The organism is Dyella sp. SG562 (assembly GCF_011759495.1).
Classification (GTDB): domain Bacteria; phylum Pseudomonadota; class Gammaproteobacteria; order Xanthomonadales; family Rhodanobacteraceae; genus Dyella_D; species Dyella_D marensis.
On record NZ_JAAOYS010000009.1, the window covers coordinates 1 to 57,671 of the forward strand.

Genomic DNA, 57,671 nt, shown 5'->3' on the forward strand with positions numbered 1-57,671 from the left:
AATGAACGGCCACGCAAGACGCTGGGCTTCTTGACTCCGGTCGAGAAGCTGCGGGAAGTTGTTGCATCGATCGGTTGAAACCGCCCCAGCAAAGAAAAAGTGACTCGGGCGCCGGCAGGCGTCCGAAATGCCCGCTGCATAAGCGGCCAGTTCGCGTCACCGCGAAAACCAAACGATACCGTTACTGGATGATTCGCTTCGCTCACCCCTTCGGGGCCGCCCTACGGGCGTTCTTCGCGCTACGCGCTCGTCCGGCCTACGCCGGGATGACGAGCACGTCGCAATGAAGAGCACTACCCGTGCTTACGGAAGTACAACCACGCCGCGACAGCCAAAATCACCGCCGGCAACAAATTAGCCAACATCGGCGGCACGCCATACACAGTGCCGAAATTCACCATAGCCTTCTGCAAGAAATACCACCCGATCGCCAGCAGAATGCCAATAAACATCCGCTTACCCAAGCCACCCGAGCGCAACGTCCCAAACGCAAACGGCATCGCACACAACACCAGCACCAGCACATTCAGCGGATACAACGCCCGCGTCCAGAACGCCACCGCATACACACCAGGATTCTGGTTATTCGCCTCCAGATAGCGAATATTCCGCCGCAAATCGCGCATAGGCAGATACTGCGGCTGAATCACCGACTGCTCCAGCACCTGCGGATTCAAACTCGAATCCCACTGCTCCCTAGGGCTCACCTTGCTGTGCGTACCCGCATCATCCAGCGTAGTACTGCGCACGTCGCTCATGATCCAGTGGCGGCCGTCGTGCTCGGCGGTCTTGGCCCAATCGAAGCGGGTGAGCTGGCCGTCCTTGCTCAGCGTGAACACGCGCACGTCGGCCAGCTGCACCGTGCTGCGCTCCTCGTGCTGCTTGGCCATGGCGGCCTTGGCATTGATCACGCGGTCGCCGTCGCGCGCCCACAGGCCCATATTGCCGGCCATGCCGATATTGCTGGACTTCATGCGCAGCTGCATCGCCTGCGCCTGGCGGTCGCCCCACGGCGCGGCGGTCTCGCCCAGGATCACCACGCCCAGGATCATCGCCGCCACCACGCCCACGGCCGATACGCCGATGCGCAGCTTGGACATGCCCGCCGCGCGCAGCGCGGTCAGCTCGCCGCTGGCGGCCAGGCCGCCCAGGCCGAGCAGGCCGCCGATCAGCGCGGAGTGGCCGAACATCTCGTACATGCGGCGCGGGAAGGTGACCAGGATGTACACCACCGCGTTCGTCAGCGTGTAGCCGTTCTTGCCCACCGACGCGAGCTGGCGCAGGAACTGCAGCACCGCGTCCAGGCCGGTGAGCAGCAGCCACACGGTAAGCAGCGAGCCGAGCACCGTGGTGCCGATCAGCCAGTCCACGCGCTTGAGCCGGAGCGACACGGCCATCACGCTTTAGCCTTGCGCGGTGCGCGCGCCACGTACTGGCTGCGGAACATCCACGCGGCGCCGGCCAGGATCAGCAGGCTCACCAGCCACAGCGGCCCGGCGTTGTGCCAATGGCCCTTGATGATCTGGCCGCGGCACAGGGCCAGCAGGTTGAAGTAGAGGAAGAACGCGGCCACCGCCAGCATCATGCGGCCGTAGCGCGGTTCGCGCGGGCTCTGCTTGGACATCGGCAGCGACATCATCATCAGCACTACCGCCATCAGCGGCACCGTGATGCGCCAGGCGAACTCGGCGCGGCCGTCGGCGCTGGTGACGCGCGACAGCGCGATGGTGTCCAGCGTATGCGCGGGGTCTTCGTCGCTGTCGTCGTTCTGCACGCTGGACAGCGCGGCGTCGTTGCGCGCGTAGCTCATCTTGCGCCAGTTGTCGGCGCCCAGCGGGATCTCGTACTGCCAGCCGTCGTGCAGCGACAGATAGCGGCCGTCGCCGCTGGTGTCCTGATAGAGCTGGCCGCTGCGGCCGGTGACCACTTTCAGCACCGCCGGGCCGTTGTCCTTGCCGGGGCGCTCGGTGACCATCAGGGTGTTGCCCAGCACGCTGCCGTCGCGGCTCAGGCTGTCGACGAAGATGATGCCGCCCTTGCCCGGCAACTGGGTGAAGCGGCCGGCGTCGAGGCCGGCGGCGATCACCGAGCGGTTGGCGTTGGCCACCAGCGCATCCGAGGTGCGCGCGGCCCACGGCCCCAGCCACATCGACACGATGCCCGACAGCAGCGCCAGCCCCAGCGCCAGGATGCCCACCGGACGCAGCAGGCCCATCGGCCCCATGCCGGAAGACGCCAGCACGTGCATCTCGCTTTCGCGGTACATGCGGCCCAGCGCCCAGAACACGCCGAGGAAGCCGGCCAGCGGCAACAGATTGGACAGGCCGTCGAGCATGTTCAGGCCCAGCACCTGGAACATCACGCTGGCCGGAAAGCTGCCGTTCGCCACCTGCTGCAGCACGCGCGCGAATGCCGAGCCGGCCATGATGACCAGCAGCACGATAGCCACGGCGGCGACCGTCTGGGCCAGTTCCCGCAGGAAGTATCGGTCGAGGATGCTCAGCATGAGGTAAAGTTAAAGGCTCCGTGCCGCGCCCGCTCGGGTCCGGCAAACCCCAAGTCTAGCCTGTCCGCCGCTCCGGCAGGACCTCCGCAGGATCTTATCGATGACGCTCCAGTTCAGCCTCGGCCCCGTCGCTCCCGAAACCGTCGACACCCCCTGCCTGGTGGTGGGCGTGTACGAGAACGGCGTGTTCAGCAGCGCGGCCGCCCGCGTGGACACCGCCGCCCAGGGCGCGCTCAAGCGCCAGGTGGAGAGCGGGGACATCAGCGGCAAGGCCGGCAGCACCAACCTGCTGTTCGCGCCGGAAGGCGTGGTGGCCAGGCGCGTGCTGGTGGTGGGCCTGGGCGGCCAGAAGTCGTTCGACGGCGCGCGTTTCCAGAAGGTGTGCATCGAAGCGGCCCGCGCGCTGGGCCGGCTGCCGATCGAGGCGGCGGTGTCCTGCCTGACCGAAGTGGACGTCCCCGGCCGCGACGCCGCCTGGCGCGTGCGCATCGCCGCGCTGGCCGCCGACCACGCCGCCTACCGCTACACCGCCACCTTCAAGCCGCGCGAGAAGAGCGCGCAGCCGGAACTGGGCGCGCTGGCCTTTGCCGGCGGCGACGAGGGCAAGGCCGGCCTGGAGCAGGCCGCGGCCATCGCCGAGGGCGTGCGCTTCGCCCGCGAGCTGGCCAACCTGCCGCCGAACATCTGCAACCCCGCCTATATCGCCGCCCAGGCGCAGGCCTTCGCCGAAGGCCAGGACAAGGTGGCATGCCGCGTGCTCGACCACGTGGAAATGGAAAACCTCGGCTTCGGCTCGCTGCTCGCGGTGGGCCGCGGCTCGGCCAACAAGCCCAAACTGGTGGTGCTGGAGTACAAGGGCGGCGCCGAGGGCGACAAGCCCTACGCCTTCGTCGGCAAGGGCATCACCTTCGACACCGGCGGCATCAGCCTCAAGCCCGGCGCCGGCATGGAAGAAATGAAATACGACATGGGCGGCGCGGCCGGCGTGCTCGGCGCCTTCGTCGCCACGGTGAAGATGGGCCTGCCGGTGAACCTGGCCTGCGTGGTGCCGGCGGTGGAGAACATGCCCGACGGCGACGCCTACCGCCCCAGCGACGTGCTCACCAGCCTGTCGGGCCTGACCATCGAAGTGCTCAACACCGACGCCGAGGGCCGCCTGATCCTGTGCGACGCGCTCACCTACACGGCGCAGACCTTCCAGCCCAAGGTGCTGATCGACGCGGCCACGCTCACCGGCGCCTGCGTGGTGGCGCTGGGCAAGCACGCCAGCGGCCTGATGAGCAAGCACGACGACCTGGCCGCCGAACTGCTCGCCGCCGGCGAAGCCTCGCTGGACCGCGCCTGGCGCCTGCCGCTGTGGGACGACTACCAGGTGCAGCTGGATTCCGGCTTCGCCGACGTGGCCAATATCGGCGGCAAGAACGCCGGCGCGATCACCGCCGGCTGCTTCCTGGCGCGCTTCACCGAAGGCCAGCGCTGGGCCCACCTGGACATCGCCGGCACCGCCTGGGACGAAGGCCGCAAGGGCATGGCCACCGGCCGCCCGGTGCCGCTGCTGGCGCAGTGGCTGCTCGACCGCGTGGCGGAATAAGCGCGCAGCCCATGCCCCGCGCCGACTTCTACCTCATCGACAAGCCGCGCTTCCGCGAACAGCCGCTGCTGCTGGTGTGCGAGCTGTCCAAGCGCGCCTATGCGGCGCAGCAGCCGACGCTGATCCTCGCGCGCGATTTCGAGCAGGCCGAGGCGATCGACCAGCTGCTGTGGGATTTCGACGAGGACACCTGGATCCCGCACCAGATCGCCGGCGACGAAGAGGACGACAGCACCGCCGTGCTGATCGTGCCGCCGGGCGTGGAAACGCCCGACCGCCCGATGCTGATCAACCTGCGCGAAACCTGCCCCGCGGGGCGCTTCGAGCGCGTGCTGGAAGTGGTGGCGGCGGAGCCTGCGGAGCGCGAGGGTTCGCGCACGCGCTGGGGGGAATACAAGCGGCTGGGCATCGAGGTCGCCAAGCACGACATGTAGGTTGGGGTGAGCCGCAGGCGAACCCCAACGCTGCGTTGCACATCCTGAAGTAGCGATGTTGGGGTTCGCCTGCGGCTCACCCCAACCTACGTCGCGGGCTCGGCCACCACAGTCGCCGCCAGCGCTTCCGCCAGCTGCTCGCCGGTCAGCGGCTTGCGCAGGAAACCGTCCATCCCCGCGGCTCGCGCGCGCTCTTCCTCATCGCCGCCGGAACGCGCGGTGATGGCGATGATCGGCAGATGCGTGCCGCTGTTTTCGCGCTGGCGGATCAGGCGCGCGATCTGGAAACCATCCACGCCCGGCAGGTCCAGATCCAGCAGCATCACGTCGGTGTCGTTCTGCGCCAGCTCGGTCATCGCCGCCAGGCCATTGCCCACGTAGCGCACCAGATGGCCCTGCCGTTCGAGCAGGCCGCGCACCACCGCCGCGATGATGGTGTCGTCTTCCACCAGCAGCACGCGCAAGCCGGCGGCACCGGAGGCGCGCGCCGGAGCCGCGCTGGGCGCGGCTTCTTCCTGCACCACCTCCAGCGGCAGGTGCACGTGGAAGCTGCTGCCGTGCGCCACCTTCGATTCCAGTTCGATATGGCCACCCATCAGCGCCACCAGCTCGCGGCAAATGGCCAACCCCAGTCCGCTGCCGGCGCGCCGCTGCGGCCCGTTGGCCTGCTCGAAACGCTGGAACAGCCGCGCCTGGCTGGCTTCCGGAATGCCGGGGCCGGTGTCGATCACGCTGAAGCGCAACTCGCTGCCTTCGCGCCGCGCGCGCAGGATCACGCTGCCGCGCTCGGTGAACTTCAGCGCGTTGTTGGCCAGGTTGAGCAGGATCTGCTGCACGCGCAGCGCATCGCCCATCACCCGCGCCGGCAGGTCGTCGGCGATCTCCAGCTTGAAGGCCAGGCCCTTGGCGCGCGCCTGGCCCTGTTCGAGCGAGGCGATGTCGCGCAGCAGCGCGCGCGGATCGAATGGCGCCAGGTCCAGCGACAGCTTGCCGGCTTCGATGCGCGCCAGGTCCAGCGCGTCGTTGAGCAGCTTCAGCAGCATCTTGCCGGAGCGCTGGATCGCTTCCGCGTACTCCTGCTGCTGCGCGCCCAGGCCACTGTTCAACAGCAATTCGGCCATGCCCATCACGCCGGTCATCGGCGTGCGGATCTCGTGGCTGAGCGTGGCCAGGAACTGCGTCTTCGCCGCGCTGGCCTGCTCGGCCAGGCGGCTGCGCTGTTCGGCCAGCTGCATCTGGTGGCGCTGCGCCAGGCGGCGGCGCCATACCAGCAGCGCCATCCAGGCGAACATGGCGACCGCCAGCACATACATGCACCACGCCCACCAGCGCTCCCACGGCGGCGCCTGCACATGGACCTGCAGCGGCGCGGACACCAGGCCCCATACGCCGTCGGCGCCCGCGCCCATCACGGTGAGCGTGTAGTCGCCCGGCGGCAGGCTGGCGAATTCGCGTTCGCCGCGCGTGCCGGTGTCCACCCACTCGGTGTCCAGGCCTTCCAGATGGAAGCGATAGCGGTTCACCGCGGGGTCGATATACGAGAACACGCGCGCTTCGATATTCAGGCCGCGCGCATGCCAGTCCAGTTCCAGCGGACCGCCGCCCAGCACCGTAGGCTGCAGGCCGTTGCGGCCGCGCACGCTCACGCCGGTGATCGCCACCTGCGGCTTCGGCGCGTCGGCTTCGTCCTGGTCGGGATTGAACGCCACCACGCCGCCCATGGTCGGCGCGTAGATATAGCCGTCCGCCATGGCGGCGTAGCCGCGCACGAATTCGCCGTTGCTCAGGCCGTCCTGCAGGCCGAAGGTGCGGAAGCTGCCGGTGTCCGGATCGAAGCGGCGCATGCCGTCGCGGCCGAGCATCCAGACGCGGCCGCGCTTGTCCAGCGCCAGGTCCGCCACGTTTACCGAGGGCCAGCCCTGGCGAGCATCGACGCGGCGCTCCAGCACGAAGTGCTCGCCTTCCAGGCGATAGCGCTCCAGGCCGTCCGGGCGCGCCATCCACATGCGCTTGCCGTCGGGCGTGAAGATGAAAGCGTCGACCTTGCGGTCGTTGCGCACGCCCGGCACCGGTTCGAAATGATCGTAGCTGTGGTCCAGCCGCCACAGGCCGCCATCGCTGGCATACCAGAACACGCCGCCGACCAGGGTGAGCTGCGCGCCCCAGCGCGTTTTTTCCTCGGCCGGAAGGAAACTCACCGGCGTCACCTCCAGCGTGTCCTGGTCCACGCGGAACAGGCCTTCGGCGAAGGTGCGCGCATAGAGCTTGCCGTCGGGGCCGACTTCCACTTCCAGCGGATGCACCATGCCGCGCCCGGCGGTGGGCACCTTGTCGAGCTTGCCGCGCGCGTAGCGATACAGGCTGCCCTGGGTGGCGACCCACAGGCGGTCGTGGTCGTCCTCGGTCATGCCGATCACGTCGCCGCGCATCTCGGTGATGACGTGCTCGGCCTTGCCGGTGACCGGATCGAGCTTGTCGACGCGGCCGCCGCGCTCGCCCACCCACACGCGCCCGTCGTGGCCGCGCGCCATCGCGGTGGCCACGCCGTCGCGCAGGCTGTCGGCGTCTTCCGGAATGTGGGTGAAGCGGCTGATGCCGCTCCAGCCCGGCGCGAGATAACCCACGCCGCCGTCGAACAGCGCCACCCACAGGCCGCCTTCGCGGTCCTGCTTGATCGCCCACACCCACGTGCCGGGCAGGTTGCCGTACAGCAGCGGCTGGTCCAGCACTTTCTTCACCGGACCGCCGCGGCGCATCTGCAGATACAGGCCGCGCTGCGTGCCGATCCACAGGCGCCCGGCGCGGTCGCGCACGCTGCTGAGCACGTTGAAGTCGGCAATGTCCTTGCAGAACTTGCGCGCGATGCCGTCGGTGCCCACCACCAGCAGGCCGTGCGCGGCGGCGATGCGCACTTCGTCGCCGTCGCCTTCGATGCGCCACACCGAGATGGTTTCCTTCGGGTCTTCCTGCGGCACCTGGCTGATGCGGCCGTCCGGCTCGCGCACGTAGACGCCTTCGTCGGTGCCGATCCAGATGCGGCCCTTGGGGTCCAGATACAGCGCGCCCACCGCGCCGAAACCGCTGGGGTCGTTGCTCGGCGGCGGCGCGGCGATGTGGTCGAAGCCGCTGCCGTCCGGACGCATGCGGTCCAGGCCGTGCTGCGTGCCGATCCACAGCGCGCCGTCGGGGCCGACGATGGCGTCCCACACTTTGTCGCTGGCGATGCTCTCGGGCACGGCCGGGTCGTGCGCCCAGTGCTGGAAGGTCTGCGTGGCCGGATCGAAACGGTTGAGGCCCGCTTCCAGTCCCGCCGCCCACAGCTGGCCCTTGCCGTCGAACAGCAAGGTGGCGATGCCGTTGTCGTGCAGCGAGCGCGGATCGTCCGCCACGTGGCGATACACCTTGAACGCCACGCCGTCGTAGCGCGCCACGCCGCCCTTGGTGCCGAACCACATGGCGCCGTCCGGCGCCTGCGCCACCGCATACACGCTGCTGCTGGGCAGGCCGTTGAAGGTGCCGTAGCGGCGGAACTGCGGCGTGGGCAGCACGCCGGCCATGCCGGCGGACGCCGTGGGCGCGGGCATGGGGGCATGCCCCTCCGCGGCCTTGTCGGCGACGGACGCCGACGGTGCGAGCAGCGCTAGGCCCAGCAGCAGTGAAGACAACATGAATTTCCCCCTAAGCAGGGGGATCATGCCAAATCGGACAGGCGGGTACGAGACCAGAAGTGTGAAGATGCCTTCACTCCACAACCCGAGCGCCATGGCGCTTGCGAGGCCCCGCATAGAATGCCCGTCATGCCCCGCCGCTCACGCCTGCTGATCGCCGCGCTCGCCCTGGCCGCCCTGGCCTGGCTGCTGTTCGCCGCGGCCGAACGCGCGCTGGCCCTGGCCCAGCGTTTCCTGCAATTGCCGGCCTGGCTGCAATGGACCCTGGGCAGCGCGCTCGCCCTGTTCGCGCTGGCCGGCCTGGCGGTGCTGTGGTGGATCCTGCGCCCGCGCCGCGCGCGGCGCGCGGTGGCTGCGCCGGACCGCGGCACGCTGGAGCGCCGCATCGATCAACTGCAGACGCGCGGCGCCGACACCGGCACGCTCGCCGCGGAGCTGGGCGAACTGGACCGCCGCCGCGGCGAGGCGCGCGTCTACGTGGCCTTGTTCGGCGAGATCTCCACCGGCAAGTCCACCCTGATCCGCGCGCTCGCGCCGCAGGCCGCCACCGCCAGCGACGTACGCGGCGGCACCACGCGCCAGGTGCTGCACGTCGACAGCGGCTTGCCGGATGGACGTCCGCTCACCCTGGCCGACGTGCCCGGCAGCCGCGAAGCCGGCGGCGAGGCGCGCGAAACGCTGGCGCGCGAGGAAGCCTTGCGCGCGCACGTGGTGGTGTATGTCTGCGCCGGCGACCTCACCCGCACGCAGGCGCAGGAAGTGCGCTGGCTCGCCGAATTCGGCAAGCCGCTGCTGGTGGTGCTCAACAAGGCCGACCAGTGGAGCGAGACGGAACTCGCGCAACTGCTGGAACGCCTGCGCCGCCAGACCGCCGGCGATGCGGCCGGCGTGGTCGCGGTGAGCGCCGGCGGCAGCGAGCGTTTCCAGCGCGCCTTGCCCGATGGCGGCGTCGAACAGGTGGAACGCCAGCGCAAGCCCGCCATCGATGCGTTGTGGAAGGCATTGGCGCGGCTGTCATCGCCCGGCGCCGAAGGACTGGAAGCGCAGCGCGAACGCGCGGTGCTCGCCGGATTGCACGAACGCGTCGGCACGCTGGAAACGCAGACCCGCGCGGCGGAAGCGGAACGCATCGTGCGCCGCTACGCGCAGCGTGCGGTGATCGGCGCCATGGCCGCGATCGCGCCCGGCAGCGACCTGGTGATCCAGGGCGCGCTCGCCACCGCGCTGACCCGCGAGCTGGCGAAGCTCTACGGCGTGCCGGTGAGCGACGTGCAGATCGACGACTTCCTGCGCCAGGCCCGCCTGACCCTGCGCACCGGCAGCTCGCTGGTGCTGGCCATCGCCGGCAATGCGCTGAAGGCTTTTCCGGGACTCGGCACCTTGGGCGGCGGCGTGCTGCATGCATTCGCCTATGCGCTGATCTTCGACAGCCTGGGCCGCGCACTCGCCGCCTCGCTGGCCGAACGCGAATCGCTGGACCAGGAAGACGCGGCGGACAAGCTCAAGGCTTTGCTGGCGGATGGCAGCGGTGCACGCATGAAGGAACTGGCGACGTTGACACTCGATGCCTGGAAGGAAAAAGCCTCCCAATAACCCTCAACGCGCCCCCTCTCCCCTGCGGGGAGAGGGCTGGGGTGAGGGGGACCTACGGAGCGATGAGGCGAAGGCGTCCTCAAGAGCGAGCTTCGTCGACTTTCCACCGCGAGCACCCGCCCCTCATCTGGCTGCCGCCATCTTCTCCCCGACGGGGAGAAGATCCACTAGATGGGTTAAACCAAGACCCGAGCTCCACGCACCTACCACAGCGCCCAAAGAAACAATCCGTTCTACCCACACCCGCTGGCGCCCCCTCCCACCTTCGGCCAGACTTCCCCGCCATGCCCTTCGCCCGCGCCACCGCCCTCGCCCTGATCCTGGCCGCCTGCGCCAGCGGCGCATACGCCGCATCTGCGAACTACCGCTACGACACCGTCCACAGCCAGATCGTTTTCAGCATCGACCACAACGGCTACTCCCGCCCGTTCGGACGGCTGCACATCGCCAAGGGCTGGCTGCGCTTCGATCCCGACGACTGGAGCCGCTCGGCCACCGAGCTGGATATCGACCTGGCCTCGCTGGACCTGGGCGATGCGGACTGGAACAAAGCCGTGCTCGGCGGGTCGTATCTCGACAGCGCGGGCGCCCGCTATGCCCACTTCGTCTCCACCTCGGTGGAGCGCAAGGATGGCGACAACGGCGTGCTGCGCGGCAAGCTCACCTTGCGCGGCGTGACGCGCGACGTGGAACTGCCGTTCAGCGCCAACCGCGTGGGCAAGACCATCTACGGACTGCATACCGTGGCCGGCTTCTCCGCGCGCACCACGCTGGACCGCAACGACTTCGGCATCACCGCCAGCCCCCATTCGATCGGCCGCAACGTCACCGTGTGGCTGGAACTTGAAGCCATTCTCGACGACTCGGTCGACAACACTCAGAAGGAAACCCCATGAGCCTGCGCAGCAACGACCGCCAGTGGGGCTCGGTCGCCAAGTTCTTCCACTGGACCGTGGCCCTGCTGATCATCGGCAACGGCATCTTCGGCCTGTGCATGGACCTGGCGCACGGGCCGATGCAGAAGATCAACTGGCTGGCCCTGCACAAGTCGATCGGGCTGACGGTGCTGGCGCTGTTCGTGCTGCGCGTGCTGTGGCGCATCAGCGAACGGCGGCCGCGCGAAGACCTCGCCCCGCGCTGGCAGCAGCTGGCCGCGCATACGGTGCATGCGCTGCTCTATGTGCTGATCGTGGCGCTGCCGCTCAGCGGCTGGTGGTTCAACTCCATCGCCGGCAAGCCGCTGCAGTATTTCAAGATGTTCAACCTGCCTGCGCTGGCGCAGGCCAACCAGGACATGAGCGGCTTTGCCGGCGACGTGCACGAATACCTGTTCTGGTTCCTGGTGCTGGTGCTGGCGGCGCATGTCGCCGGTGCGCTGAAGCATCATCTGGTGAACCGCGACAACACCCTGCTGCGCATGCTTCCCTTCCGCCGCCTGCGCGGCGATACCTCTCAAGGAGACCGCTGATGAAACGCCATGCCTTTGCCTCGCTGCTGCTTGCCCTGGCCCTGCCCGGCCTGGCCGGCGCCGCCGACTACGCCGTGCAGCCCGCCGGCAGCAAGCTGGGTTTTACCAGCAGCTTCCAGGGCGCCTCGTTCGACGGCAGCTTCGGCAAGTTCACCGCGGCGATCAGCTATGACGCCGCCAAGCTCGCCACCTCGAAGTTCGACGTGGAAGTGGACCTCGCCAGCGTCAAGACCGGCGACAAGGACCGCGACGGCGCCCTGCCCGGCTCCGACTTCTTCAACGTCGCCAAGTTTCCCAAGGCGCACTTCGTCACCACCGGCTTCCGCCAGAACGGCGCGCAGGTGATCGCCGACGGCAACCTCACCCTGCGCGGCGTAACCAAGCCGGTCAGCCTCAACGTCACGTTCAAGCCGGCCGGCGCCGGCGCCACGCTGGACGTGAGCGGCACGGTCAAGCGCCTGGACTTCGGCGTGGGCGGCGGCGAATACGCCGACACCTCGGTGATCGGCGCCGACGTCAAGGTCAACGCGCACCTCGTGCTCACCGCCAAGTAATGAGCGGCGACACGCTGTGGCAGCGTCTGCGCGGCTGGCTGGTAAAGCCGGACGCGCAGGACGCCGCCACGGCACCCGCCGCGGCGCCCGTGGCGGAGCGCGCGCAGGCGCGCATGGCCGACAGCCTGCGCCGCCTGCTGGACGATCCGGGCATTCCGCCGGCCATCCGCGCGGAACTGGCCAGCGATTTCGGCCGCATCGAAAACATGCTCGAACGGCTGCAGCGCGGCGAACTGCATGTAGCCGTGTTCGGCCGCGTCTCCGCCGGCAAGTCGGCGCTGGGCAATGCGCTGCTGGGCCGCGAGGCGTTCACCGTCGGCGTGCTGCACGGCACGACCACCCAGGCCGAGCAGGCCGCGCTCGACGAAGCGCGCGAAGCGGGCCTGGTGCTGATCGATACGCCCGGCATCAACGAACTCGATGGCGAGGCGCGCGAGCGCCTGGCTTTCGAAGTGGCCGAAGTCAGTGACCTGGTGATCTTCGTCGCCGACGGCGACCTCACCCGCGACGAACTCGACGCGCTGAAGACCCTGGCCGCCACCCAGCGCCCCCTGCTGCTGGCGCTCAACAAGGCCGACCGCTACGCACCCGCCGAACGCGATGCCCTGCTCGCGCAACTGCGCGAACGCGCGCATGGCCTGGTGCGCGACGACGACGTGGTCTCCGCCGCCGCGCGCCCCACGCCGCAGCGGCGCATGGAAACCGACGAGCACGGCCGCGAACATCTGCGCGAACTGCCGGCGCCGCCCGACGTGGCCGCCCTGCGCGAACGCCTGCTCGCCATCGCCCGGCGCGAAGGCAAGACGCTGTCCGCGCTCAACGCCGGCCTGTATGCGAGCCGGCTTACCGACCAGGTAAGCGAACGCATCGCCGAAAGCCGGCGCCGGCTGGCGGATAAATTGATCCGCAACTATTGCCTGGCCAAGGGCGTGGCGGTGGCGCTCAATCCCATCCCCGTCGCCGACCTGCTCGCCGCGGCCGGCATGGATGCGGCGATGGTGCTGCAGCTGTCGCGCGTGTATGGCCTGCCGCTGACGCGGGCCGAATCCGGCAAGCTGGTGGCGGTGATCTCCGCCCAGCTCGCCGCGCTGATGGGCGCGGTATGGGGCATGCAGCTGGTGGCTTCGGCGCTGAAGGGCGTGAGCGCGGGGCTGTCGGTGCTGGTGACCGCGGCCGCGCAGGGCGCGCTGGCCTGGTATGCCACGGTGCTGATCGGGCGCGCCGCGGAGCGCTATCTTGTGGCGGGCAAGTCCTGGGGCGAGCTGGGGGCAAAGCGGGCGGTGGCCGACATCGTGGCGGGGCTGGATCGCGATTCGATCCTGCGCGAGGCGCGCGAAGAGATACTGCGCCGGCTCAAGTCGCGCTGAGTTTCACCGCCAGGAAGGCGCGCACCGCCGCCGCATCGAACGGCCAGTCCAGCTCCCGCCCGTCGCGCACGTCGCGCAGCACCGGCACGCGGGTGCCGTAGCGGTCTTCCAGCGCCTGCGCGTCGTCCACCCACACGCTGTCGAAATCCGGCGCGCGCGCCTCGGCCATCACGGCCAGGGCCTGGTCGCACAGATGGCAGTAGTCGCGCTGGTAGAGGATCAGGTCGGCCATGGCGGCAACAGACGCTTGCGTACGGACTGCGGGGCAGCGGGGGGATGCGTAGAATAGCCGGTTCCCCGTCCAGCCCAGCACAAAGCCATGGCCGTCAGCGTATTCGACCTCTTCAAGATCGGCATCGGGCCGTCCTCCTCGCATACGGTCGGCCCCATGCGCGCCGCTGCGCGCTTCGCCGAGCGCTGGCTGGACGAAAAAGGCGTGCTGGGCCGGGTGGCGCGCCTGCGCGCGGAGCTGTTCGGCTCGCTGGCCATGACCGGCCGCGGCCACGGCACCGACAAGGCGGTGCTGCTGGGCTTCGAAGGCGCGCATCCGGACACCGTCGACCCGGACCGCATTCCCGAAACGCTGGAACGCATCCGCCACAGCAAGCGCCTGCGCGTGCTGGGCCGGCACGAGATCGAATTCGACGAGAAGCGCGACCTGGTCTTCAACAAGCGCCAGAAGCTGCCGTTCCACACCAACGGCATGCGCTTCACCGCCTACGACGCCGAAGGCCACGAGCTGGGCACGCGCGACTACTACTCGGTGGGCGGCGGCTTCGTCGTCAACCAGGACGAGGCGGCCGAAGACCGCATCGTCGCCGACACCACCGCCCTGCCTTATCCGTTCTCCACCGGCGACCAGCTGCTGGCGCTGTGCGAGCAGCACGGCATGAGCATCGCCCAGCTGATGATGGAAAACGAAAAGGTGTGGCGCAGCGAGGAAGCAACCCGCGCCGGCCTGCTCACCATCTGGAAGGCCATGCAGGACTGCGTCGCCCGCGGCCTGCGCTCGCCCGGCACCCTGCCCGGCGGCCTGAAGGTGACGCGCCGCGCGCCGGCCATGGCGCAGGAACTGCGCAACCAGCCGGAAGCCGCACTGAAGGACCCGCTCACCATTCTCGACTGGGTCAACCTGTACGCGCTGGCGGTGAACGAAGAGAACGCCGCGGGCGGCCGCGTGGTCACCGCGCCGACCAACGGCGCGGCCGGCATCGTGCCGGCGGTGCTGCACTACTACCACCGCTTCTGCCCCAAATCGAACGACGACGGCGTGATCGAATTCCTGCTCACCGCCGCCGCGGTCGGCATTCTGTACAAGGAGAACGCTTCGATCTCCGGCGCCGAAGTCGGCTGCCAGGGCGAAGTGGGCGTGGCCTGCTCGATGGCCGCCGGCGGCCTCACCGCCGCGCTGGGCGGCAATGTGCTGCAGGTGGAGAACGCCGCCGAGATCGGCATGGAACACAACCTGGGCCTGACCTGCGACCCGATCGGCGGCCTGGTGCAGATTCCCTGCATCGAGCGCAATGCGATGGGTTCGGTGAAGGCGATCAACGCCAGCCGCATGGCGCTGAAGAGCGACGGCAAGCATCGCGTGTCGCTGGACAAGGTGATCGCCACCATGCGCGACACCGGCCGCGACATGAAGGACAAGTACAAGGAAACCTCGCGGGGCGGCCTCGCGGTGAACGTGATCGAGTGCTGATGCGGCACAGCCGTAGCGCGGCTGTCACCTAGGGAAACTCCTTATTGCGGCTCCATGACGGGCCGGCGCTGAATGCGCCGGTCTTTTCATTTCCTATGGAGCGTGCGCCATGTTCCCCGTCGACGCAGGATCTTCCGTCCGCTACACGCCCCCGGCCACGCCGCCTCCGCCCCCGCCGCACATCGTCAAGCCGCAGGAGACGGTTGCGGTCGTCGCAAAAACTTACCAGGTGACGCCGGAAGAACTTGCGCGCACCAACCACATCACGGTCGACACCCAGCTCACGCCCGGCCAGCAGCTGCAGTTGCCGCCCAATGCGGTGCAGCCCGCGCAGACCGATGCCACGCCCGGCGCCCCCGCCACGCCGGCTGCCAAGACCGACGCCGCCATCGCCGCCTACCAGCAGGCGGTGAAGGACCGCACCGAGGCCACCAGCAACATGCCGCAGAACGGCGCGCTGCGGCAGGAGATCCGCCAGGGCGCGGACGATGCGGTGAACAAGGCCAAGACCGCGATGGACCAGGCCATCCACGACGAGATCGCCGGCGAAGTCGCCCAGCGCAACCAGGGCGTGCCGGGCCAGTTCCGCACGCCTACCGACCAGCTGGTGGCGAATGCGGGCGACGCCATCCTCGCGCGCCACCAGGGCGATGCCGGCGCCACGCCGCTGATCAAGGACGCGGTGCACACCTACCAGGTGCAGGCCAAGGCCGACGCGCTGATCCCCGGCTACTACGGCAACTGGAGCGCCGCGGACAAGCTCAAGGGCATCAACCTGCAAGGCCAGCCCAAGGAAGTGGTGGATGCGGTGCTGGCCGATCCGCGCGTCAAGCAATGGGTGGCCGATGCCGCGCACGATGCCAGCGGCAAGTCCGCCGCCGATTGCGCCAAGTATCTAGCCGAGCTCACCCGCGCATCGCCGGAGCTGGGCCGCGAAGTCACTACGCATTGGTGGAACGCCCAGGACACGCAGTCGTGGATGTCGAGCAACAGCGAAGTGCTGAGCGCGATGTCCGACCCGGATATCTACCGCGACCTCAGCGTGGTGTACCGCAACCTCGGCGGCAGCGATGCCGGCCAGGCGGCGCAGAGCGACTTTGCCGGCGATGTGGCGAAGTATCTGGAACGCAACTCCATGCTCGCCAACAACAACGACGTGACCAAGGCCATCTCCGACGGAGGCGATCCCGCGCTGGCGCTGGCCGTGGCGAGCAACCTGCAGGCGGATGGCAAGAACACGCTGGCCATGCAGATGGTGAGCTCGGTGAAGCTGGGTATGGGCAACCTGCAGCAGGTGACGCTGAAGCAGGACATGCAGGCGTATGCCAAGCAGACCGAGGAACTCAACAACCTGATCAAGGACCTCGGCCCCGGCCTCACCGACGACCAGAAGCAGCAAGCCATCCAGAAATACATCGACGGCAAGGGCAAGGACTGGCAGGACCAGCTGAAGGCGAACAAGGACAAGCTCGTCACCGACGTCCGCGCGCTGGATCTGGACATCACCTCGCTCACCAGCGTGCCCGACAACCTGAAGAGCTACGGCCTCACCAAGGAAGGCGCCGCCAAGCTGCTGGACGACGACACCACCAGGCAGTCGATCGAATTCGCCGCCACGCAGGACCCCAGCGTGTTCGACGGCGAGGAAGGCGGCGAAGCCGCGAAGCTGCTGATCGAGCTGGGCCACAAGGACAAGGACTTCACCGCCGCGGTCGGCAAGGCCTATGTGGTCAGCCACCTGATGCCTTCGCTGGGCGAGATGAACCCGTCCGACGACGCCAGCATCGCCAAGGTGAAGCAGGCGCTGGAATCGTTCCGCGGCCTTGGCGCGCAGATGCTGGGCATTCCGCAGGGCGAAGTGGACAAGGGCATCGACAAGCTGGAGGAAGTGGTCAACTCGCTGCGCACCGAAACGCTGGAGGACGCCAAGCAGGGCAAAGCGGTCAACGAGTTCGCCTCGGTGCAGAAGGAATTGCAGGAACTGAAGGAACTGCCCTTCAGCGACGCCAAGGCCGGCATGCTGTTCCGCACGATGGCGCTGGGCATCACCGGCGCGGCCTTTATCAGCCAGACCGGCAAGACCATCGAAGACCCCAGCGTGCAGAACGTGATCGGCTCGCTGGCCTTCGGCCTGGACCTGGCGCCGGCCAAGAACGCTTTGACCGGCACCATCCAGGCACTGGACAAGAACAACGTGCTCGAACAATGGGGCCATGCGGCGCCGGAGATCACCGAGAAATTCATCGGCGTGCTCAACGTGGCCTACTTCGCTGCAGGCGCGGTGAAGGGCGTGGCCGACCACGACTATCCCACCGCGATCTTCTCCGGCGTGGGCGCGGGCGGCGCGGCCCTGGCCGCGTTCGGCGGCGAGGAAATGCTCGGTGGCTTTGCCGGGCCGATCGGCATCGCGGTGGCGACCATCGCGGTGGTGGCGCTGCATTTCATCGAGCAGCACCACAAGGACCAGGAATACAAGGAAGCGCAGGACAAGTTCCTGGAAGGCGCCGGCATCGAGAACAAGGACGAGCGCGAGGCGCTGATCGGCGCAGGTCCCGACCAGCTCAATGCGATGCGTGCCCGTGGCATTACGCCGGAAAATATCCAGGAAATCGCCGAGACGGATCCGCGACTGCTGCATATCGCGTATGGCACGGACGGGCAGGGACGTCCTTACTGAGCGGAATCTTTTTTCCGCGCATTTGCTGCAAGCCGCGACGCGCAAGGCGCGTCGCGGCGCAAGAACCTGAGTCTAGGGAAACTACGTATTGCCGCTCGATGACAGCGGGTCTAAATGCCAGTGCCAGTCCCCACGGCAACACGGCAAGGAGTCCGCCATGACAGTCATCGCTGCGAACGATTCCGGCAACTACGCACAGCCCCAGCTGCCCCCGCCACCGATTCATACCGTCACCGGCAACGAGACGGTCGCGCAGGTTGCGCAGCAGTACGGTGTTGCGCCGGAAGAGCTGGCGCGCGGCAACAACATCAGCGTCGACACTGCGCTGCCGCCTGGGCAGGTGCTGACGCTTCCGCCGCATGCGGCGACGAATGCCACGCAAGCGGCGCCGGCAACGCAGACACCGGCGCAGAAGACGGATGCGGCGATTGCCGCTTACCAGGCCGCGCTCAAGCAGCGCGACGACGATATGCGCAGTGCGCCACGCAACGCCGGCCTGCGCGCCGACCTGGACAGCACCGAGCAGGATCGGATCGATGCGGCGAAGAAGACCATGAATCAGGCCATCGCCGATGAAGTGGCCGGCGAGGTGGCGTTCCGCAACCAGGGCACACCGATCGCATTCCGCACGCCGACCGATCAGCTGATCGACAACGCCGGCAACGCGATCGTGGCGCGGCATCCTGGCGATGCGTCACTCGCCGCGACGATCCAGGGCGCCGTGGACACGTACAAGTTCCAGAGCCAGGTGAACGGACTGATCCCGGAGTACTTCGACGGCACCAGCGCGGCCGACAAGCTCAAGGGCATCATGCTCAATGGACAGCCGCCGGAAGTGGTCGCTGCCGTCGCGGCGGATCCGCGCGTGCAGGCCTGGGCCAAGGAAGCGGCCGTCCAGGTCGATCAGGCCTATGCCAACGGCAGGAACGGCTCGGGTTCGCTCGATGCCGCCCACGCCCTGCTCGCGAGCATGCAGGGCCTGCCGCCGCCGCTTGCCGCGGCGGTAGTGCGCCAGAGCCTGCCGGCGATCCAGAAGATGGGGCAGGTTTCGATGAACGGACCCGGCCAGCAGACCTTCGGCAGCATGCAGCGTGTGATCAGTGCGCTGGGCGAAGGACCGGATGCGCAGGATCTGGCCAACCAGGTCGCCGGCGCCTATCTGCACCAGGCCGAAGACTGGAGCCAGCAGACGCTCAATTCCGTCACGGTGGCAATGAACGGCGGCGTTCGCCCCACGCTCGCCATGGCCCTGGCCAATGCGCTGCAGAACGACGGCAGGGCCGAGCAGGCGCAGGACATCATCGCCGCCGCCACGATCGGCCAGCAAAGCTATCTCGCGAACGCCCAGGACAGTCCGCTCAAGGCCTACAACGATGCGCATGGCGCCAAGCTGGAAAAGGACGAGCACCTGGCGGAACTGCTCAATCACGCCGGGCCGTTGAACGACCAGCAGAAGCTGGCGTTTATCAAGGCTTATCGCGCCGACCCCGACAACGCGAAGGTGTACCAGGCCGAGACTGATGCCGGGCATGACCTCGCCTCGTACATGAATGCGCATCAGGATGACCTGATCGCCGCCGCCGGGCACAGTCCGGACAATGCCAAGCAGCTTTACCAGTGCATGCAGGATCTGAATCAGTCCGGCCAGGGCAAGACCTCATTGGCCTTCGTGGTGGCCATCGACAAGGATCCCGCGGCAACGAAAGCCTTCAACGGCTTCTCCGATTACCAGACCGACTTCATCGACAAAGCCATCGCCGCGGCACAAGGCCAGTTGCTGGTGGAAGGCCATGGCGACGCCAAGGGCGCGGCCACGCAGTTGCTTGCCCTGGCCGCGCCGCTGTTCCAGGCCAACGACGGCTGGTCGCAGATCACTACCAACTACACGCGCATGGCCGAAGGCAAGGAAGATGCCTTTACCGCGAAGGCGCTTGGCGAGGAGTTCAAGGAGCTTGGTCCGGGCGGCAAAGGGTTGGCGATGGCTTCGATCATGGTCAACGCCATCAATGGCTCCCTCGGCGACAATGCCAGCGGAGTGATCAACTCCTATGCCACCGCCCTCGGCACCACCGCCGGACTCGCAAGCGGCGCCCTGCAATCGCTGGTGGAAGCCGAGAAGGCCGGCACCAAGACCGCGAGCCTGGCCGAGTTCAGCGCACGCCTGGTGCCCGGCCTGTCGCTGATCGCCGCAAGCAGCGCATGCAAGTCGGATTTCGACAGCATGCAAAGCAACCCCGTCTACGCCGGCGCCGTCGTCGGCGATCTGTTTTCGGTGATCGGCAGCACGCTGGAAGTGGGCGGGGTCGAAGTGCCCGGCGCCTTTATCAATGGCATCGGCTCCCTGGTCGCGGCACCCTTCCAGTTCGCCGGCGGCCTGATCGACGACATCACGGATGCCAATCAGGTGCACGCGGACGTCAAGAAATACCTGAGCGCGGACGGCGTGAACCTGAAACCGGGCGACATCGACATGCTGGCCAGCAGCGACCCCGGCCAGGTCAAGCAATGGCTGGGCACCGGCATCTCGCCCGACGAACTGCAGGACCTGGCGCGGATCGTTCCGAACATCCTGCAGAGCAACCATTCCGGTGGTCCCGCCATCGGCTGGCTGCAGGACGCCGGTCTCAGCGGCCAGGATGTCTACGACATGCTCAAGGCCGCCGATGCGCAGGCACCGTGCGTGGGCGCGGCCGAGGTGATGCGGGTACTTTCCAATCCGAATGCGTTCAACATCGGCGGTGCGCGCAACAAGGCGACCCTGGCCGATGACCTGCGCGCCACCGCGCAGCAGGAACGGAGCGACACCATGGGCGATCCGGCGGAGAATCTGCGGACCGCGACCGCGCTGCAGGTTGCCTCCGACTGGCTGGAGCTCCACATCACCGCGTAAGGCACAAGGCAGCACCGCCTGGAGAAGCGCGCCCATGGATGGGCGCGCCTGCTTCCCAAGCGCCCTCCATACGCCCCTGAAGGTGCCGCAAACCCCTTGCCCTCCCGGCAAATGTTGCGCCGCGCCATGCACTTGCCGCACCCGCAGAATCTTCCGAAGTTCCGTCCCGCCGGGCTGACAGCCGCGCTAGGGGCTGTCATCATCCGGCCCTTGTGCCGTCCGCGGGGGCGGCCTTCGAGATCCAGATCCTGCGGGAGTTTGCATGTCCTCTTCCAGCTCCATCCGGCGCGACGTCGGTCCTTTTGCGCTCATGCTTACCGGCCTGGGCTCCATCATCGGCTCCGGCTGGCTGTTCGGCGCGTGGCGCGCGGCGGGCCTGGCGGGCCCCGGCGCCATCTGGGCATGGGTGCTCGGCGCGGCCATCATCATGACGATCGCGCTGACCTACGCGGAACTGGGCGCGATGTTCCCCGAGTCCGGCGGCATGGTGCGCTACAGCCACTACTCGCACGGTTCGCTGGTCGGCTTTATCGGCGCATGGGCCAACTGGATCGCCATCGTGTCGGTGATCCCGGTCGAGGCCGAAGCCTCGGTGCAGTACATGGCCTCGTGGCCGTGGAAATGGGCGCAAGACCTGTACATGCACATGCCCGACGGCACCGGCGAGCTCAGCAACGCGGGCATCGCCATCTCCGCCGTGCTGGTGATCGTGTACTTCCTGCTCAACTTCTGGAGCGTGAAGCTGTTCGCCCGCTCCAACACGGCCATCACCGTGTTCAAGCTGGTCGTGCCGGCCGCCACCGGCCTGGCGCTGATCGCCAGCGGCTTCCACAGCGAGAACTTCTCGGTGGGCGTGCACGGCGACGCGCATGCGATCGACTTCGCCGCGGTGCTCACCGCCGTGGCCACCGCGGGCATCGTATTCAGCTTCAACGGCTTCCAGAGCCCGGTAAACCTCGCCGGCGAAGCGCACAACCCGGGCAAGAGCATTCCGTTCGCGGTGATCGGCTCGATCGTGCTGGCCACTATCGTGTATGTGATCCTGCAGCTGGCCTATCTCGGCGCGGTGCCGCCGGAGATGCTGGCGAAGTCCGGCTGGCACGGCATCGATTTCCGCTCGCCGTTCGCGGAGCTGGCGATCATCGTCAACCTGCACTGGCTGGCGATGCTGCTCTACGTCGACGCCTTCATCAGCCCCAGCGGCACCGGCATCACCTACACCGCCACCACGGCGCGCATGATCTACGGCATGGAGCGCAACGGCACGCTGCCGAAGCTGCTGGGCCGCATCCATCCGAAGTGGGGCATCCCGCGCCCGGCGATGTGGTTCAACCTGGCGGTGTCCTATCTGTTCCTGTTCAAGTTCCGCGGCTGGGGCACGCTGGCAGCCGTGATCTCGGTGGCGACGATCATTTCCTACCTCACCGGCCCGGTCAGCGCGATGACCCTGCGCCGCACCGCCCCCAACCTGCACCGCCCGCTGCGCATCGCCGGCCTGCCGGTGCTCGCCGGCATCGCCTTCATCATGGCGACGGAACTGCTGTACTGGGCCAAGTGGCCGCTGACCGGCGAAATCATCCTGCTGATGGTCGTGGCCCTGCCGGTGTACTTCTACTACCAGCTCAAGGCCGGCTGGCACGACTTCGGCCGCCAGCTCAAGGGCGCATGGTGGCTGATCTTCTACCTGCCCACCCTGGCCCTGGTGTCCTGGGCCGGCAGCACCACGTTCGGCGGCAAGGGCTACCTCAGCTACGGCATGGACCTGGCGGTGGTCGCCGTGGTCGGCCTGGTGTTCTACCTGTGGGGTGTGAAGTCCGGCTGGCGCACGCCGTCGGTGGAAGCGGCCGAGATCGAGGCGCAGGCGCATCCGGGGGCGCCGGTGGTGCCGCCGGATGAGTTCGAGTCGGAGCGCATCGCGAAGCATTGAGCTTTGCGGACGTCCAGATAAAAACGCGCGGTGAAAGCCGCGCGTTTTTTTATGCTCAGGTCCCGGCGACGCAAGCCGGCGTAGGTTGGGGTGAGCCAACGGCGAACCCCAACATCAACCTACGTCGAGGTCAGGCCAGCGCCAGCACATCACCCAACAACGCCTGCGCCGTCACCTCCGGCCCCGCGCCCGGCCCCTGGATCACCAGCGGCTGCGAGTGGTAGCGCGTGGTGGTGAGGGCGAACTGGTTGTCCGTGCCGTACAGCCGCGCCGCTGGGTGCGTCGCCGGCACTTCGACCAGGCCGACGCGCGCCTTGCCGCGCTGGTTGAGCCGCGCCAGGAAACGCAGCACGCCGCCGCGCGCCTTCGCCTCGGCATGGCGGCGCGCCAGCGGTTCGTCGAGTTCTTCCAGGCGGGCGAGGAAGGTATCGGTGTCCACGTTGCGCAACGCCTCGGGCACCAGGCTTTCGACGTCCACTTCGTCGGGGCCCAGCGCAAAGCCCGCATTGCGCGCGATGATCAGCAGCTTGCGCGCCACGTCTTCGCCGGAAAGGTCGGAACGCGGGTCGGGTTCGGTATAGCCCAGCTTGCGCGCCTCGCGTAGCAGCGCGGAGAACGGCTGGCTGCCGTCGTACTGGTTGAACAGGTAGGACAGCGAACCGGAGAACACGCCTTCCAGCGTGAGCAGCGCATCGCCGCAGCGGCGCAGGCGGCGCAGGGTGGACAGCACCGGCAGGCCGGCGCCCACCGTGGCGGAGTCGCCGTAGCGGCCGCCTTCGGTTATCGCTGCCTGCAGCGCGCGCCAGCCGGGCAGCTCGCCGCCGGCCAGCGCCTTGTTGGCGGTGACCACGTGATAGCCGCGCGCCAGCCAGTCGGCGTGGCGTGCGGCAAGGCTGGCGTTGGCGGTGGCGTCGATGATGACTTTCACCGCCGCGCCGCTGCCGTCCAGCGCGCGCAGCAGGGCTGCGTCGTCGCGCGGCTCGCCATGGCTCTTGAGCTTCTCGCGCAGGGCGCGGTCGGCCAGTTGATGGGGATCGGTCTGCTGGCGGCGCGAGTTCGCCGCGGCCACCAGGCGCAGCGAAGCGGCGGCCGGGGTATTGAGCAGCTTGAGCAGCGCGCCGCCGACCACGCCGGTGCCGAGCAGCACGATGGCCGTGCCGCTGGCGGCCGCGGCGGGCTTGGACGTCCGGACGTCCGCTTCCGCCAGCACCGCGCTCATGCGGTCACCCGGCGTTTGTTGGCCAGCGAGGCGAACGCACGGCCCAGGGCGGCGTCGATATCGCGCACCAGGTCGTCGCCGTCTTCGATGCCCACCGAGATGCGCAGCAGGCTGTCGGCGATGCCGGCGGTGCGGCGCGCTTCCGGCGCCATCGAGGCATGGGTCATGGAGGCCGGGTGCGCGATCAGGCTTTCCACGCCACCCAGCGATTCAGCCAGCGAGAAATACCGCAGCTCGTTGACGAAGGCTTCGATCTGCGCCACCTCGCCTTCCAGCTCGAAGCTCAGCATGGCGCCGAAGCCGGCCTGCTGGCGCGCGGCCAGGGCGTGGCCGGAGTGGCTTTCCAGGCCCGGGTAGTAGACCTTGCGCACGGCGGCATGGCCGTCGAGCAGGTCGGCGATGCGCTGCGCGTTTTCCTGGTGCTGGCGCAGGCGCACGCTCAGCGTGCGCAGGCCGCGCAGGGTGAGGAAGCTGTCGAACGGCGCACCGGTCAGGCCATTGCAGTTGCCCCACCACTTCAGCTGGTCGGCCACCGCCTGGTCGCGCGCGATCACCGCGCCGCCCACCACGTCGCTGTGGCCGTTGATGTACTTGGTGGTGGAATGCACCACCACGTCCGCGCCCAGCACCAGCGGCTGCTGCAGCGCGGGCGAGAGGAAGGTGTTGTCCACCACCACCAGCGCACCGGCGGCATGCGCGGCCTGTGCCACGTGGCGGATGTCGGTGATGCGCAGCAGCGGGTTGGACGGCGTCTCCACCCACACCAGCGAAGGCTTGCCGGCCAGGCCGGCGGCCAGCGCCACGCTGTCGGTGAGGTCGACGAAGTCGAGCGTGAAGCGGCCCTTCTTGGCCCAGGCGTCGAGCAGGCGCCAGGTGCCGCCGTAGCAGTCGTGCGCGGCCAGCACGCGGCCGCCCGCCGGCACCAGTTCCAGCGCCAGCGCCACCGCCGCCATGCCGCTGGCCGTCACCACCGCGCCCGCGCCCTGTTCCAGTTCGGCCAGCGCATTGCCGAGCAGGTCGCGCGTGGGGTTGCCGCTGCGCGAGTAGTCGTAGGCGCGCTTGCCGCCCAGGCCTTCGAAGGCGTAGTTGGTCGACAGGTGCAGCGGCGGCACCACCGCGCCGTGCTGGGTGTCCGACTCGATGCCGGCGCGCACCGCGCAGGTGCTGGTGCTACAGGGGGCGGTGGTGTCGCTCATGGTGATCTCCGTTTCTTGTTGCTGGTGCGCAAGGGCGTGGGGACGAATGGGTTCAGGCCAGCGCTTCGCGCAGCAGCGGCGCGAGGCGATGGGTTTCCTTGAGGAAGGCGTCGTGGCCGTACGGCGACTCGAGCACCTCGAGCGTGGCCGGGCCATGCAGGCGGCGCTGCAGTTCGCACAGGTCCGACAGCGGCACCAGGCGATCGGACGGAAAACCGATCAGCGTGGCGGGCGCGGCGATGCGCTCCGGCGTCACGTCGTGCAGGTCGATCGATTCGGACAGGGCGAGGAAGCGCTCCACGTCGAAACGCTCGACGAAGCGGCGGCCCTGGTGCACCAGGTAGTCCTCGACCGGGAAATGGAAGCGCCCCTCGCGGAATTCCGGCGCGGCGGTGAAACGGCGCGAGAATTCCTCGCTGCCGCGGTAGGTGGTCATGGCCAGCTGGCGCGCCAGCGACAGCGCCTGCTCCGGCTGCCCGGTCTCCAGGCCCAGCCGCACGATGCCGCGCTGCACGGCGCGCTGCGCGGTGGCCAGCGGATGCGGGCGGTGCGCGCCGGCCAGCAGCACCAGGCGGTCCAGCGCATAGGGGTGGCGCGCGGCGAAGGCCAGGCCGGCCATGGCGCCGTAGGAAGAACCGATGAAGGCATGCACGCGCACGATGCCCAGCGCCTCGACCAGGGCGGCCAGGGCGTCGGCCTGGTCTTCGCTGGAGACGGCGGTGGCGCCGTCGAGTTCGGCCGGGGTCAGCCAGTCGATGCACAGCACGCGGTAGCGGTCGAGGTCGATCGGGCGGCCGGCGCCGACGGCTTCCTGCCACCAGCCGGGGGCGGCTTCGTCGTCCAGCGCCACCACGTCGCGGTTGGCGGAGATGCCGCCCTGCACGATCACGGTGGGCGCGTCCGGCGCGCCGCACCACAGGTAGCGCACGTCGACTTCGCAGGGACGGCTGCCGTACTTGGGCGAGAGACGGATGCGGCGGGAGCTGCGCTGCGTCGTGAGGTCCGCGCGGACAACGCCCGCCTGGGTACAGGGGGCAGTGGCGCTGGTGACGGGCTGGGGCTGGCTGGACATCTCGCTCTCCGGTTCGGGCATCGCCCTGCGGATCGGAGAGAGGTCGCCACGCCGCCGGCATGAGTGCCGGCACGAAGCTCGCCCATCTCTCGGCGGCGCCTGATTGCGCCTCCGCAGGAGTTGGCACCGTGGCGGGAAATCCCGCAGGTTGCCCCGGCTTCAAAGGGCCTGTCCCTCAGCCGGTCTCGATGAGTGATGCGGACTGTATCGGCGCCCGCTCGGCCGTGTCAATAGTTTGGCCGTCTAAACGTCTACACGCCCAATCGGTTCAAGATTATTCGCACAAACCCGCCAGGCCGCGCCAGACAAGGCGCCAGCAGCCCTGCGGCACGCCAGCTGCCGGCCATGTGCCGCGCCTGCGTCGGCGCTATGCTTGGCCGCTTTCCCACTCCCCGGGATGTCCATGACCGCCCCCGAACACCAGGCCGCGTCCGCCCCGGCCCTGCGCGAGCTGCTCCAGCGCGACGGCTTTGCCTTCGCCACCCACCTGGCAATGGAGCGCCTGCTGGAAGACGGCTCCCGGCAGGCGATGGCGGACTGGGCCGCATTCGCCGACAGCTGGAACGCGCTGGGCCCGGACGATTACCTGGCCGCCAAGGGCCGCCACCGGCGCCGCCGCCATGCGGTGTTCGCGGCCGGCGCGGCGGGGCCGTTCGAGCTGCGCCCGCGGCAGCCGCACTACCAGAGCCTGGACTACAACAATCTGCAGGGCGGCATCGAACGCTGGTTCGAGCCGGTACTCCCGGCCATTGCCGAAGGCCCCAGCCTGCAGCGCATCCTGGCCTTCGCCCGCGATTTCTTCGGCGCGCTGGCGCCGCAGGTGGCGCAGTGGCAGGTGGAGGTGCACCAGTTCCGCATCGAGGCCCGCGCCGGGCTGGCCGGCGAGCCCACGCCCGAGGGCGTGCACCGCGACGGGGTGGATTACGTGCTGGTGCTGCTGGTGGACCGCGAGAACATCGAAAGCGGCACCACTACCATCCACACCGCCGACGGCAGCCTGCTGGGCAGCTTCACCCTCACCCACCCGCTGGATGCGGCGCTGGTGGACGATGCGCGGGTGTTCCACGGGGTGACGCCGGTGATGCCGCGCGACCCCGGCCGGGCCGCGCACCGCGACGTGCTGGTGGTGACCTTCCGCAAGGCGTAGGTTGGGGTTCGCCGATGGCTCACCCCAACCTACAATGGATGTTCAACCAAGGAGCCGCCGTGTCCATTGCCGCCCAAATCGTCATCGCCCTGGTCGCCGTGCTGCACGTATGGTTCCTGGTGCTGGAAATGTTCCTGTGGGACAAGCCCGCCGGCCGCAAGGCCTTCGGCACCACCGCGGAATTCGCCGCGCAATCGAAGGTGCTCGCCGCCAACCAGGGCCTGTACAACGGCTTTCTCAGCGCCGGCCTGCTGTGGTCGCTGTGGCTGGGCACGGACGGCCTCGCCGTGGCGCGCTTCTTCCTGGGCTGCGTACTGGTGGCCGGGCTTTACGGCGGCTTTACCGCCTCGCGCCGCATCCTGCTGTTCCAGGCCGTGCCGGCGGCGCTGGGCCTGATCCTGCTGTGGATCTGAGCGCCATGACCGCGACCCCGCGCGAAGCTGTCGGCGCCCCCTACGACCCCGCCCTGATGCTGCGCGCCCGCGAGCGCAGCTGGGCCGTGCTGCAGGGCATCCGCGAGCGCATGCGCCCGGGCATCAGCGAGGAAGAAGCCCGGACCGAGGCCGCCGAGGTGTTCCGCGCCCATGGGCTGGAGCGGCTGTGGCACCCGGTGGTGATCCGCATCGGCGCCAACACCCTCAAGACCTTCCGCGAAGCCTCCGACCCGGCGCTGCGGCTGGGCGCGGACGACATCTATTTCATCGACCTGGGCCTGGTCTTCGACGGCCACGAGGGCGACGTCGGCGACACTTTCACCACCGGCGCCGATCCGGCCAGGCAGGCCTGCGCCGAGGCCGCCCGCACCCTGTTCGACGAAGTGGCCGCGGCCTGGCGCACCCGGGGCCTGAGCGGCGAGGCGCTGTACGCCTTCGCCGCCGAGCGGGCCGAAGCGATGGGCTGGCGCCTCAACCACGCCATCAAGGGCCACCGCGTGGGCGATTTCCCCCACGCCATCCACAAGGCCGGCGACCTGGGCACGCTGGAGCAGGCCCCGTCCGGCGGCCTGTGGATCCTGGAGATCCAGATCGCCCACCCCAGCGAGCCCTACGGCGCCTTCTACGAGGACCTGCTGGTCGAGTAGGCTGGGCCGTCCGAATCTCGGGAGCCAGTGCGATGGCGGTCGAGTTCCCGCCCCTGGACGGGGGCTGCACCTGCGGCGAAGTCCGCTACCGCCTCGGCAGCGGCCCGCTGATCGTGCACTGCTGCCACTGCCGCTGGTGCCAGCGCGAAAGCGGCGCCGCCTTCGCCCTCAACGCCATGATCGAAACCGACCGCCTGCGCCTGCTGCGCGGCCGCCCGCTCGTCGAAACCATCCCCAGCTTCAGCGGCAAGGGCCAGCAGGTCGCCCGCTGCCCGGACTGCATGGTCGCCCTGTGGAGCCACTACGCCGGCGGCGGCGCCACCTTCGCCTACGTGCGGGTCGGCACCCTGGACGACCCGGACCGCCTGCCGCCGGACATCCACGTCTTCACCGCCAGCAAGCAGCCGTGGGTGGTGATTCCGGAGGGCGCGCGAGCGGTGCCGGAGTTCTACCGGCGCAGCGAGGTGTGGACGGCGGAGAGCCTGGAGCGGCGGCGGGTGGCGCTGGAAGGATCGGCAGCTCCTGAATAGCCCCTCGGGTTGCACTGGCTGAAGTGACACTTTAGTATCACTTTCATGCGCACCGAACTTGTCACCACGCTCAAGCGCCAAGCCACCGAGCTGCTCGGCGAGCTGGAGCGCGACCGCGAACCCATTCTGATCACCCAGCACGGCGTGCCCAGCGCCTACCTGATCGACGTTGCCTCCTTCGAGAAACTTCAGCAGCGCATGACCCTGCTGGAAGGCATTGCCAGAGGCGAGCGCGCTCACGAGGAAGGTCGAAGCCTGTCCCAGGCACAGGCCAAGGCGCGCATGGCGAGATGGCTGAAGTAACGCCTCACGCCATCCGCTGGACCGAGCCTGCGCTGGCCGAACTGGACGAAATCGCCGACTACATCGCCCTGGACGACCCGCAGGCCGCCCAGGCGCTGGTGCAGCGAATCTTCGATCACGTAGACCAGCTGGCCGAACATCCGAACAGCGGTTCGAAGCCGCCCGAACTGAAAGGCTGGCGCTATCGCCAGATCATCGAGCCGCCCTGCCGGGTGTTCTACCGGGTCGACGAGGGCGAGGTGGTCATTCTTTACGTGATGCGCAGCGAACGCCTGCTCAAGGCGGCTTACCTCGAAGGCCGCTAGGCTCCAGAGAGCGGTAGAAGCACTGGTATCATTAGTGGTTTCGCATCTCCAGCCGCCCCGCCATGTACACCCACCTCGACGAAACCCTCCGCCGCCGCACCTTCGCCATCGTCAGCCACCCTGACGCCGGCAAGACCACGCTCACGGAAAAGCTGCTGCTGTTCGGCGGCGCCATCCAGATGGCCGGCTCGGTGAAGGGGCGCAAGGCTGCGCGCCATGCCACCTCGGACTGGATGGCGCTGGAAAAGGAGCGCGGCATCTCGGTCACCTCGTCGGTGATGCAGTTCCCGTACGAAGGCAAGATCGTCAATCTGCTCGATACCCCCGGCCACGCGGACTTCTCGGAAGACACCTACCGCGTGCTCACCGCGGTGGACTCCGCGCTGATGGTGATCGACTGCGCCAAGGGCGTGGAGGAACGCACCATCAAGCTGATGGAGGTGTGCCGCCTGCGCGACACGCCGATCATGACCTTCATCAACAAGCTCGATCGCGAAGGCCGCTCGCCGATCGAGCTGCTGGACGAAGTGGAATCGGTGCTCGGCATCGCCTGCGCGCCGCTGACCTGGCCGATCGGCATGGGCAAGCGCCTGAAGGGCGTCTATCACATGCTGCTGGACGAAGTGCATGTGTTCGAGCCGGGCAAGAACTTCACGCGGCAGGATTCGACCATCTTCAAGGGCCTCGACGCGCCCGGCCTCGAAGCCGCCATCGGCGCCGAGGCGATGAAGGAACTGCGCGACGAACTGGAACTGGTGCAGGGCGCCTCGCATCCGTTCGACCTGCAGCAGTACCTGGCCGGCAAGCTCACGCCGGTGTTCTTCGGCTCGGCGGTGAACAACTTCGGCGTGCAGCTGCTGCTGGACTTCTTCGTCGAGCACGCGCCCTCGCCCAAGCCGCGCGCCACGCTCAGCCGCGAGATCGAGCCGACCGAGGAAAAACTCACCGGCTTCGTGTTCAAGATCCAGGCCAACATGGACCCGGCGCACCGCGACCGCGTGGCCTTCATGCGCGTGTGCTCGGGCACCTATACCGCCGGCATGAAGATGATCCAGACCCGCACCGGCAAGGAAGTGCGCATCGCCAACGCGCTCACCTTCATGGCCAGCGACCGCGAGATCGTCGAAAGCGCCTTCCCCGGCGACGTGATCGGCCTGCACAACCACGGCACCATCAGCATCGGCGACACCTTCAGCGAAGGCGAGCCGGTGTCGTTCACCGGCATCCCCAACTTCGCGCCGGAATTGTTCCGCCGCGCGCGCCTGCGCGATCCGCTCAAGATGAAGGCGTTGCAGAAGGGCCTGGCGCAGCTCTCGGAAGAAGGCGCCACGCAGTTCTTCCGCCCGCTGATGAGCAACGACCTGGTGCTGGGCGCGGTGGGCGTGCTGCAGTTCGACGTGGTGGCGTACCGCCTGAAGGACGAATACGGCGTCGACGCCGCGTTCGAGCCGGTGGGCGTAGCCACGGCGCGGTGGGTGCACTGCGGCGATGAAAAGAAGCTGGAGGAATTCCGCGAGAAGAACGCCATGAACCTGGCGGTGGACGCGGCCGGCGAGCTGGTCTACCTGGCGCCGTCGCGGGTCAACCTGCAGCTGGCGCAGGAGCGCTGGCCGCAGGTACGCTTCTCGGCCACGCGCGAGCACGCCGCCTCCGTCGACGTCTGATATTTCAAAGAACGTTCTTCAAGGAACCTTCTTCAAGGAACGCATGGACGCTAACTCCCAACTGGCCTTCGTCCCCCCCGCCCACGCCACCGTCTGGCAACGCCGGCTGGTGTTCTCGCCGCTGGGGCGCATCGTCAACTTCGTAGTGACGATGATCGCCGCGGGCTTCGTGGTCGGCTCGGTGTTCCATGTGCTGGGCTGGAGTGCCAAGGACGCCGATCCGCTGCTGCGCGCCGTGGCCGAGATGATCGGGCGCCTGCTGCCGGCCCTGGTCGCCTACCTGATCCTGGTGCGCGGCGTGGAAAGCCGTTCCGTCGCCGAGCTGTCGCTGCGCCGCCTGCCCGCGCAGGGCGGCCTGGGCCTGGCCATCGGCATCGGCCTGATGAGCCTCACCGTGGCCGTGCTGTGGCTGCTGGGCAGCTACCACGTGCTGCACACCAACCCCGCCGCCGACTGGGCGCCGGCCGTGCTGGTGGTGGGCGTCGGGGCCGGGCTGGGCGAGGAGATCCTGTTCCGCGGCGTGCTGTTCCGCATCGTCGAGGAAGGGCTGGGCACCTGGTGGTCGCTGGCCATTTCGGCGCTGTTCTTCGGCGCCGTGCATCTGAACAATCCCGGCGCCACGCTATGGAGCTCGCTCTCGATCGCGATCGAGGCCGGCATCCTGCTGGGCCTGCTCTATCACGTCACCCGCTCGCTGTGGATCTGCGCGGGCATGCACCTGGCCTGGAACGTGCTGCAGGGCACCGTGTTCGGCATCGCCGTATCCGGCCTGCCGCCGGATGGCTTCCTGGTGGCGAAGATGACCGGCCCAGGCTGGCTCAGCGGCGGCGACTTCGGCGCCGAGGCCTCGGTGGTGGCCCTGCTGGTGTGCACCTCGCTCAGCGGCGTGCTGCTGGCGATGGCGCTGCGCCGCGGCTCGATCGTGCCGCCGGCATGGCAGCGGCGCATTCCCCCGACCGCATCGGCCACACCGACCACACCGGGCTGACGCCCGCTGCGCTACCCTGCGCCGAACGCCTGGCAGAAGGCTGTGCGCCGGGCCATCGATACAGGGAACCCGCATGGCCACCACCGTCCCCCGCCAGTATTCCTGGCTCGCGCACCAGCCGATCCAGCGCAAGATCCTCCTGGCCATCGGCAGCCTGATCGCGCTGTTCGTGATCTGCGGCTCGGTCACCCTGCTCTCGCTGAACCGGCAGGACGACAGCTGGCAATGGTCGCGCCACACCTTCGAAGTGCGCGCCGCGCTGAACGACATCATCGAAGGCCTGCAGAACAGCCAGGCCGCGGTGCGCGGCTACCTGCTCACGCAGAACCGCAAGGAACTGGATAGCTTCAAGGCGGGCAATCGCCACTCGCAGGACGGCATCGACGCGGTGCGCCGGCTCACCGCCGACAACCCCTTGCAGCAGACCCGGCTGGACCGCGTGCAGACGCTGACCCGGCAATGGCAGCAGGAAGCGCAGCAGCATGGCATCGAGGCGATCGACGCGGTCAAGGGCGCCGATGCCACCCAGCTCGCGCTGGAGCGCGCGCGTGTCCAGTCCAGCTACATGGACCACCGCACGGTGACAAGCGCCGACCTGATCGACCTGATCGACCAGATGGACACCACCGAAGCTACCCTGCTCGGCGAGCGCGAAGTCACGCAGGGCCGCGACGAGGTGTTCGTGCGCGCGGTGACCTGGGGCGCCATGCTGCTGGCCCTGCTGTTCGGCCTGGTGGTGGTGCGCTTCACCTTCCGCCTGATCACGCGGCCGCTGCGCCGCATGACCGACCTGATGAGCCGGCTGGCCCAGCACGACCACACGGTGGAGATCCGCCAGACCGAACGCCGCGACGAGATCGGCGAGATCGCCCGCGCGCTGCAGGTGTTCAAGCAGATGGCGATCGAGACGGCGGCGCAGACCTGGGTCAAGGGCAACGTGTCGGAGATCGCCGGCGAGCTGCAGAAGGTGGACGACCAGCGCGAGTTCGGCAACCGCCTCACCGGCACCCTGGTGCCGCTGCTGCAGGCCGGCGTGGGCGTGTTCTACGCCTTCGACGAGGAACGCAACCAGCTCGAGCTGCAGGGCAGCTACGGCTACCGCGAGCGGCGCCACCTCAGCACCAGCTACGCGCCGGGCGAGGGCCTGGTCGGCCAGTGCGCGCTGGAGCGCCAGGCAATCGTGCTGCAGGACGTGCCGGACGACTACGTGCGCATCCATTCCGGTACCGGCGAAGCGGCGCCGCGCAGCATCGCCGTGCTGCCGCTGCTGTCGCGCGACAAGCTGCTGGGCGTGCTGGAACTGGCCAGCTTCCAGCACCTCAGCGGCCCGCAGCAGAGCCTGCTCGACGAACTGCTGCCGATCGCCGCGCTGTCGCTGGAAAACCTCGGCCGCGCCCTGCGCACCAAGGACCTGCTCAACCGCACGCGCGAACAGGCCGACGAGCTGCGCGCCTCCGAGGAAACGCTGCGCAACCAGCAGCACGAACTGCAGGCCAGCAACGAAGAGCTCAACCTCAAGACGCGCGAACTGCAGGAGCAGTCGCAGCGGCTGCTGGCCTCCGAGGAAGAGCTGCGCGTACAGACCGAGGAGCTGCAGGCCAGCAACGAGGAACTGCGCCAGAAGACCGAGACGCTCAACCAGCAGAAGCACCTGCTCGAGGTGCTGCAGCACGAAACCCAGGAAAAAGCCGACGAGCTGGCCCGCGCCAGCCAGTACAAGTCGGAGTTCCTCGCCAACATGTCGCACGAGCTGCGCACGCCGCTGAACAGCCTGCTGATCCTGTCGCGCAGCCTGGCCGAGAACCGCGAGGGCAATCTCGACGGCGAGCAGGTGGAGTCGGCGCGCATCATCCACGACTCCGGCAGCAACCTGCTGCGCCTGATCAACGACATCCTGGATCTGTCCAAGGTCGAAGCCGGCAAGATGGAACTGGTGCTGGCCGACCTGCCGCTGGCCGACCTGGAGCGCACGCTCAAGCGCACCTTCGCGCACGTGGCGCAGGAAAAAGGCCTGGAATTCCGCGTGGAGATCGAGCCCGGCGTACCGGCCAGCATCCACACCGATGCCGCCAAGCTCGAACAGGTGGCCAACAACCTGGTGGGCAACGCCTTCAAGTTCACCCACCAGGGCGGCGTGACCGTGCGCATCGCGCGCCCGCCGTCCGGACTGGCCCTGCCGGAGGCGCTGCAAGGCAAGCCCGCGATCGCCATCGCCGTGCACGACACCGGCATCGGCATTCCGCGCGCCAAGGCCGAGCGCGTGTTCAACGCCTTCGAGCAGGTCGACGCCAGCACCAGCCGCCAGTACGGCGGCACCGGCCTGGGCCTGGCCATCTCGCGCCGGCTGGTGGAGCTGCTGGGCGGCAGCGTGGTGCTGGACAGCGAGGAAGGCCGCGGCAGCACCTTCACCATGCTGCTGCCCGAAAGCGTCGACGGCAGCGCCGCGCCCGCGCCGGCACCGGGCGCGCCGATGGAAGCCAGGCCGGCGCCGGTCAGCAGCGCGCTGCTGCCGGAAACCATCGAGGACGACCGCGACTCGCTGGCCGCGGGCGATACCGCCATCCTCATCGTGGAGGACGACCCGGTGTTCGCGCGCATCCTCGCCGACATGGTCCGCCGCAAGGGCTACCGCGCGCTGGCCGCCGCCGACGGCGAGTCCGGCCTGCAGCTGGCGCAGCGCTTCCGCCCCACCGGCATCCTGCTCGACGTGATGCTGCCGGGCATGGACGGCTGGACGGTGATCGCGCGGCTGAAAGAGAACGCGGTTACCCGGCATATCCCCGTGCATTTCATTTCCGCGGTGGACGACGCCAGCCGCGGACGCGAGCTGGGTGCGGTGGGCTTCCTCACCAAGCCGGTCAGCCGCGAATCGATCGACGGCGCGTTCGAGCGCCTGCTGCACTTCGCCGAGGGCCAGGCGCGGCGCCTGCTGATCGTGGACGACGATGCCGACTCGCGCTCGGCCATGCGCACCCTGCTGCGCGGCGACGACGTCACCATCGACGAGGCCGGCAGCGCGGAGGAAGCGCTGCAGCGCCTGGGCGAAGGCAGCTACGACTGCATCGTGCTCGACCTGGGCCTGCCCGGCATGGACGGCATGGAGCTGCTCGAGCGCCTGGGCACCGGCGGCAGCACGCCACCGGTGGTGATCTACTCCGGCCGCGACCTGAGCCGCGAGGAAAGCCTGAAGCTGCGCCAGTACACCGACAGCATCGTGATCAAGGGCGCGCGCTCGCCGGAGCGCCTGATGGACGAGGTCAGCCTGTTCCTGCACAGCATCCGCGGCGGCCACGCGCGCGCGGCCGCGCCGGCCGCCGCCCCCGCGCCGGCCGTCAACGGCATGCCCAGCGAGCTGGGCGGGCGCAAGGTGCTGCTGGTGGACGACGACATGCGCAACCTGTTCGCGCTGTCCAAGGTGCTGCGCGGCTGGGGCATGCAGGTGAACATGGCGCAGGACGGCCAGAAGGCGCTGAAGGCGCTGGACGAGCAGAGCGGCGTCGAAGTGGTGCTGATGGACATCATGATGCCGGTGATGGATGGCTACGACACCATCCGCGAGATCCGCGCGCAGCCGCGCTTCGCCAAGCTGCCGATCATCGCGCTCACCGCCAAGGCCATGCGCGGCGACCGCGAGAAATGCCTGGAAGCCGGCGCCAACGATTACCTCTCCAAGCCGATCGACATCGACAAGCTGTCGTCGATGCTGCGCGTGTGGCTGCACCGATGAAGGAGCGCGGCGCCGGCAGGACGGACGGCGAACTCGAGGACATCGAGGTCGAGCTGTTCGTGCGCGCGCTGCAGGCGCGCCACGGCTACGACTTCAGCCAGTACGCGCCGGCCTCGCTCAAGCGCCGCGTGCAGCAGCTGGTGATCGCCCACCACACCGGTACCATCAGCGCGCTCACCGGCCGCCTGCTGCACGAACCGGCGTTCCTGGCGCAGGTGCTGGAAGGCCTGTCGGTGCCGGTGTCGGAAATGTTCCGCGACCCGGAAGTGTTCAGCGCGCTGCGCCAGCAGGTGTTGCCGGTGCTGGCGTCGTATCCGCAGATCAATATCTGGCAGGCCGGCTGCGCGCACGGGCAGGAGGTCTATTCGCTGGCCATCCTGCTGGAAGAAGCCGGGCTGTACGAGCGCACCCAGATCTACGCCACCGACTTCAACGAAGCCGCGCTGCGCCACGCGCAGGAAGGCATCTATCCGGCGCGCGAGGCGCAGCTGTGGTCGCGCAACTACCTGGCGGCCGGCGGCAGCCATACGCTCGCCGACTACTACAGCGCGCGCTACGAACTGCTGAAGCTGGACAGCCGCCTGCGCCGCAACGTGATCTTCGCCAACCACAACCTGGTCACCGACGAAGTGTTCTGCGAAGCGCACCTGGTGCTGTGCCGCAACGTGCTGATCTATTTCTCCGACCCGCTGCAGGACCGCACCCTGGGCCTGTTCCGCGACAGCCTGGTGCGCGGCGGCTTCCTTTGCCTGGGCACGCGCGAAAGCCTGGATTTCGCGCCTTCCGCCGCGGATTTCACCGCCGTCGACGCGGGCCTGCGCATCTACCGGCTCGGCGCCAAGGCGCCGCAGGCGGCCTGACGTGGCGGCGCCGGAAGCCATCGCGATCGGATGCTCGGCCGGCGGCCTCACCGCGCTGGAGCGGCTGCTGGCGCAACTGGATCCACGCCTGCCGCAGACCCTGCTGGTGTGCTGCCATACCGGCTCGGCCACGGTCGAGCTGATGTGCGAGCTGCTGGCGCGGCACACCCGCCTGGCGGTGACCGAGGCGCGCGAGCGCGAACTGCCGGCGCCCGGCACGGTGCACGTGGCGCCCAGCGGCTATCACCTGCTGCTGGAGCACGACCGCCGCTTTGCGCTCAGCGTGGACCCGCGCGTGAGCTACGCGCGCCCCTCGATCGACGTACTATTCGATTCCGCCGCCGAGGCGTACCGCGAACGCCTGGTCGGCGTGGTGCTCACCGGCGCCAACAGCGACGGCGCCGAAGGACTGGCGGCGATCCGCGCGCAGGGAGGCATCGCCATCGTGCAGGAGCCCGGCGACGCGGAAGTACCGACCATGCCGCAGGCCGCGCTGGAGCGCGCCGGCGCCGACCATTGCCTGCCCCTGGCGCAGATCCCGCCGCTGCTCAACCGGCTCTGTCTCGCATGAATATCGCCCGCCCCAAGATCCTCGTCGTCGACGACACCCATGCCAACCTGGTGGCGATGCGCGTGCTGCTGGCCGATTGCGGCGCCGAGCTGCTGGAAGCCAGCAGCGGCAACCAGGCGCTGGCGATGTGCCTGGACCATGAGTTCGCGCTGATCCTGCTGGACGTGAACATGCCGGACATGGACGGCTTCGAGGTGGCCTCGCTGCTGGGCGAATCCGGCCAGCTGCAGGAGACCCCGATCATTTTCGTCACCGCGGCCTATGCGGACGACCTCCATCGGCTCAAGGGCTACCGCTTCGGCGCGGTGGACTACATCGCCAAGCCGGTGAACGACGCCATCCTGCAGTCGAAGGTGCGCGTGTTCCTGGAGCTGTACGAAGCGCGCGCGCAGTTGCGCGCCACGCTGGACGAGCTGTCGGAGCGCAACCGCCAGCTCGGCATCGAGATGGCCGAGCGCGAGCGGGTGGAAGCGCAGATCCGCCACCAGGCCACCCACGACATGCTCACCGGCCTGCCCAACCGCGTGCTGTTCCACGACCGCCTGCGCACCGCCATGCAACGCGCGCCGCGCCACGGCATGGCGTTCGCGCTGGTGCTGCTGGACATCGACGGCTTCAAGGGCATCAACGACGACCACGGGCATCCGGCCGGCGATGCGCTGTTGCGCGCGATCGCCGCGCGCCTGCACGCGGCGCTGCGCGCGAACGACACCGTCGCGCGCCTGGGCGGCGACGAATTCGCGCTGATCCTGGAAGACGTCTCCGATGCCGCGGCACTGCTGCACCGCTGCCAGGAACTGGGCGGCGAACTGGCCGCGCCCTACCCGCTGGACGGCAGCCGCGGTCCGTTCGTGGCGCAGGTGAGCGCCAGCCAGGGCATCGCGCTGTGGAGCGGCGACGCGCGCAGCGACGAGGACCTGATCCAGGCCGCCGACCGCGCGCTGTACAAGGCCAAGGAAGACGGCAAGAACCGCTGCGTCATGGCCCCCTGAAGAACGGCGCCGCAGGTTGGGGTGAGCGCAGCGAACCCCAACAAGCCTCCCAGGCCATCGATACGTCCGATCTTCCGGTTACCACGCTCGACGGCGCGGTAACCGGGGTGGTCTGTTGGGGTTCGCTGCGCTCACCCCAACCTACGCTCAGGCCGCGTCGGCGAGCTTCTTGATCTCTTCCTTGGTCTTCGCCGCGCCCAGTTCCGACGGGTCGAAATCGTCGACCGAGATGAACTCGAACACGCCCTCGCGCACGCGCTTGAGCAGGGCCGCCTCGGCGCTGTCGATGATGCCGGCCTTCTCGGCCTCGGCCAGCTGGCCGAAGTAGTCGTGCGACTTGAACTGGCCGGCCTTCTGCGCCTTGAGGAACTTGCGCTCCACCGGCTCGGCGGCGATCACGTCCGGCAGCAGCTCGTTCATGCGGCCCACCGTGTTGTTCGCCGTCGGGGTGAGATACACCCACTCCAGCAGGCGGTCGCGCGCTTCGCCCGGCGCCGTGATGATGGCGGCGACGCGGCGGCCCAGGCGGTCCGACGGCGGCACTTCGCGGCGGCCAAACGGGAACACCAGCACGCGCAGCAGCCAGGAGACCGGGCGCACCGGGAAGTTGCGGATCGCGCCGTCCAGCGCCATCTGCGTACGCCACATGCACTCGTGGAAGGCCCAGGCCAGCAGCGGACGGTCCGCTTCCGGACGGCCGGTGTCCTCGTAGCGCTTGAGCATGGCGCTGGCGATGTACAGATAGCTCAGCACGTCGCCCAGGCGCGCCGACAGTTTCTCCTTGAACTTCAGCTTGCCGCCGAGCACGCCCATGAAGGTGTCCGCGCACAGCGCCAGCGCGGCCGAATAGCGGTCGAGCTTGCGGTAGTAGCGGCGCGTGTAGGCGTCGCCCGCGGCCTCGCCGATGCGCGAACCGGTGAAGCCCAGGGTGAAGGCGCGCACCGCATTGGAAATGCCGAAGCCGATATGGCTGAACAGCAGGCGGTCGAAAGTCTTCAGGCGGTCGCCGTAATCGGCGATCGACAGCGCCTGCATTTCCTTCAGCACGTACGGATGGCAGCGGATCGCGCCCTGGCCGAAGATCATCAGGCTGCGCGTCATGATGTTCGCGCCTTCCACCGTGATGGCGATCGGCACGCCCTGCCAGGCGCGGCCGGCGTAGTTCTTCGGGCCCAGCTGCACGGCCTTGCCGCCGTGCACGTCCATGGCGTCGCCGGCGATGATGCGGCCCCACTCGGTGGCGTGGTACTTGGCGATGGCCGACGGCACGGCCGGCTTCTCGCCGCGGTCCACCGCGGCAGCCGTGGCGCGCGACAGCGCAGCGGTGGCATAGGTCAGGCCGCCGATGCGCGCGAGCGCTTCTTCCACGCCTTCGAAACGCGCGATGGAGAGACCGAACTGCTTGCGCATGCGCGCATAGGCTCCGGTGGCGGCCACGGCGGAACGCACGCCGCCGGTGGCATTGGACGGCAGCGAAATGGCGCGGCCTACCGACAGGCATTCCACCAGCATGCGCCAGCCGTGGCCGGCCATGCTCGGCCCGCCGATCAGCACCGACATCGGCACGAAGATGTCCTTGCCGTGCACCGGGCCGTTCTGGAACGGAATGTTGAGCGGGAAGTGGCGGCGGCCGATTTCCAGGCCCGCGGTGGAGCGCGGAATCAGCGCCAGGGTGATGCCCAGGTCTTCCTTGTCGCCCAGCAGCTTCTCCGGGTCGTACATGCGGAAGGCCAGGCCGACCACGGTGGCGATCGGCGCCAGCGTGATGTAGCGCTTGTCGAAGGTGAGGCGGATGCCGAGCGTCTCGACGCCGTCCACCGTCTGCTTGCAGACGATGCCGAAGTCGGTGATCGAGGTGGCGTCGGAGCCGGCATACGGGCCGGTAAGCGCGAAGCAGGGAATCTCCTCGCCCACCGCCAGGCGCGGCAGGTAGTAGTTCTTCTGCTCGTCGCTGCCGTAGTGCAGCAGCAGCTCGGCCGGGCCGAGCGAATTGGGCACGGCGACGGTGGAGGCCACGGTGGCCGACATGGTCGCCAGCTTCTGCAGCACCGCCGAATGCGCCAGCGCGGAGAAGCCCAGGCCGCCGTACTGCTTCGGGATGATCATGCCGAAGAACTTGTGCTTCTTGATGAAGGCCCAGACGTCCGGCGGCAGGTCGGCCAGCTCGTGGGTGATCTGCCAGTCGTTGAGCATGCCGCACAGCTGTTCCACCGGGCCGTCCATATAGGCCTGTTCCTCGGTGCTCAGCTCCGGCTTGGGCTGCTTCATCAGCTCGTGCCAGTCCGGCTTGCCGGAGAACAGCTGGCCTTCGAAACCGACGGTGCCGGCTTCCAGCGCGGTCTGCTCGGTTTCCGACAGCTTCGGCGTGACCTTGGCGAACAGCTTCAGCAGCGGCGCGCTGATCTTCTTGCGGCGGAAGTCGATCATCAGCAGCGGCACGGCGACCACCAGCTCGAGGATCAGCAGCACGACCGTGGTGGCCGGCGCGCCGGCGATCAGGCCCACGACCAGGGTGGCGCCGACGGTGACGATCGCCCAGGTCCGCAGGCTGCTGCGATGGTAGGCACAGGCGCCGGTGGCGATGAGGGCCGCCAGCAGGGTGAGGATCACGGACATGAAAGCACCTCGTCGCGAATGGCGTTGTGGCGATGGACAGGCATGGGCATTACTCAGTCAGGAAAACCGCGTCCGTGCGGGCATTCAATGCGTTGCTCCACCGTCCAGAGTGCGCAGGAATCGTGCGATCTCACGGGTGAAAGCGTCGTTGGCGTCGCCCGCCACCATATGCGTGGCACGCGGCAGCTCCACGTGTTCGGCATGCGGGGCGAGGCGGAGGAATTCGTCGACGGTGTCGCGCGAGACCACGTCGCTGCGCCCGCCCGACAGCAGCAGCAGCGGCACGCGCACGTTGGCCGCGGCGCTCATCAGGCGCGGCTGGTAGCGCTCGGCCTCGCGCACCAGGTCGCCGCCGAGCAGGGCCGGGTCCCAATGCCAGCGCAGGCGGCCATCGGCGCCTTCGCGCAGCAGGGGGCGCAACTGGTCTTCGCTCTTGCGGCCGGCGCGGTGCGGCAGGTAGGCGGCGATCTGTTCGGCCGCTTCGGCGTAATCGGCGAAGCCGTCCGGATGCGCCTGCATGAAAGCGAGGATGCGTTCGACGCCGGCGGTTTCCCAGCGCGGGGTGATGTCCACCAGCACCAGGGCGCGGAACAGGCCGGGATCGATCTCGCCGGCCACCACCAGGCCGAGCAGGCCGCCCATCGAGGCGCCGACCAGCACCGGCGGTTCCGGCTGAGAACGAGCGAGCCCGACCAGGTCGGCCACGAACTGTTCCATGTGGTAGTCGCCGCCGGGCACGCGGCCGCTTTCGCCATGGCCGCGGCTGTCGAAAGTGACGCAGCGCAAGCCCTCGCCCGCCAGCGCGGCGGCGGTGGCCGTCCAGGCGTGGCGGGTCTGGCCGAAGCCATGGGCGAACAGCAGGGCGGGCCGGCCGTCGGGCTGGCGTACGTCCACCGCCAGGCGCACGCCATCGGCGGCGGCATAGGAGTGGGACGAAACGGCGGCTGGCGCGATGGTAACCATACGGACGAGTATGGATTGCCGTCCGAGCCGCCGTCAACCACGGCCGTTCGGATTGCAAAGCCTAGGACTGGGGCTACCATGCTCGAATGAATGCCAGCGCCAAACCCGAACGTACCCGTCTTTCCGCCGAAGATTGGGAAGATGCCGCCCTCAAGCTGATTGCCGACCAGGGTGTCGGCGCCCTCGCCGTCGAGGCCCTGGCCCGCCAGCTCGGGGTAACCAAGGGCAGCTTCTACTGGCACTTCCGCACCCGCGAAGCCCTGCTGCAAGCCGCGCTGGAACGCTGGGAGCAGTACGGCGAGCGCGAGGTGATCAGCCAGATCGAGGCCATGCCCGACCCGCGCGCCCGCCTGCCGGAACTGTTCCGCCGGGTCGCGCACGAAATCGCCCCGCACCGCGTCTACGCCGCCCTGCTCAAGGCGCTGGACCACCCGCAGGTGGTGCCGGTGATGGCCCGCGTGTCGCAACGGCGCATGGAATTCCTCACCACCATCTACCGCGAAGCCGGCCTGGCCCCGGCCGAGGCGCTGAACCGCGCGCGCCTCACCTACGCGGCCTACGTAGGCTTCCTGCAGCTCAACTTCACGCTGGGTCTACCGCGCATCAGCCATGAAGACTTCGATGCCTACGTCGAGCACATGATCAAGACGCTCACACCGGGCTGAAAGACCAGCCGCATCAGCGGCTTGGCGGCATTCCAGGGCCGCTTTGCTGCACCCCGCCTTGCAATGCCAGTACACGCAAACTACCGTTTCTGCTCTTTTTTGTTCTAAGACCAGAGTGAGGAACGCATGGCGAGCAAGCTGGCGGCGCTGCAGCGCTGGGTGGACGAGGTGGCGGCGCTGACCCGCCCCGCCCGCATCCATTGGTGCGATGGCTCTGACGCCGAATACCAGGCCCTGGTGCAGCAGATGCTGCAGACCGGCGACCTGGTCGAACTGAACCAGCAGACCCATCCAGGCTGCTACCTGCACCGGTCGAGCCCTTCCGACGTGGCCCGCGTCGAGCACCTCACCTTCGTCTGCACGAAGGAGCAGGAAGATGCCGGCCCGAACAACCACTGGATGGACCCGGCCGAGGCGAACGCCAAGATGGACGGCCTGTTCGCCGGCTGCATGGAAGGCCGCACCATGTACGTCATTCCGTACTGCATGGGCCCGATCGATTCGCCGCTGGCCCGCTGCGGCGTGGAAATCACCGACAGCCCCTACGTGGTGGCCAACATGCGCACCATGACGCGCATGGGCGCCGCGGCGCAGGCGCGCATCGAGCGCGAAGGCACGTTCGTGAAGGGGCTGCACTCCACCGGCGAGCTCGATCCGGAGCGCCGCTTCATCATGCATTTCCCCGAGGACCTGACCATCAAGTCCTACGGTTCCGGCTACGGCGGCAATGCGCTGCTGGGCAAGAAGTGCCATGCGCTGCGCATCGCCAGCTGGCAGGCCAGGTCCGAGGGCTGGCTGGCCGAGCACATGCTGATCGTGGGCATCGAGAACCCGCAGGGGCAGACGCACTACGTCGCCGCCGCGTTCCCGTCGGCCTGCGGCAAGACCAACCTGGCCATGCTGATCCCGCCGGAAGGCTATCGCCGCGACGGCTGGAAGGTGTGGACCGTGGGCGACGACATCTGCTGGATGCGCCCCGGCGCCGACGGCCGCCTGTACGCGATCAACCCGGAAGCCGGCTTCTTCGGCGTGGCGCCGGGCACCAGCGCGGGCAGCAATCCGAACGCGCTGGCCAGCATCGCGCGCGACACCATCTTCACCAACGTCGCCGTCACCGCCGACAACCAGCCCTGGTGGGAAGGCCTGCCGGGGGAGCCGGCATTGGACTGGCAAGGCCGCGCCTACAACCCGGCCAATGGCCCGGCCGCGCATCCGAATGCGCGCTTCACCGTCAGCGCGAAGCAGTGCCCGACCTGGTCGCCCAAGGCCGAGGACGCGCAGGGCGTGCCGATCAGCGCCATCGTGTTCGGCGGCCGCCGTCCTTCGCTGGTGCCGCTGGTGTTCGAGGCGCGCGACTGGGCGCACGGCGTGCTGGTCGGCGGCGCGATGGGTTCGGAAACCACCGCCGCGGCCACCGGCGCGGTGGGCGTGCTGCGCCGCGACTCGATGGCGATGAAGCCGTTCTGCGGCTACCACTACGGCGATTATTTCCAGCACTGGCTGTCGTTCGACCGGCCGGGCGCGCAGCTGCCGAAGATCTTCCACGTCAACTGGTTCCGCAAAGGCAGGGACGGCAAGTTCCTGTGGCCGGGCTTCGGCGACAACCTGCGCGTGCTGGAGTGGATGATCGCCCGCGTCGAAGGCAAGGCCGCCGGCGTCGACACGCCGATCGGCACCCTGCCGGCGCGCGGCGAACTGCGCACCGAAGGCCTGGCGCTGGATGGCGCCGCGCTGGACGAGCTGCTGCACGTCGATGAGGCCGGCTGGCAGGCCGAAGCCGCCGCCATCGGCGACTACCTGCGCGAATTCGGCCAGCGCATGCCGCAGCGCCTGCACGACGAACTCGAACGCGTGGCCGCCGCGCTCGCCGGCGCGCCGCGGGTTTCGGCGGTCGCCTCGTGACCGTCCGCGGCGGCCGTGGCGCAAGGCCCGGCCGCCGCTTCCCGCCGTCCATGACTGATGGCGGATGAGCGCCTTTCTCTAAACCCTGCAGCGCCACGGTGCATCCAAGCTGGCAAGATGATCAGCGCCTGCGCCGCCACCGGAACCTCCATGCCGCCTGCCCCCGTCGCAGCGCCCGACGACGACGTCGCCGACGTGCGCGCGGCCGCGGACGGCGACCGCGCGGCGTTCCAGCGGCTCTATCGCCGGCATGCCGACCGCGTCTACGGCGCCGTCTACCGCCTGGCCGGCTATGACCACGCACGCGCCGAGGATCTGACCCAGGACGCCTTCGTGCGCGCCTGGCAGAAACTGGCCGGCTTCCGCCACGAAAGCGCGTTCGGCACCTGGCTGTACCGCCTGGCGGTGAACGTGGCGCTGATGGACATCCGCTCGCGCGGCGCCGACCCGGTCAGCATGATGGACGAGGACAGCCTGCCCGACCGCGGCGAAACCCCGTTCTGTGCCGCCGAACGCGACGAACTGGAACGTGCGATCGGCAAACTGCCGCCACGCGCACGCGCCGTGCTGGTCCTGCACGATGTGGAAGGCTGGCGGCACGAGGAAATCAGCGCCGAGCTCGGCATGGCCGTCGGCTCGTCGAAAGCGCAGCTGCACCGCGCACGCGGACTGCTGCGAAAGGTACTTGGAGAAGCGTCATGAACGAATTCGAATGGCATCGCCAGATGCGCGCCCTGCGCGAACCGGTGTCCCCGCGGCGCGACCTGTGGGCCGACATCGAAGCGAAGCTCGATGCCGGCACGCCCACCGCCATCACCGCGGCGCCGCGCGCCCCACGCGGTCAGCGCTGGCTGCTCGCGGCAAGCTTCGCGGGCCTGTCGCTGCTGGCCGTCGCCCTCAATCACCAGTGGCGGGTGGAAACGCCCGCGACGCTCGAAGCGCAGGTGCCGGCGAACTGGAAACCCACCGACCCGCGCCTGGCCGGTGCGGCGGTGGAACTGTACGCCGCACGCGTCGAACTGCAGCAGGCCATGGAGCAGGCCCCGCATTCCCCCGCCCTGCAGCGTCTGCTGGACCGCACGGCCAAACGTCAATCGCAACTGCGTCAGATGGAACAACAGGCAGGCTGAGCCACCGGAGCACAATCATGAAAACCGCACGCTATCTCCCTGTCCTGCTGGCGCTGGCAATCGGCCAGGCTTATGCCGACACGCCGATCAACCTCAGCCACGACGCCAAGCCCAACGTGCAGCTGCAGATCAGCAACGTCAAAGGCTCGGTCACCGTCACCGCCTGGGACCGCAACCAGGTGCAGGTCACCGGCCGCCTCGGCGACGGCGCCAGGCCGCTGGAGCTCGAAGGCGACAACGGCAACCTGGAACTGAAGGTGGAATCCACCGGCAAGTCGCGCTGGTTCAACTTCAACAACGACACCTCGATGGGCAGCACCACGCTGGACGTGCGCGTGCCCAAGGCCGCCTCGCTGGAAGTGGAGGTGGTGAGCGCACCAGCCAGCATCGACGGCATCGACGGCGGCACCATCAAGATCAATTCGGTGAGCGGCAAGGTGCGCATCAATGCGCGCTCGCCCTCGGTGGAAGCCGAGAGCGTCAGCGGCAGCCTGGAACTGGCCGGCCATGCGGACAAGGTGGACCTGCAGACGGTGAGCGGCGACATCCTCGCCCCGTCGGTGGGCCGCGAGGCCGAACTGCAGACGGTGTCCGGACGCATCCGCGTGAATGGCGGACCGTGGAAGCGGCTCAATCTCAGCACCGTCTCCGGCGACGTGCAGGTGGGCGGCGGCATGCAGGCCGGCGGCGATATGAATGTCGACAGCATGAGCGGCGACGTGCAGGTGCAGGTGCCGGGCAATGTTTCCGCACGCATCCACGCCAACACGTTCAGCGGCGACCTGCGCAGCGACTTCGGTTCGCCGCGCAAGGTGGAACACGGCCCCGGCATGGAGCTGGACGCCAACGCCGGCAGCGGCGGCGCCAACATCAAGCTGGAAACCTTCAGCGGCGACCTGAAGATCCGCAGGCAGGATTGAAGGCGGGCGGTTGCCGCCGCCGTAAACGAAGAAGCCGTCGCTGCGAGGCGACGGCTTCTTGCCTTGTGGCGTTCAAGCTTCCGTGGAAGACGGCAGCTTAGAGATCCTGGTGGTACTGCACGTACGGCGTGCGCGACTGGTCCGGCTCCGGACCCACCGGCGTATTCACCGCATTGCCGGACGACCACACGTTCTGCGCGCCGATGCTCAGCTCGCCCTGCCAGGGCAGGCGCAGGGTGACGCCGAGGTCGATGCTGCTCCAGCGGCGGTCGCTGTTGTAGCCCGTACCCGGCAGCGCCGGCTGCATCACGCGGCCGACCACACCGCCGCTGAGCGGGCCGCGGTCGACGCCGAAGCTCAGCGCCTTCTGGTCCAGGGTGTTCACGCCCAGCAGGTTGCCCGGCAGCAGGCGGACGCGGCCCACGCTGGCGCCGAGGTCGATGCCGCTCTTGCTGTCCAGCGCGACGCGGCCGCGGGCATTGAGCTGCGCGCTGCTGTCGAACGCACTCAGGCCGTTGACCCCGGCCGGGGCGCCCGGCAGCAGGCGCGGCAGCACCGAGTTGTTCGGCGTGCTGTTGGCGCCCAGGCTGAGGCCCACGCTGTAGCGGCCGCTGCTGTAGGTGGCGCCGATCTCGCTGCCGATGACACGCGGCACGCGGTTGTTGATCCAGGTGTGCTCGCTGACGCCCACATGGGCCTGCAGGTTGGAACCCAGGCCATAAGTAAGGTCGGTGGAAACGGCGCGCGAGGCGTCGACCACGGTGAACTGCAGGGGGCCGTCGTTGCGCTGGGCAGCGCCGAAGCTGCTGCTGTCGGCCTTGAGCGCCAGCCAGCGGCCGTCGCTGCCACGCCACAGGGGCACGGCCGCATCCGGACCGAGCTGAACCACCTGGTCGGGCTTCTGGGTGAGCAGCCGGTTGGCCAGTTCATGCGTATCGCCGGCCAGCGACTGCCCTGCCGCGGCGAGCGGCATCAGCAGGAATGGCACGGACAACAACAGGCGGCGCATGGAATTGGACCGAATCAAGGCTCTACGTGGATGGAACCCACACCCTCCCCAGGGCTCGGGTGGGCGCAGCTTACCACAATTTAACTTTTGCAAGCGAGCTTTTTGCCCTGGTAATTGGGTGACCGGGACCGCAAAAAAACGTGGAGTCCGATCAGGGCGAAAAGCGTCCGCCCCCGCCCGTCCCGTCAGCGACAACGCTGAACAGAGACGATATAAAGGCGCATGTGAGCAACGCATGGACCGGTCCGCGCCGGATGAGTTCAGTACCCACCAGTTCCACCCCGATGTTTCCGTCTGCGGAGCCTCACTCCGCGGCGTTGCATGCGGCCGTGGAAGGCCTGTTCCGGGCCGGCGACGCGGCCGGGGTCACCGAGGTCTGCGGGGCCGTGCTGCGTGCGCTCGGAGTACGCGGCGCCCTGCTCTGGCGTGCGCTGGAATCGCCGGCCGACCCGCTTCTGCCGGGCCAGCTGGCGCTGGCCGAGGATCCCCAGTGCCAGCGCCTGCTGGTCCTGGCCGCGGAAGGGCCGGTGCCGGCCGCGGACACCGAGGAAATCGCCTGGCTGGGCCGCATGGCCGCCGCCCGCCTGCGCCAGCTGGCCGAGACCTCGCGCCTGTACGAGGCCATCTCCCGCCTGGCCATGGCCGAGCGCCTGCAGCGCGCGCTCTACGCCATCGCCGACCAGGCCAGCACCGAACACAACATGGCCGAGATGATGCACGCGCTGCACGGCATCCTCGGCAGCCTGATGTACGCGGAAAATTTCTACGTCGCCCTGTACGACCCGGCCACCGACAGCGTGCGCTTCCCGTACTACGTCGACACCATGGACAAGGACCCGCCCTTGCCCGACCAGAGCGTGCCGCTGCAGGACATGCGCCACAGCCTCACCTGGAACCTGCTGCAGGGCGGCCAGCCGATCATGGGTTCGGTGGAGGAGCTCTCGCGCCAGTTCGCCGGCCAGTTCGTGCTGCTCGGCCCGGTGTGCGAGGACTGGCTCGGCGTGCCGCTGCAGCGCGACGGCCGCGTAGTCGGCGGCATCGTGGTGCAGAGCTACCGCGAGGACACCCACTACACCGAGCACGACCGCGAACTGCTCAGCTACGTGGCCAAGCACGTGCAGACGGCACTGGAACGCCGCGAAGCCCACGCCGAACTGGAACGCCGCGTGGCCAGCCGTACCGCCGCGCTGCGCGAAGCCAACCGCGTGCTGCGCCAGCAGGTGCTGCAGCGCCAGCGCGGCGAACGCCTGCAGGCAGCGCTGTTCCGCATCGCGGAACTGGCCAACGCCTCGGAAAGCCTGGACAACTTCTATGCCGCCGTGCACCGGGTCATCGGCGGCCTGCTGTACGCGCGCAATTTCTATATCGCGCTGCTGGACGAAGAACCGAACCAGCTCACCTTCCCGTATTCGGTCGACGAATTCGACACCGTGCGCCTGCCGCGCTCGCACGGCCGCGGCCTCACCGAATACGTGCTGCGCCATGGCAAGCCGCTGCTGGCCTCGCCGGACGACATCGACCGCCTGGCCCGCCAGGGCGAGATCGGCCAGCACGGCTCGCGCTCGGTGTGCTGGCTTGGCGTGCCGTTGATCTGGGGCGAGCGCGCCATGGGCGTGCTGGCGGTGCAGAGCTATTCGCCCGAGCACACCTACGACGTGCGCGACCAGGAGCTGCTCACCTTCGTCAGCTACCACGTGGCCAATGCGCTGCAGCGCAAGCACACCACCGAATCGCTGAAGCAGGCCTACGCCAGCCTGGAACGCCGCGTCACCGAGCGCACCCGCGCGCTGGCCCTGGCCAACCGCGACCTGCGCGAACAGATCGCCGAGCGCGAGCGCGTGGAGCGCCGCCTCAAGTACGAAACCCTGCACGACTCGCTCACCGGCCTGCCCAACCGCACCCTGCTGCTGCAGCGGCTGGAACAGGCGCTGCAGCGCTATCACGGCAGTCCGCAGGACATGTTCGCGGTGCTGTTCATCGACCTGGACCGCTTCAAGGTCATCAACGATTCGGTCGGGCATCTGGTCGGCGACGACCTGCTGTTCCAGGTGGGCGGACGCATCCGCGCCTGCCTGAAGACCCGCGACGTGGTGGCGCGCCTGGGCGGCGACGAATTCGCCGTGCTGGCCGAAGGCATCACCGACTACCGCATGGCGCTGGTCATCGCCGAGCGCATCATCGCCGAGCTGCAGACACCGTTCCGCCTGGGCGCCAAGGAGATCTTCACCTCCGCCTCGATCGGCATCGCCCTGCCCGGCCCGCATTACCAGCGTCCGGAAGAACTGCTGCGCGATGCCGACGCCGCCATGTACCGCGCCAAGGACGAAGGCCGCCACCGCGCCGCGGTGTTCGACGACCGCCTGCGCCGCGAGGCGCTGTCCCTGCTGGAAATGGAAGGCGACCTGCGCCGCGCGCTGAGCCGCAACGAATTCGTGCCGTTCTACCAGCCCATCGTCTCGCTGGAAGACGGCCGCACCGTGGGTTACGAGGCGCTGCTGCGCTGGCGCCATCCGGACCGCGGCCTGCTCACGCCCAGCGACTTCCTCGCCGTGGCGGAGGAAAGCGGCTGCTCGGAAAGCATCGACTGGCAGATCTTCGAACAGGTCTGCGCCCAGGCCGAGGCGCTTACCGGCAGCGACGGCTTCGTCAGCATCAATGTGTCCGGCCGCCACTTCCGTTCGCCGGACCTGGACCGCCGCCTGCTCGACCTGCTGGCCGCGCATCGGGTGCCCACGCGCTGCCTGCGCATCGAAGTCACCGAGCGCGCGCTGCTGGAAAACGCCTCGCAGGTGAAGCGCATCCTGGACAACCTGCGCGCCCACGACGTCGGCATCGCGCTGGACGATTTCGGCACCGGCTACTCGTCGCTGAGCTACCTGCATCAGTACCCGATCAGCACGCTGAAGGTGGACCGCTCCTTCATCACCGAACTGCCGCGCGAAGGCGGTCACAGCCTGGCCGTGGTGCGCGCCATCCAGGTGCTGGCCGACTCATTGCAGATGCAGGTGATCGCCGAAGGCATCGAGCAGGAAGACCAGCGCGAGGCGCTGCTGCGCGTCGGCTGCCGCTACGGCCAGGGTTTCCTGTTCGCCACGCCGCATGCCGCGGACGTGTGGCTGCAGCGCGAATATCACTTCGCGCTGCCCTGAAGCACCACCAGCTTTACTGCGCCGTGCCCGGCGCGCTCACCGCGGAATGGCTGAGCAGGTGTTCGGCGTCAATGCGGTCGAAGGTATAGCGCTGCGCGCAGAACTCGCAGGTCACCTCGATCTCGCCCTCGCGCGCTTCCAGCGCGGCTTCCACTTCCTCGCGGCCCAGCGAGCGCAGCATCGATTCCACGCGCTCGCGCGTGCAGCTGCAGCCGAAGGCAAGCGGGCGCGGGTCGAACAGGCGCACGGATTCCTCGTGGAACAGCCGGTACAGCAGTTCCTCCGGCGCGGTGGCGAGCATTTCTTCCTTGCCCAGCGTGTCGACCAGGTGGCCGATGCGCGGCCAGGCGTCGTCGTCCTGCACGCCATCGCGGCCGCCTTCGCCGGGCAGGCGCTGCAGCATCAGGCCGACGGCGTGCTCGCCGTCGGCAGCCAGCAGGATGCGTGCCGGCAGCTGCTCGGACTGGGTGAAATAGCCTTCCAGCGCGCCGCCGAGCTGCGGATGGCGCAGGTCGACCAGGCCCTGGTAGCGCTGGCCGCGCTCGGCGTGGCCGATGGTGATGGCCATGACCGCCTCCGGCAGCTCCTCCAGCGCGAGCGGCGCCGGCAGCACGCCGTCCCAGCGCGCCAGGCCGCGCAGGCGGCCCTGGTCGGTGCATTCGGTGAACAGCAGGCGCAGCGCGCCGCTGCTCTTGAGCTCGATCGACAGATTGCCTTCCAGCTTGATGTTGCCGGTCAGCAGCGCGCTGGCCGCCAGCGATTCGCCCAGCAGGGAACGCAGCGCCGGCGGATAGTCCGCGCGCCCGGCCACTTCGCGCCAGGCGGCGCCCAGCCGCACCAGCACGCCGCGCACGCCGGCGCGCTCGAGCAGGAAGCGGTGCAGCACGTCTTCGACAAGAACGGTTTCCACGGATTCGAACCTCTAAGGACAAGCGCGCAGAGATGGGGGCGTCGCGCAGGCATGCAAGCCGGCAGGCCGGGAGGCGGCAGCGCAGCCCAGTGTATGCCAGCCGGGCCGGCGGGCCGGCTTGGCGCGGCCGGGCGGCCTCTTATACTGCCGCGTCCCTTATGACCGCGTTCCCATGCCGCCCAGCCGCTCCCTCATCGTCCGCCTGCTGCGCCCGGTCGCCATCCTGGCGCTTGCCTGGCTTGCCCTGAGCTGGTTCGCGGTGCTGGTGCTGCGCTTCGTGCCGCCGTGGACGTCGGCGGTGATGATGGAACGGCGCCTGAGCGCTCTGATCCACGGCGAGCCGGATTTCCACCTGCGCTACCGCTGGGTGCCATGGTCGGAAGTGTCGCCCTACGTGCCGATGGCTATGGTGGCCGGCGAGGACCAGAAATTCCCGTTCCACCACGGCTTCGACTTCGACTCCATCCAGAACGCCATGGACGCCGCCGAAGACGGCAAGCGCCTGCGCGGCGCCAGCACGATCAGCCAGCAGACCGCCAAGAACCTGTTCCTGTGGAACGGCCGCAGCTTCGTGCGCAAGGGGCTGGAGGCGTATTTCACCGTGCTGATCGAGGCGACCTGGCCCAAGCAGCGCATCCTCGAGGTGTACATGAACATCGCGGAGCTGGGCGACGGCGTCTACGGCGTGGGCGCGGCCAGCGATGCGTATTTCCATACGGCGCCCGCCCGGCTGGCGCCGGCCCAGGCCGCGCGCCTGGCCGCGGTGCTGCCCAGCCCGCGCCGCTTCAAGGTGGCGCAGCCCAGCCCCTACGTGCTGAGCCGTGCCGCCTGGATCCAGCAGCAGATGGGCCAGCTCGGCGGCCCGGGCTATCTGCGCGGCGACACGCCGGCGCAGGTGCGCCGCACGCGCTGAAAACATCGCCGCCGCACGGGCGGTCCGCTAGCATGCGCGGGTTTCCCGCATGGACCCGCGCATGCCGCAGCTGACCGTCATCGTGCCCGCCTATAACGAAGCGGCGGTGCTCGACACCTTCCACCAGCGCCTGGCGGGCGTGCTCGACCAGCTGCCGCTCGACTGCAACGTGCTGTACGTGGACGACGGCAGCGCGGACCGCACCTGGGACATCATCGAAGCGCTCACCCGGCGCGACCCGCGCGCCGCGGGCCTCAAGCTCTCGCGCAACTTCGGCAAGGAGGCGGCGATGACCGCCGGCCTGGACGAAGCCGACGCCGACGCGGTAGTGGTGATCGACGCCGACCTGCAGGACCCGCCCGAACTGATCCCCGCCCTGGTCGAACAGTGGCGCGCCGGCTACGACGTGGTCTACGCCACCCGCAGCGCCCGCGCTGGCGAAACCGGCTTGAAGCGGTTCACCTCGGCGGCGTTCTACCGCACCATGGAAAAGCTCTCCGACACCGCCGTGCCGCGCGACACCGGCGACTTCCGCCTGCTCTCGCGCCGCGCCCTGGACGCGCTGCGCCAGCTGCGCGAAAGGCAGCGCTTCATGAAAGGCCTGTTCGCCTGGATCGGCTACCGCCAGACGTCGGTGCGCTACGAACGCGACCCGCGCCACGCCGGCCAGACCAAATGGAACTACTGGCGCCTGACCCAGCTGGCGGTGGAAGGCATCACTTCGTTTTCCACCGCGCCGCTGCGCCTGGCCACCTGGATCGGCATCAGCGCCTCGCTGCTGGCTTTCGCCTACGGCGTATGGGTGCTGGCCAAGGCCTTGATCTGGGGCGACGCGGTGCGCGGCTATCCCACCTTGATGCTGGTGATCCTGTTCCTCGGCGGCATCCAGCTGCTGGCGCTGGGCGTGATCGGCGAATACCTGGGCCGCAGCTACGCGGAGAGCAAGCAGCGGCCGCTGTACTTCATCGAGGAACGGCGCCGCGGCGGACGCGGCTGAACGCCGGGCGGATTCACGTCCGCGCTACACCTCCAGCAGGCAGCGGCGCTAGACTGATGCGGCGATCGTCCACCTTCACTCCGGAGGCCAGGCATGCGTCAGGTCAAGCATCTGCTGGACAGCAAGGGGCACCAGGTCTTCAGCATCGCGGAAGACGCGACGGTGCTGGACGCCATCAAGCACATGGCCGAACGCCAGGTCGGCGCGTTGCTGGTGATGCGCGGCGAGCAGCTGGTCGGCATGGTTTCCGAGCGCGACTACGCGCGCAAGGTGATCCTGCAGGGCCGCTCTTCGGCGCAGACTTCGGTGGCCGAGATCATGAGCAGCCCCGCACTCACCGTCGGCCCCGACACGGAAGTCGAATACTGCATGCGCCTGTGCACCGACAGCCGCATCCGCCACCTGCCGGTGGTGCACGACAGCCGCGTGATGGGCGTGATCTCGATCGGCGATCTGGTCAAGGCCGTGATCGAGGAACAGGCCGAGCAGATCGACCACCTCGAGCAGTACATCGCGGGGCGCTGATGCCTTGATTGAGCCCCTCTCCCATCGGCGACCCGAAGGCAGTCCCTGTGGGAGAGAGGGTTTGGGGTGAGGGTTCGGGCGGAGCACAAGAGTGATGTGCACCGCTCCGGCCGTACCCTCATCCGGCTGCCGCCACCTTCTCTCCCACGGGGACTACCTTCGGGTCGCCGGAGGGAGAAGGATTCACCCTCGAAGGTTGTCAGGACTTTGCGGGCGCCTCCGGCGCAAGGTCGGGCGCGTGCCCCGCGCGGCGCGCGATCCACGCCGCCAGCGCCGAAATGCCGACGCCGACCGAAGCCATGCCCGACAGCGTCACGCCCAGCATGCCGAACAGGTTGACGCCGCTGGTGACCAGCACGTCGCCGAAGCGCCACACCGCGGTCTCCACGAAGTTCTTGCCCTTGTAGCGCGTCTCGCGCGGCACGCGGGTGTACAGCGCGTCCTGCGCCGGCTTGGTCATGCCGTAGGCGAAGGCGCGCGAGCCGACCATGGTCACCGCCAGCATCGGCACCGCATAGCCGAACAGCGCGATCTGGCCGGTGCCGACCAGGGCCAGCCCCAGCAGCAGCACCAGGTTCACCAGCGCCGGCACCACCAGGCCCCAGCCCGCGCCGTGGCGCATCATCAGCCAGCGCGTGACGGTCAGCTGCAGCACCGCGCCGATCACATTGGTGTAGAGGTCGATGTCGTTGTAGAAGGCGGTGCGCGCCACTTTGTCGGCGATGTGCGCCTTGGTGTAGTCGGCCATCAGCGCATAGGCGAGCGTGCCGATGCCGTCGCCCAGCAGCATCAAAATCGCCATGTAGCGCAGGAAAGGCCGCGACCACAGCTCCTTGATGCCGGCCCAGATCGAGCCGCCCAAGGGCTGGTCCGCGCCGGCTCCGCGCTGCTGGCTGCCGGAGAGCGACAGCAGCAAGGCCAGCGCCACCAGCAGGCTCGCCGCCGACACCACCAGCAGCGGCGCCACGCCGATCGCCGTCACCAGCAGCTTGGTGATGACAGGGCCGGCCACCGCGCCCGCCATGCCGCCCAGGGCGATCAGCGAGAACACCTTGCGCGCCCCGGCGCTGTCGAAGATGTCCGCCATGAAGCTCCAGAACAGCGACACCACGAACAGATTGAACACGCTGCCGAACACATAGAACGCCATGCCCAGCGAGCGTGCGCCGATGCGGTCCTGCGCCACGAAGGCGGGCACGAAGGCCAGCAGGCACAGCGCGAAGAAGCAGTAGCTCCAGCTCAGCAGCTGCTTGCGCGGAAAGCGCGCCACCAGGATGCCGAACAGCGGCGTGAGCAGCAGCATCACCAGCAGCACCGCGGCGTAGAACAGCGGCAGCGCCTGCGCGCCCACCGCGCCGCCGAGCTGGTCGCGCACCGGCCGGATGATGTAGTAGCCCGCCATCACGAAGAAGAACGCCACGGCGGACAGCACGGGGGCATGGGCCTGGCCGGTCGCGGTAGGACGAGGTGAGTTCACCGGGGACATCCTGCGTAGGTCGCGCGCAGACTAGCATGCGAGCATGACGCGCCAGCGGCGGCCACGGGGGAGACGGATGGGCAAGCGCATGGACTACGACTACGTGATCGTCGGCGGCGGCTCCGCCGGCTGCGTGCTGGCCAACCGGCTGAGCGCACACCCGGGCAAACGCGTATTGCTGCTGGAAGCCGGGCCGCGCGACCTGAATCCGCTGATCCACATGCCCGCCGGCATCGCCAAGCTGGTCGGCGACCATCGCGGCCTGGCGCGGATCTACGGCAGCCAGCGCATCAACTGGGGCTACCGCACCGAACCCGAAGCGCAGCTCGGCCACCGCCGCCTGTGGTGGCCGCGCGGCAAGACGCTGGGCGGTTCCAGTTCGATCAATGCCATGTGCTACATCCGCGGCGCCGCGGCCGACTACGACGCCTGGGCGCAGGCCACCGGCGATGCACGCTGGAGCTGGAACGCCGTGCTGCCGTGGTTCCTGCGCGGCGAGGACAACGCGCGCGGCGCCGGCCCCTGGCATGGCGCGGGCGGGCCGCTGGGCGTGGCCGACCTGCGCTTCCACAGCGAGCTGTCGGACGCCTTCATCGATGCCGGTGTCGCCGCGGGTTATTACCGCAACCCCGACTTCAACGGCGAACGGCAGGACGGCTTCGGCCTGTACCAGGTGACCCAGCGCGACGGCGCGCGCTGCTCGGCCGCGGTGGCGTATCTGCGGCCCGCCCTGCAGCGCGCCAATCTGGAAGTGCGCACCGGCGTGCTGGCGCAGCGGGTGCTGATCGAGCGGGGCCGTGCGGTGGGCGTGCAGATCGATGGACGGCGCATCGAGGCCGGCGAGGTGATCCTCGCCGCCGGCGCGATCAACACGCCGCAGTTGCTGATGCTGTCCGGTATCGGCCCGGCCGATCATCTGCGCGAACACGGCGTGGCGGCGGCACTGGACCAGCCCCACGTCGGCGCCCACCTGCAGGATCACCTCGACATCTGCAGCGTCACCGGCACCCACAGCCGCGCCACCTTCGACCATCTCAACGACCTGGCCGTGGCCTGGCGCTATGCGCGGCACCGCGACGGTATCGGTACCTCCAACGCCGCCGAAGCCGGCGGCTTCGTGCGCAGCCGGCACGCGCCGGACGAGCGCTGCGATATCCAGTTCCATTTCATCCCCGCGCAGCTGGACGACCACGGCGCACGCGCCCTGCCCGGCCGGGGCTACACCGTGCACGCGTGCTATCTGCATCCGCGCAGCCGCGGGCAGCTGCGCCTGCGTTCGGCGAATCCGGCGGCGCCCATCGCCATCCACGCCAACTACCTGGGCGATGCGGAAGGCCACGATCTGAAGATGATGATCGAGGCCGCGCGCCTGTCCCGCGAGATCTTCGCGCAGGCACCGTTCGACGCCTTCCGCGGCGCGCCGGTGCAACCGGCCACGGAACTGCGCACCGACGCGGAATACGAGGACTTCATCCGCCGCCGCGCCGAGACCATCTACCACCCCGTGGGCACCTGCCGCATGGGGCGCGAGCACGAGGCCGTGGTGGACAGCGAGCTGCGCGTGTGGGGCGTGCCGGGCCTGCGCGTGGTGGATGCCTCGGTAATGCCCACGCTGATCACCGGCAATACCAATGCACCCACCTTGATGCTGGCCGAGCGTGCCGCGGCGCTGATGCTGGAAGCGGACCTGTCGTCGAGGCCGGCTGCGCAGCCGTCCGCCGCGTGACTGGGGCCACGGCAGGCCGACGGCGGTCCGTTGTAGAGCGGCACGAAGTGCCCCACAATTGGAATGTCTAAAACCGGGAAGGATCCCGCCGATAACCTCAGGGAATCCAGGTACTCCCGTTTACGGCGCCAGCGGCGCCCATACGACGCCAGAGCAGCATGCAGTTTCGCCATCTCTTTCTGTTGATCGCCGGTGTGCTCGGCCTCGCCGGCGGTCCACGCCCCGCCGAAGCCGCGTCCGCGCCGGCTCAGGCCGGCTTATCTCAGGCCAGTCCATCTCAAGCCAGCTCGCCCCAGGCCACCTTGCCCCACGGTGCCTTGCCCCAGGTCGCGATTCCTTCGCAGGTGACGCCGCCGCCGACCCAGCCGCAGGTGTCCATGCAGAGCGCGAATCCCGCGCCGCAGCACCTGCCGGACGATCGGATCAAGGCCACCGTCGCCGCCTACCAGGACTGGCTGCAGAAGCTCGACGAACGCCACGCCGTCGCCGGCCTGGCCACCGCGATCGTGGTGGACAACAAAGTGGTGTACGAGCACACGCTGGGTTACGCCAACGCCAGCACGCAGGAGCCGATCACGCCGGAGACGGTGTTCCGCCTCGCCTCGCTGTCCAAGGCCTTCGCCACCGCGGTGGCCGGCGTGCTGGTGAACGACGGTCGCTTCAGCTGGGACACCAGGCTGGCCGACGTGCTGCCGTTCTTCAAGCTCAAGGACGCCGCGGCCGCCGAGAAGGCCACC

General features: G+C 68.7%; 46 protein-coding genes and 1 riboswitch (1 of these 47 running past the window's edge). Of the genes, 34 read left to right on the top strand and 12 right to left on the bottom strand.

The window, feature by feature from the left end; all coding sequences use genetic code 11:
• Window positions 1-293 precede the first annotated feature (293 nt).
• Both lptG and lptF read right to left on the bottom strand, forming a co-directional pair.
• The gene (gene lptG, locus FHW84_RS16140) at window positions 294-1,397 is read right to left on the bottom strand and encodes an LPS export ABC transporter permease LptG (protein ID WP_167257006.1); all 1,104 of its coding nucleotides are present in this window, start codon (window positions 1,395-1,397) and stop codon (window positions 294-296) included.
• Window positions 1,397-2,506 carry an LPS export ABC transporter permease LptF gene (gene lptF / locus FHW84_RS16145; RefSeq protein WP_167257007.1) on the bottom strand — a complete coding sequence of 370 codons (1,110 nt, stop codon included), beginning with the start codon at window positions 2,504-2,506 and terminating at the stop codon, window positions 1,397-1,399. Before lptF ends, lptG begins: the two co-directional genes overlap by 1 nt.
• A gap of 100 nt (window positions 2,507-2,606) precedes the next feature.
• Here lptF and FHW84_RS16150 point away from each other — a divergent pair, with 100 nt between their 5' ends.
• The gene (locus FHW84_RS16150) at window positions 2,607-4,097 is read left to right on the top strand and encodes a leucyl aminopeptidase (protein WP_167257008.1); all 1,491 of its coding nucleotides are present in this window, start codon (window positions 2,607-2,609) and stop codon (window positions 4,095-4,097) included.
• 11 nt (window positions 4,098-4,108) lie between these two features.
• On the top strand, window positions 4,109-4,531 hold the full coding sequence (locus FHW84_RS16155; RefSeq protein ID WP_167257009.1) for a DNA polymerase III subunit chi: 423 nt from the start codon (window positions 4,109-4,111) through the stop codon (window positions 4,529-4,531).
• A gap of 86 nt (window positions 4,532-4,617) precedes the next feature.
• Here FHW84_RS16155 and FHW84_RS16160 read toward each other — a convergent pair whose 3' ends face one another.
• On the bottom strand, window positions 4,618-8,199 hold the full coding sequence (locus FHW84_RS16160; RefSeq protein WP_167257010.1) for a hybrid sensor histidine kinase/response regulator: 3,582 nt from the start codon (window positions 8,197-8,199) through the stop codon (window positions 4,618-4,620).
• Between the two features lie 129 nt (window positions 8,200-8,328).
• Between FHW84_RS16160 and FHW84_RS16165 the strand changes: the two genes are divergently transcribed.
• The 5 genes from FHW84_RS16165 to FHW84_RS16185 all read left to right on the top strand — a co-directional run bounded on the left by FHW84_RS16165 (window position 8,329) and on the right by FHW84_RS16185 (window position 13,181).
• Window positions 8,329-9,792, top strand: a complete 1,464-nt coding sequence (locus FHW84_RS16165; RefSeq protein WP_167257011.1) for an Era-like GTP-binding protein — start codon at window positions 8,329-8,331, stop codon at window positions 9,790-9,792.
• 284 nt (window positions 9,793-10,076) lie between these two features.
• The gene (locus FHW84_RS16170; protein WP_167257012.1) at window positions 10,077-10,688 is read left to right on the top strand and encodes a YceI family protein; all 612 of its coding nucleotides are present in this window, start codon (window positions 10,077-10,079) and stop codon (window positions 10,686-10,688) included.
• Window positions 10,685-11,260: a cytochrome b gene (locus FHW84_RS16175; protein ID WP_167257013.1), complete on the top strand. Its 576-nt coding sequence runs from the start codon at window positions 10,685-10,687 to the stop codon at window positions 11,258-11,260. The genes FHW84_RS16170 and FHW84_RS16175 overlap by 4 nt, the downstream gene beginning before the upstream one ends.
• On the top strand, window positions 11,260-11,814 hold the full coding sequence (locus FHW84_RS16180; protein ID WP_167257014.1) for a YceI family protein: 555 nt from the start codon (window positions 11,260-11,262) through the stop codon (window positions 11,812-11,814). The genes FHW84_RS16175 and FHW84_RS16180 overlap by 1 nt, the downstream gene beginning before the upstream one ends.
• Window positions 11,814-13,181, top strand: a complete 1,368-nt coding sequence (locus tag FHW84_RS16185) for a GTP-binding protein (protein ID WP_167257015.1) — start codon at window positions 11,814-11,816, stop codon at window positions 13,179-13,181. Before FHW84_RS16180 ends, FHW84_RS16185 begins: the two co-directional genes overlap by 1 nt.
• Here FHW84_RS16185 and FHW84_RS16190 read toward each other — a convergent pair.
• Window positions 13,168-13,413 carry a glutaredoxin family protein gene (locus FHW84_RS16190; protein WP_167257016.1) on the bottom strand — a complete coding sequence of 82 codons (246 nt, stop codon included), beginning with the start codon at window positions 13,411-13,413 and terminating at the stop codon, window positions 13,168-13,170. The two genes, FHW84_RS16185 and FHW84_RS16190, sit on opposite strands and share 14 nt — an antisense overlap.
• Window positions 13,414-13,500: 87 nt before the next feature.
• On the opposite strand from FHW84_RS16190, the gene FHW84_RS16195 reads away from it, so the two are divergent.
• The 4 genes from FHW84_RS16195 (at window position 13,501) to FHW84_RS16210 (ending at window position 22,377) form a co-directional block, all read left to right on the top strand.
• The gene (locus tag FHW84_RS16195; protein ID WP_167257017.1) at window positions 13,501-14,883 is read left to right on the top strand and encodes an L-serine ammonia-lyase; all 1,383 of its coding nucleotides are present in this window, start codon (window positions 13,501-13,503) and stop codon (window positions 14,881-14,883) included.
• A 109-nt stretch (window positions 14,884-14,992) separates the two neighbouring features.
• Complete coding sequence (locus FHW84_RS16200; protein WP_167257018.1) at window positions 14,993-17,560, top strand: LysM domain-containing protein; 2,568 nt, start codon at window positions 14,993-14,995, stop codon at window positions 17,558-17,560.
• Window positions 17,561-17,717: 157 nt separating this feature from the next.
• Window positions 17,718-20,450 (top strand): LysM peptidoglycan-binding domain-containing protein, encoded by a 2,733-nt coding sequence (locus FHW84_RS16205; protein WP_167257019.1) that lies wholly within the window; start codon window positions 17,718-17,720, stop codon window positions 20,448-20,450.
• Window positions 20,451-20,712: 262 nt separating this feature from the next.
• Window positions 20,713-22,377, top strand: a complete 1,665-nt coding sequence (locus FHW84_RS16210) for an APC family permease (RefSeq protein ID WP_167257020.1) — start codon at window positions 20,713-20,715, stop codon at window positions 22,375-22,377.
• Window positions 22,378-22,507: 130 nt separating this feature from the next.
• Here the strand turns inward: FHW84_RS16210 and FHW84_RS16215 are convergent, their stop codons facing one another.
• Genes FHW84_RS16215 through FHW84_RS16225 form a run of 3 tightly spaced genes read right to left on the bottom strand, consistent with a single transcriptional unit; the run spans window position 22,508 to window position 25,864 of the window.
• Window positions 22,508-23,596, bottom strand: coding sequence for a homoserine dehydrogenase (locus tag FHW84_RS16215; RefSeq protein ID WP_167257021.1), 1,089 nt, complete (start codon window positions 23,594-23,596; stop codon window positions 22,508-22,510).
• Window positions 23,593-24,798 (bottom strand): cystathionine gamma-synthase, encoded by a 1,206-nt coding sequence (metB, locus tag FHW84_RS16220; protein ID WP_167257208.1) that lies wholly within the window; start codon window positions 24,796-24,798, stop codon window positions 23,593-23,595. Before metB ends, FHW84_RS16215 begins: the two co-directional genes overlap by 4 nt.
• A 46-nt stretch (window positions 24,799-24,844) precedes the next feature.
• On the bottom strand, window positions 24,845-25,864 hold the full coding sequence (locus FHW84_RS16225) for a homoserine O-succinyltransferase (RefSeq protein WP_167257022.1): 1,020 nt from the start codon (window positions 25,862-25,864) through the stop codon (window positions 24,845-24,847).
• Between the two features lie 79 nt (window positions 25,865-25,943).
• A riboswitch (SAM riboswitch) is annotated at window positions 25,944-26,059 on the bottom strand.
• 208 nt (window positions 26,060-26,267) lie between these two features.
• On the opposite strand from FHW84_RS16225, the gene FHW84_RS16230 reads away from it, so the two are divergent.
• The 12 genes from FHW84_RS16230 to FHW84_RS16285 all read left to right on the top strand — a co-directional run bounded on the left by FHW84_RS16230 (window position 26,268) and on the right by FHW84_RS16285 (window position 38,032).
• On the top strand, window positions 26,268-27,011 hold the full coding sequence (locus FHW84_RS16230; protein WP_167257023.1) for a 2OG-Fe dioxygenase family protein: 744 nt from the start codon (window positions 26,268-26,270) through the stop codon (window positions 27,009-27,011).
• A gap of 59 nt (window positions 27,012-27,070) precedes the next feature.
• Window positions 27,071-27,424: a DUF1304 domain-containing protein gene (locus tag FHW84_RS16235; protein ID WP_167257024.1), complete on the top strand. Its 354-nt coding sequence runs from the start codon at window positions 27,071-27,073 to the stop codon at window positions 27,422-27,424.
• Window positions 27,425-27,429: 5 nt separating this feature from the next.
• On the top strand, window positions 27,430-28,092 hold the full coding sequence (locus FHW84_RS16240; RefSeq protein WP_167257025.1) for a M24 family metallopeptidase: 663 nt from the start codon (window positions 27,430-27,432) through the stop codon (window positions 28,090-28,092).
• Between the two features lie 32 nt (window positions 28,093-28,124).
• On the top strand, window positions 28,125-28,622 hold the full coding sequence (locus FHW84_RS16245) for a GFA family protein (protein ID WP_167257026.1): 498 nt from the start codon (window positions 28,125-28,127) through the stop codon (window positions 28,620-28,622).
• Between the two features lie 45 nt (window positions 28,623-28,667).
• Entirely contained in the window at window positions 28,668-28,925 is a 258-nt protein-coding gene (locus FHW84_RS16250; protein ID WP_167257027.1) for a type II toxin-antitoxin system prevent-host-death family antitoxin, read from the top strand.
• A complete protein-coding gene (locus FHW84_RS16255; RefSeq protein ID WP_167257028.1) occupies window positions 28,913-29,230 on the top strand; it encodes a type II toxin-antitoxin system RelE/ParE family toxin in 318 nt (105 codons plus the stop codon). Before FHW84_RS16250 ends, FHW84_RS16255 begins: the two co-directional genes overlap by 13 nt.
• 62 nt (window positions 29,231-29,292) lie before the next feature.
• A complete protein-coding gene (locus FHW84_RS16260; RefSeq protein ID WP_167257029.1) occupies window positions 29,293-30,894 on the top strand; it encodes a peptide chain release factor 3 in 1,602 nt (533 codons plus the stop codon).
• A gap of 43 nt (window positions 30,895-30,937) precedes the next feature.
• Window positions 30,938-31,882: a type II CAAX endopeptidase family protein gene (locus tag FHW84_RS16265; RefSeq protein ID WP_167257030.1), complete on the top strand. Its 945-nt coding sequence runs from the start codon at window positions 30,938-30,940 to the stop codon at window positions 31,880-31,882.
• Between the two features lie 73 nt (window positions 31,883-31,955).
• Entirely contained in the window at window positions 31,956-35,609 is a 3,654-nt protein-coding gene (locus FHW84_RS16270) for a response regulator (RefSeq protein WP_167257031.1), read from the top strand.
• The gene (locus FHW84_RS16275; protein WP_167257032.1) at window positions 35,606-36,469 is read left to right on the top strand and encodes a protein-glutamate O-methyltransferase CheR; all 864 of its coding nucleotides are present in this window, start codon (window positions 35,606-35,608) and stop codon (window positions 36,467-36,469) included. The genes FHW84_RS16270 and FHW84_RS16275 overlap by 4 nt, the downstream gene beginning before the upstream one ends.
• Window position 36,470: 1 nt before the next feature.
• Window positions 36,471-37,040: a chemotaxis protein CheB gene (locus tag FHW84_RS16280; protein ID WP_167257033.1), complete on the top strand. Its 570-nt coding sequence runs from the start codon at window positions 36,471-36,473 to the stop codon at window positions 37,038-37,040.
• On the top strand, window positions 37,037-38,032 hold the full coding sequence (locus FHW84_RS16285) for a diguanylate cyclase (protein WP_167257034.1): 996 nt from the start codon (window positions 37,037-37,039) through the stop codon (window positions 38,030-38,032). Before FHW84_RS16280 ends, FHW84_RS16285 begins: the two co-directional genes overlap by 4 nt.
• 147 nt (window positions 38,033-38,179) lie before the next feature.
• Here the strand turns inward: FHW84_RS16285 and FHW84_RS16290 are convergent, their stop codons facing one another.
• Both FHW84_RS16290 and FHW84_RS16295 read right to left on the bottom strand, forming a co-directional pair.
• Window positions 38,180-40,648 (bottom strand): acyl-CoA dehydrogenase, encoded by a 2,469-nt coding sequence (locus FHW84_RS16290; protein ID WP_167257035.1) that lies wholly within the window; start codon window positions 40,646-40,648, stop codon window positions 38,180-38,182.
• A gap of 84 nt (window positions 40,649-40,732) precedes the next feature.
• Window positions 40,733-41,611, bottom strand: coding sequence for an alpha/beta hydrolase (locus tag FHW84_RS16295; RefSeq protein ID WP_167257036.1), 879 nt, complete (start codon window positions 41,609-41,611; stop codon window positions 40,733-40,735).
• An 86-nt stretch (window positions 41,612-41,697) separates the two neighbouring features.
• On the opposite strand from FHW84_RS16295, the gene FHW84_RS16300 reads away from it, so the two are divergent.
• From FHW84_RS16300 to FHW84_RS16320, 5 genes are all read left to right on the top strand, one after another.
• Complete coding sequence (locus FHW84_RS16300) at window positions 41,698-42,276, top strand: TetR/AcrR family transcriptional regulator (protein ID WP_167257037.1); 579 nt, start codon at window positions 41,698-41,700, stop codon at window positions 42,274-42,276.
• 126 nt (window positions 42,277-42,402) lie between these two features.
• Window positions 42,403-44,178: a phosphoenolpyruvate carboxykinase (GTP) gene (locus FHW84_RS16305; RefSeq protein WP_167257038.1), complete on the top strand. Its 1,776-nt coding sequence runs from the start codon at window positions 42,403-42,405 to the stop codon at window positions 44,176-44,178.
• A gap of 150 nt (window positions 44,179-44,328) precedes the next feature.
• On the top strand, window positions 44,329-44,880 hold the full coding sequence (locus FHW84_RS16310) for an RNA polymerase sigma factor (protein WP_167257039.1): 552 nt from the start codon (window positions 44,329-44,331) through the stop codon (window positions 44,878-44,880).
• On the top strand, window positions 44,877-45,308 hold the full coding sequence (locus FHW84_RS16315) for a hypothetical protein (protein WP_167257040.1): 432 nt from the start codon (window positions 44,877-44,879) through the stop codon (window positions 45,306-45,308). Before FHW84_RS16310 ends, FHW84_RS16315 begins: the two co-directional genes overlap by 4 nt.
• 17 nt (window positions 45,309-45,325) lie before the next feature.
• Window positions 45,326-46,228, top strand: coding sequence for a DUF4097 family beta strand repeat-containing protein (locus FHW84_RS16320; RefSeq protein WP_167257041.1), 903 nt, complete (start codon window positions 45,326-45,328; stop codon window positions 46,226-46,228).
• Window positions 46,229-46,325: 97 nt separating this feature from the next.
• Here the strand turns inward: FHW84_RS16320 and FHW84_RS16325 are convergent, their stop codons facing one another.
• The gene (locus tag FHW84_RS16325; protein WP_167257042.1) at window positions 46,326-47,237 is read right to left on the bottom strand and encodes a hypothetical protein; all 912 of its coding nucleotides are present in this window, start codon (window positions 47,235-47,237) and stop codon (window positions 46,326-46,328) included.
• 284 nt (window positions 47,238-47,521) lie between these two features.
• On the opposite strand from FHW84_RS16325, the gene FHW84_RS16330 reads away from it, so the two are divergent.
• Window positions 47,522-50,386: an EAL domain-containing protein gene (locus FHW84_RS16330; RefSeq protein WP_243868160.1), complete on the top strand. Its 2,865-nt coding sequence runs from the start codon at window positions 47,522-47,524 to the stop codon at window positions 50,384-50,386.
• A gap of 13 nt (window positions 50,387-50,399) precedes the next feature.
• Here FHW84_RS16330 and FHW84_RS16335 read toward each other — a convergent pair whose 3' ends face one another.
• Window positions 50,400-51,296 carry an Hsp33 family molecular chaperone HslO gene (locus FHW84_RS16335; RefSeq protein ID WP_167257044.1) on the bottom strand — a complete coding sequence of 299 codons (897 nt, stop codon included), beginning with the start codon at window positions 51,294-51,296 and terminating at the stop codon, window positions 50,400-50,402.
• Between the two features lie 172 nt (window positions 51,297-51,468).
• On the opposite strand from FHW84_RS16335, the gene mtgA reads away from it, so the two are divergent.
• The 3 genes from mtgA (at window position 51,469) to FHW84_RS16350 (ending at window position 53,731) form a co-directional block, all read left to right on the top strand.
• Window positions 51,469-52,209 (top strand): monofunctional biosynthetic peptidoglycan transglycosylase, encoded by a 741-nt coding sequence (gene mtgA / locus FHW84_RS16340; protein ID WP_167257045.1) that lies wholly within the window; start codon window positions 51,469-51,471, stop codon window positions 52,207-52,209.
• Window positions 52,210-52,270: 61 nt separating this feature from the next.
• Complete coding sequence (locus tag FHW84_RS16345; RefSeq protein WP_167257046.1) at window positions 52,271-53,206, top strand: glycosyltransferase family 2 protein; 936 nt, start codon at window positions 52,271-52,273, stop codon at window positions 53,204-53,206.
• 93 nt (window positions 53,207-53,299) lie between these two features.
• A complete protein-coding gene (locus FHW84_RS16350; protein WP_167257047.1) occupies window positions 53,300-53,731 on the top strand; it encodes a CBS domain-containing protein in 432 nt (143 codons plus the stop codon).
• 199 nt (window positions 53,732-53,930) lie between these two features.
• Here FHW84_RS16350 and FHW84_RS16355 read toward each other — a convergent pair whose 3' ends face one another.
• Window positions 53,931-55,208 (bottom strand): MFS transporter, encoded by a 1,278-nt coding sequence (locus FHW84_RS16355; RefSeq protein WP_343203611.1) that lies wholly within the window; start codon window positions 55,206-55,208, stop codon window positions 53,931-53,933.
• Window positions 55,209-55,296: 88 nt separating this feature from the next.
• Here FHW84_RS16355 and FHW84_RS16360 point away from each other — a divergent pair, with 88 nt between their 5' ends.
• A complete protein-coding gene (locus FHW84_RS16360; RefSeq protein ID WP_167257210.1) occupies window positions 55,297-56,934 on the top strand; it encodes a GMC family oxidoreductase N-terminal domain-containing protein in 1,638 nt (545 codons plus the stop codon).
• Window positions 56,935-57,311: 377 nt separating this feature from the next.
• Window positions 57,312-57,671, top strand: the beginning of a protein-coding gene (locus FHW84_RS16365; RefSeq protein ID WP_168647976.1) for a serine hydrolase domain-containing protein. It continues 879 nt past the right edge of the window; only the first 360 of its 1,239 coding nucleotides appear in the window; it begins with the start codon at window positions 57,312-57,314; the stop codon falls past the right edge of the window.

Coding starts and splice junctions, on each gene's coding strand:
- FHW84_RS16350 (WP_167257047.1), top strand. CDS start 53,300: ATGCGTCAGGTCAAGCATCTGCTGGACAGCAAGGGGCACCAGGTCTTC.
- FHW84_RS16165 (WP_167257011.1), top strand. CDS start 8,329: ATGCCCCGCCGCTCACGCCTGCTGATCGCCGCGCTCGCCCTGGCCGCC.
- FHW84_RS16170 (WP_167257012.1), top strand. CDS start 10,077: ATGCCCTTCGCCCGCGCCACCGCCCTCGCCCTGATCCTGGCCGCCTGC.
- FHW84_RS16360 (WP_167257210.1), top strand. CDS start 55,297: ATGGACTACGACTACGTGATCGTCGGCGGCGGCTCCGCCGGCTGCGTG.
- mtgA (WP_167257045.1), top strand. CDS start 51,469: ATGCCGCCCAGCCGCTCCCTCATCGTCCGCCTGCTGCGCCCGGTCGCC.
- FHW84_RS16230 (WP_167257023.1), top strand. CDS start 26,268: ATGACCGCCCCCGAACACCAGGCCGCGTCCGCCCCGGCCCTGCGCGAG.
- FHW84_RS16345 (WP_167257046.1), top strand. CDS start 52,271: ATGCCGCAGCTGACCGTCATCGTGCCCGCCTATAACGAAGCGGCGGTG.
- FHW84_RS16305 (WP_167257038.1), top strand. CDS start 42,403: ATGGCGAGCAAGCTGGCGGCGCTGCAGCGCTGGGTGGACGAGGTGGCG.
- FHW84_RS16265 (WP_167257030.1), top strand. CDS start 30,938: ATGGACGCTAACTCCCAACTGGCCTTCGTCCCCCCCGCCCACGCCACC.
- FHW84_RS16175 (WP_167257013.1), top strand. CDS start 10,685: ATGAGCCTGCGCAGCAACGACCGCCAGTGGGGCTCGGTCGCCAAGTTC.
- FHW84_RS16150 (WP_167257008.1), top strand. CDS start 2,607: ATGACGCTCCAGTTCAGCCTCGGCCCCGTCGCTCCCGAAACCGTCGAC.
- FHW84_RS16180 (WP_167257014.1), top strand. CDS start 11,260: ATGAAACGCCATGCCTTTGCCTCGCTGCTGCTTGCCCTGGCCCTGCCC.
- FHW84_RS16330 (WP_243868160.1), top strand. CDS start 47,522: ATGTTTCCGTCTGCGGAGCCTCACTCCGCGGCGTTGCATGCGGCCGTG.
- FHW84_RS16260 (WP_167257029.1), top strand. CDS start 29,293: ATGTACACCCACCTCGACGAAACCCTCCGCCGCCGCACCTTCGCCATC.
- FHW84_RS16300 (WP_167257037.1), top strand. CDS start 41,698: ATGAATGCCAGCGCCAAACCCGAACGTACCCGTCTTTCCGCCGAAGAT.
- FHW84_RS16200 (WP_167257018.1), top strand. CDS start 14,993: ATGTTCCCCGTCGACGCAGGATCTTCCGTCCGCTACACGCCCCCGGCC.
- FHW84_RS16245 (WP_167257026.1), top strand. CDS start 28,125: ATGGCGGTCGAGTTCCCGCCCCTGGACGGGGGCTGCACCTGCGGCGAA.
- FHW84_RS16275 (WP_167257032.1), top strand. CDS start 35,606: ATGAAGGAGCGCGGCGCCGGCAGGACGGACGGCGAACTCGAGGACATC.
- FHW84_RS16325 (WP_167257042.1), bottom strand. CDS start 47,237: ATGCGCCGCCTGTTGTTGTCCGTGCCATTCCTGCTGATGCCGCTCGCC.
- FHW84_RS16185 (WP_167257015.1), top strand. CDS start 11,814: ATGAGCGGCGACACGCTGTGGCAGCGTCTGCGCGGCTGGCTGGTAAAG.
- lptF (WP_167257007.1), bottom strand. CDS start 2,506: ATGCTGAGCATCCTCGACCGATACTTCCTGCGGGAACTGGCCCAGACG.
- FHW84_RS16270 (WP_167257031.1), top strand. CDS start 31,956: ATGGCCACCACCGTCCCCCGCCAGTATTCCTGGCTCGCGCACCAGCCG.
- FHW84_RS16155 (WP_167257009.1), top strand. CDS start 4,109: ATGCCCCGCGCCGACTTCTACCTCATCGACAAGCCGCGCTTCCGCGAA.
- FHW84_RS16310 (WP_167257039.1), top strand. CDS start 44,329: ATGCCGCCTGCCCCCGTCGCAGCGCCCGACGACGACGTCGCCGACGTG.
- FHW84_RS16225 (WP_167257022.1), bottom strand. CDS start 25,864: ATGTCCAGCCAGCCCCAGCCCGTCACCAGCGCCACTGCCCCCTGTACC.
- FHW84_RS16255 (WP_167257028.1), top strand. CDS start 28,913: ATGGCTGAAGTAACGCCTCACGCCATCCGCTGGACCGAGCCTGCGCTG.
- FHW84_RS16320 (WP_167257041.1), top strand. CDS start 45,326: ATGAAAACCGCACGCTATCTCCCTGTCCTGCTGGCGCTGGCAATCGGC.
- FHW84_RS16295 (WP_167257036.1), bottom strand. CDS start 41,611: ATGGTTACCATCGCGCCAGCCGCCGTTTCGTCCCACTCCTATGCCGCC.
- lptG (WP_167257006.1), bottom strand. CDS start 1,397: ATGGCCGTGTCGCTCCGGCTCAAGCGCGTGGACTGGCTGATCGGCACC.
- FHW84_RS16315 (WP_167257040.1), top strand. CDS start 44,877: ATGAACGAATTCGAATGGCATCGCCAGATGCGCGCCCTGCGCGAACCG.
- FHW84_RS16290 (WP_167257035.1), bottom strand. CDS start 40,648: ATGTCCGTGATCCTCACCCTGCTGGCGGCCCTCATCGCCACCGGCGCC.
- FHW84_RS16215 (WP_167257021.1), bottom strand. CDS start 23,596: ATGAGCGCGGTGCTGGCGGAAGCGGACGTCCGGACGTCCAAGCCCGCC.
- FHW84_RS16160 (WP_167257010.1), bottom strand. CDS start 8,199: ATGTTGTCTTCACTGCTGCTGGGCCTAGCGCTGCTCGCACCGTCGGCG.
- FHW84_RS16195 (WP_167257017.1), top strand. CDS start 13,501: ATGGCCGTCAGCGTATTCGACCTCTTCAAGATCGGCATCGGGCCGTCC.
- FHW84_RS16285 (WP_167257034.1), top strand. CDS start 37,037: ATGAATATCGCCCGCCCCAAGATCCTCGTCGTCGACGACACCCATGCC.
- FHW84_RS16190 (WP_167257016.1), bottom strand. CDS start 13,413: ATGGCCGACCTGATCCTCTACCAGCGCGACTACTGCCATCTGTGCGAC.
- FHW84_RS16210 (WP_167257020.1), top strand. CDS start 20,713: ATGTCCTCTTCCAGCTCCATCCGGCGCGACGTCGGTCCTTTTGCGCTC.
- FHW84_RS16250 (WP_167257027.1), top strand. CDS start 28,668: ATGCGCACCGAACTTGTCACCACGCTCAAGCGCCAAGCCACCGAGCTG.
- FHW84_RS16205 (WP_167257019.1), top strand. CDS start 17,718: ATGACAGTCATCGCTGCGAACGATTCCGGCAACTACGCACAGCCCCAG.
- FHW84_RS16240 (WP_167257025.1), top strand. CDS start 27,430: ATGACCGCGACCCCGCGCGAAGCTGTCGGCGCCCCCTACGACCCCGCC.